The following is a 57,671-nucleotide window of genomic DNA, read 5'->3' on the forward strand; positions in this document are numbered from 1 at the left end:
GTGACACGGCCACCTCGCCACCCGACAACCTCCCCCACCGACCAGTGGGCGCCGTACAGGTCACCGGCCAAGTCAAAGTCCCGCCAGGGGAGTTGCTCACCCACCGTCGTCACCAGCCGGGTGTCAGCGACGTAGAACGGCGTCGACGCAGCCCTGCACCCACTTCGGGGACTCGGCGTCCTGACCGTCACTCGCCCCGTGCTCGACGCACTCCTGCTCGGCAAGTTCGGCGTACGAGGAGACGTCACCGCCCGGATACGGGCCGTCGAACACGTGGGTGGTGAGGATCGCCTCCCGTTCCCCGTACGCGTGGCCCCGCCCGTACACGTACTGCTCGTACACCACGAACACGGCGGCGACCAGGCACAGGGTCGCGCCCACCCCGGCGCACCACCACACCGTGGAGGACACCCTCCGCAGGCGCACCCCCACTCCCCCGGCGATCCCGCCCAACATCCCCATCACTGCCGTCCCGCCCCCGGTCCTCGATGCCTCCCTCACGGATACACCACCCCGGCCTCGGAACGCGGAGGGCCCCCACCCCATAGCGGGGTGGGGGCCCGGTCTCGCTCGACGAAGCGGGGACGAACGACGACTACTGCCGTTCCTCTTCGTTCACTTCGCCGTCAGGCTCCGGCGGGGCCTCCCCTTCCGCGATCTCTCCGTAGTACTGAGGGATGCGGTCGCCTCGGGACTTGGCGATGCGGAGGAGGTCACGGAGGGCGTCCCGCAGCGGTTCGACGAGGAACAGCAACTCCTCCTCGTCCGGCTCGGGTTCGGCCAGGATCTCGTTGGCGTACTCCAGACACTCACGCCCGTTGTCGATCTGCTCGGCCTCCACGTAGTCCGCCTTGCGAGAGACGTATCCCCGAGTACGGCCCTCCTTGAGATAACAGGGGCGGCCGGCGGTGTCGGTCCACGGAAGCAGCCGAAGGTTGGCGCTGACAGGCGGGCTCTGCTGGGCATCCACGCCGCTCACACCCTTCCCGCGACGGCCGGCCGTCGAGCGGCCCGGGCCTCCATACGGTCCCGGCAACCGACGTGTCCCCTACCGGGCCCCTGAGCCAGCCGCATCGCGACGATGAGCACCGGCTCCTCAGCCCAGTGCCCACAGGAGTCGCAGGGGGCGGGAGGGATAGCGGACTGTCGTGTGTGTTCCCTGTCGGGCAAACTTGGCACTGCATCTCTCCTTGAGAGGTGGAGCCGCCCTCGCTGGGTCTTCCTGCCAGGGATCGCGCCCAGATCGGGGGCGGCGTTCAAGTACGGCCGGCGAACGGCCGCGTGGTCGATGAGTCGTCACACCAAAAGCCTGGTGGACGAGGCACGAGGTCGAGGCGGCACGCCACGCCGCTTCTCTGAGCTGGCGAAGGCGGGTCCCTACCGGCTCTCTCGGGAAGAGCCCGACAACGCGACAGCACGCCGCCCGAACGCGCCGAGGTTCCGTCTCCATCCCAGACCCGCGAACCCACGATCGACACGGGACCTCCGTGAACACCCCCGCCGCAGCACCCTTTCCGGGCACCTTCGCCTGGGTCGAACGAGGCGATCTCGAACGAGGACATACGCCACCCCTTGACTTCGCACAATCACCGCGCGTGAACATCTCTAGAGAACAACACATCTCTAGAGTCGTCAAGAACCGCGACGAGAGCCTGTTCACACGGCCTGAACTCCGTCCGGGACATGCAGTGCTTGTTCCTCTAGGGTTGTCTAGAGATCAGAGAGGAGGGTGAGTTCTGATGGCCGACGAGGGCGGGAAGCGCCAGCCGAAGTACCAGTCGATCGCGGACGACCTGCGCGGGGCGATCGAGGCCGGCGACTACGGCCCCGGCGACCGGCTGCCGGGCGAGAACGACCTCATGTCCCGGTACGGGGTCGCCCGTATGACAGCGCGTCAGGCGATCGGTGTGCTGCAGAACGAGGGGTTGACCGAGGCGAGGAAGGGCGCCGGCGTCTACGTCCGGGACTTCCGCCCCCTGCGACGGCAGGGCATCAGTCGGCTCTCCGCCCAGCAGTGGGGCAGCGGCCGGTCGATCTGGTCCGCCGACCTCGGGGAGCGGAACCTTGAGGTGGATCACGTCGAGGTCCGCGAGAACGAGGTGCCCGAGCGGATCAGTCCCGTCCTGGACGTCGAACCGGGGAGCGCGGTGTGCGTGCGTAGTCGTCGCTTCGTGCTCGACGGCAAGCCGGTCCTGCTGTCCACCAGCTACCTTCCCGCGACGCTCGTCGCCGGCTCGCCGATCCTGGAGGAGGACACCGGCCCCGGCGGTACGTACGCGCGGCTCGACGACCTCGGCCACAAGCCCGTGCGGTTCCGCGAGGAGGTCCGCTCGCGGATGCCGACCCAGGCGGAGGTCGACGCGCTGCGGCTCTCCCCCGGTACGCCGGTCGTGCTGATCTGCCGCACGGCCTTCGAGGAGGGCGGCAAGCCGGTGGAGGTCAACGAGATGGTCCTCGACTCGGCGTCGTACATCCTGGAGTACGCCTTCGACGCCTGAGGTGGGGGGCCCGCCCCCCGGAGGCGGCACGGGCCCGCGCCGTACCGACCGCGCACCGGTAGCCCCGGACGGGCCCCCTGGCGCGGGCCGGCCGCTCGGCGATGTCGCTGGACTGGTGGGGGGCGGGGGGCGTGGCTAGCCTTTGGCGGTACCACCCGTCCCTGATCTCCCCGGCACACCTCCCGTCACGCAGTCGGCCAAGGGGGCCCCGAAGTGAACACCAGCCTGAGCCAAGCCGCCGGTCCGACCGAGCCGCCCCTGAAGGAGGTGACCATCGGCGCGGACCTGCTGGCCACGGTGGAGCGGTACGGAGAGCGGGAGGCGCTGGTGGAGTGCGCCACCGGCCGGCGCTGGACCTACCGGGAGTTCCTGGACGCGGTGGACACCGTCGCCCTGGGCCTGCGCGACCTGGGGGTGCGAGCCGGGGACCGGGTGGGGATCTGGGCGCCGAACTGCGCCGAGTGGACCCTCACGCAGTACGCCTCCGCCCGGCTGGGCGCGATCCTGGTGACCCTCAACCCCTCCTACCGCACCCACGAGGTGGCCTACGCGCTGCGCCAGTCCGGTGTGCGCACCGTGGTGGCCACCCCCTCGTTCAAGACCTCCGACTACGCGGGGATGCTGGACCAGGTGCGGGGGGAGTGTCCCGAGCTGACCGACGTGGTGCTGATCGGTGAGGCGTCCTGGGAACGGCTGCTGGAGGCCGGACGGGCCAGTGACAGGTCCGAACTGGAGCGCATCGAGGCGGGGTTGCGGCCGACCGACCCCATCAACATCCAGTACACCTCCGGGACCACCGGCTTCCCCAAGGGCGCGACCCTCTCCCACCGCAACATCCTCAACAACGGTTACTTCGTGGGGGAGTTGCTGCACTACACCGAGGCCGACCGGATCTGCATCCCGGTGCCCTTCTACCACTGCTTCGGGATGGTCATGGGCAACCTCGCGGCCACCACCCACGGGGCGGCCATGGTGATCCCGGCGCCCGCCTTCGACCCCGAGGCCACCCTCGCCGCCGTGGCCGAGGAGGCGTGCACCTCGCTGTACGGGGTGCCAACCATGTTCATCGCGCTGCTCAACAGTCCCCGGTTCGACGAGAGCGGGTTCGCCACCGTACGCACCGGCATCATGGCCGGCTCGCCGTGTCCGGTGGAGGTGATGCGGCAGGTCATCGACCGGATGGGGATCACGGAGGTCTCCATCTGCTACGGGATGACGGAGACCTCGCCGGTGTCCATGCAGACCCGGACCGACGACAGCCTGGACCGTCGGGTGAGCACCGTGGGGCGGCCCGGCCCCCACATCGAGGTCAAGATCGTGGACCCGCACAGCGGCGAGGTGGTTCCGCACGGGGTGACCGGGGAGTTCTGCACCCGGGGCTACTCGGTGATGCTGGGGTACTGGGAGGAGCCGGAGAAGACCGCCGAGGCCCTGGACGACGAGGGCTGGATGCACACCGGGGACCTGGCGGTGATGGACGCCGAGGGGTACGCCAACATCACCGGCCGGATCAAGGACATGGTGATCCGGGGCGGGGAGAACCTCTACCCCCGGGAGATCGAGGAGTACCTGCTCACCCACCCCGACATCCTGGACGTCCAGGTGATCGGCGTGCCCGACGCCAGGTACGGGGAGGAGCTGATGGCCTGGGTACGGATGCGGCCGGGCAGCGAGCCCCTGGACACGGACCGGGTGCGGGACTTCTGCGAGGGCAGCCTCTCCCGGCACAAGATCCCCCGCTACGTCCACGTGGTGGAGGAGTTCCCGATGACCGTCACCGGCAAGGTGCGCAAGGTGCAGATGCGGCAGGAGGCGGTGGAACTGCTCGGTCTCCAGGACGAGGCGGCGGTACGCCACGCCTGAGCACCGGTACGCCCCCGCCCGAGGCCGCTCCCCCGCGTACGGCCGCCCCCGGTGATCGGTGCGGTCACCCGGGGTGGCCGGTGGTCACCCCCGTACGCTCGCCTCGGTGGCGGGGGCCTCCGTGTCGCGGGTGCCCCCGGAGTCCAGGAAGTGGCTCAGCGGAAGGGTGGCCGCCCCGACGGTCACCGCGTCGGTGCCCAGCCGCCCCAGTTCCACCGTGGCCCGGGCGGCGGGGTACCGCAGGGCGTAGCGCTCGGTCATCTCCCGTACGCGGGGCAGGAGTTGGGGTCCCATCAGCAGGCCGGCCCAGCCGGCCAGCACGATCCGCTCGGGGTTGAACAGGTTGACCAGGTCGGCGATGCCGGCCCCCAGGTACTCGGCCGTCTCCTCCAGCACCGCGCCGGCCACGGTGTCGCCGCTGTCCAGCAGGGCGGCGAGCGCCTCCTCCTCGTCCGCCCCGCCGGGGTCGCCGCCGGCCTCCCGCCACCGGTCGAGGACCGCCTCCGCCCCCACGTAGGCCTCCAGGCATCCGCGCGACCCGCACCGGCACTGCCTCCCCCGCAGGTGCAAAGTGGTGTGCCCCCACTCGCCGGCACCCCGGGCGGCACCTCCGTAGGCGCTGCCGTCGGTGATGACGCAACTGCCCACCCCGGAGCCGATCAGCGCGATCACCGCGTTCTGGGCGCCCTGTCCGGCGCCGAACCACATCTCGGCCTGCCCCAGGGTCTTCGCTCCGTTGCTGACGAACAGTGGCACGTCCGTGCCCGGTGGGGCGACTCCCCGGAGCAGTGCCTCCAACGGCACCGCCTCCCAGCCGATGGTCTGGCCGTGCACCACCGCGCCACCCTGTGCCGGGTCGTACTCGACGATGCCCGGTACGCCGATACCCACCCCGAGGAGGCCGGTGGCCTCCGGGCTCGCCCCCCGGACGGCGTCCAGGCCCTCGGCGATCAGCCGTACCACCTGGTCCACGTCGTGTCCGCCGTCCTTCAACGGGTATTCGGCGCGGGCGAGTTCGGTGAGGGCTATGTCAAAGAGTTCAACGCGCACCCGGGTCTCCCCCACGTCCACCCCGATCAGTGACCCGGCGCCCGGTGCGACCCTCAGCAGGGTGCGCGGACGGCCACCGTCGGAACCGACCAGCCCGGCTTCCTCCAGCAGCCCCTCGGTCAGCAGCTGACCGGTCACGTTGCTGATCGAGGCCGAACTGAGACCGGTGGCCGGCCCCAGCTCCAGGCGGCTGAGGGGACCGTCGAAATACAGCCGGCGCAGCACCGACGACCGGTTGACCCGGCGCAGGTCGCGCACGGTCCGCCCACGTCCACCAGCCATGCCCACTCCCTTGCCCGAGGCCCGCGTTCGGCCCGTCACCGGGGGAACCGACCGCTGCGCGATGTCTTGACAGTGCTCCGCGCGCCCACTTTACTCACGCTCCAAGTTAAGTCTTGTGTTCAAGCTCTGAACATCCTTCGTGTGAGGAACCCGGGCCGCTGAAGGGGGACTCACACCCGCCTCCCGGAGGGGCCACCACGACCATGCGCAGATTCCGCGTCACCGCAGCCGTCGCACTGACCACCGCCCTGACCGCCACCCTCGCCGCCGGCTGCGGTGGGGGGACGACGGGCGACGAGGCCAACAACGACAACCCCAAGGAACTCACCTACTGGGCGACCAACCAGGGGACCAGTCTCCAGCACGACAAGAAGGTCCTCACCCCGGAACTGAAGAAGTTCGAGAAGCAGACCGGGATCAAGGTCAAGCTGGAAGTCATCCCCTGGTCAAGCCTGTTGGACCGGATTCTCGCCGCCGCCTCCTCCGGTCAGGGACCGGACGTGCTCAACATCGGCAACACCTGGTCCTCCTCCCTCCAGAAGAGCGGGGCGCTCCTCCCCTTCGACAAGAAGACCTTCGACAAGGTCGGCGGCCGGGACCGCTTCACGCCCTCCGCCATCGCCGCCACCGGTGCCAAGGACAAGGACCCGGCCGCCGTACCGCTGTACTCGCTGACCTACGCGCTCTACTACAACAAGAAGATGTTCAAGGACGCCGGCATCGACAAGCCGCCGACAACCTGGGACCAGCTGGTCAGCGACGGCAAGAAGCTCACCAAGGACGGCAAGTACGGCCTCGCCCTGGAGGGCGGGGACCCGGTGGAGAACTCCCACCACGCCTTCGTCTTCGCCAAGCAGCACGGCAGCGACTTCTTCGACGCCGAGGGCAACCCCACCTTCGACACCCCCGGCAACGTCAAGGGCATCAAGCAGTACGTCGACTTCGTCGCCAAGGACAGGATCTCCTCCGAGGGCAACGCCGAGTACGCCCAGCGCCAGTCGGTGAAGGACTTCGCCACCGGCAAGGCCGGGATGCTGCTGTGGCAGGCCGCCCGTACCTCGCTGCTGTCCCACGGGATGAAGTCCGACGAGTACGGCATCGCCCCGGTGCCCTTCCAGACCGCCGAGCCCGCCAAGGGCCGCGACGTCAACTCCATGGTCGCCGGCATCAACATCTCCGTCTTCAACAACACCGACAACCTCGACGGGTCGTTGAAGTTCGTGAAGTTCATGACCTCCGACAAGGAACAGGAGGCCCTCAACAAGACCTACGGCTCCCTGTCCCCCCTGACCACCGCCAAGCAGAACGCCTCCGGCAACCCGGACGAACCGGTGCTGCGCCAGGTGCTCACCGACAACGCGGCGCCGCTGCCCCAGGTTCCCAACGAGTCCAAGTTCGAGACCCTGGTGGGCACCGCGATGAAGGAACTGTTCGCCGACGCCGCCGCCGGCAAGAAGGTCACCACCCAGGCCGTGCGGGACCGACTGGCCAAGGCCCAGCAGCAGATGCGGAAGTGACGCCGGGATGAGGACGACGACCCGCGCGTCGGAACAGCCGGGTGAGGCCGCGTCACCGGGGAGGGCGCAGGCCTCCCCGCGTGACGCGGCACCGGACGACCCCCCGCCCCCCGGGCGCGGCACCCCGCGCTCCCGCCCCCGCTGGGAGCGGATCCGACGTGGCGGACTGCCCTACCTGCTGCTGCTCCCGGCCCTGTTGCTGGAGTTGCTGATCCACATCGTGCCGATGTTCATCGGCATCGTGATGGCCTTCAAGGACCTCACCCAGGAGTACATCCGGCGCTGGGGCGAGGCCCCCTGGGCCGGGTTGGACAACTTCCAGGTGGCCGTCGACTTCGACGCCCCGGTCGGCCAGGAACTCCTGCGCTCCTTCGGCGTCACCTGCGCCTTCACGGTGCTCGCGGTGGGCCTGTCCTGGCTGCTGGGGGTGACCGCCGCCATCCTGATGCAGGACACCTTCCGTGGCCGGGGGCTGCTGCGGGCGCTGTTCCTCACCCCGTACGCGCTGCCGGTCTACGCGGCGGTGATCACCTGGTCCTTCCTGCTGCAACGGGACAACGGGCTGGTCAACCACGTGATCCACGACCAGTTGGGGCTGACCGACTCCCCGCCGTTCTGGCTGGTGGGGGACAACAGCTTCTACTCGCTGGTCGTCGTCTCGGTCTGGCGCACCTGGCCGTTCGCCTTCCTCATGCTCACCGCCGCGCTCCAGAACATCCCCAAGGAGATCTACGAGGCGGCCCAGGTCGACGGAGCGGGCATCTGGCAGCAGATCCGCAAGATCACCCTCCCCTCCCTGCGCCCGGTCAACCAGGTGCTGGTGCTGGTGCTGTTCCTGTGGACCTTCAACGACTTCAACGTGCCCTACGTGCTGTTCGGCAAGTCGGCGCCGGAGGCGGCCAACCTCATCTCCATCCACATCTACGAGTCCTCGTTCGTCACCTGGAACTTCGGCTCCGGTTCGGCCATGTCCGTCCTGCTGCTGCTGTTCCTGCTGCTGGTGACGGCCGTCTACCTGTTGCTCACCAACCGGGGAAGGAAGGACGCCGATGCCTAGCGCGACCAGACCCCTGCGCTCCCCCACGGCGCGGCCCCCGTCCTTCGTCTGGACGCGCCGGATCGTGCTCACCCTGCTGACCCTGTTCGCGGTGACCCCGCTGTACGTCATGGTCAGCAGCTCGCTGAAGCCCCTGGAGGGGGTCACCGGCTCGTTCCGCTGGATCCCCTCCGAGCTGACCGTCCAGCCGTACCTGGACATCTGGGAGACCGTGCCCCTGGGCCGGTACTTCACCAACTCCCTGATCGTCGCCGGGGCGGCCACCGTCTGCTCGGTGATCATCGCGGTGTTCGCCGCCTACGCGGTCAGCCGCTACCGCTTCCGGGGCCGGCGGACCTTCACCATCACCGTGCTGTCCACCCAGATGTTCCCCGGCATCCTGTTCCTGCTGCCGCTGTTCCTGATCTTCGTGAACCTCGGCAACCTCACCGGGATCGCCCTGTACGGCTCCCGGGGCGGGCTGATCCTCACCTACATGACGTTCACCCTGCCGCTGTCCATCTGGATGCTGGTCGGCTACTTCGACTCGCTCCCCCGCGACCTGGACGAGGCCGCGCAGGTGGACGGCTGCGGACCGCTGGGCGCCCTGTTCCGGGTGGTCGTCCCGGCGGCCACCCCCGGCATCGTCGCGGTCACCATCTACTCCTTCATGACCGCCTGGGGAGAGGTGCTGTTCGCCTCGGTCATGACCAACGACGCCACCCGCACCCTGTCCATCGGGCTGCAGGGCTACGCCAACCAGACCGAGGTCTACTGGAACCAGGTCATGGCCGCGTCGCTGGTCGTCAGCCTGCCGATCGTCGCGGGCTTCCTGCTGCTCCAGCGCTATCTGGTCGCCGGCCTGACCGCCGGAGCCGTCAAGTGACCCCTGTGGAAAGGAACTTCGTGCCCACCACGCCTTCCGACCCCCGCTTCCTGGACACCCTGCCCGACGACTTCCTGTGGGGAACCGCCACCGCCTCGTACCAGATCGAGGGCGCCGTGCACGAGGACGGCCGCTCCCCGTCCATCTGGGACACCTTCTCCCACACCCCCGGCAAGGTGGCCAACGGCGACACCGGCGACGTGGCCTGCGACCACTACCACCGCTGGCCCGAGGACCTGCGGCTGATGCGCGAACTCGGCGTGGACGCCTACCGGTTCTCGCTGGCCTGGCCCCGCGTGGTCCCCGGCGGCGACGGACCGGTCAACAAGGCCGGGCTGGACTTCTACGACCGCCTCACCGACGCCCTGCTGGAAGCGGGCGTCACCCCCTTCCCGACCCTGTACCACTGGGACCTGCCCCAGGTCCTCCAGGACCGTGGCGGGTGGCCCGCCCGGGAGACCGCCGAGCACTTCGCCGCCTACGCCAGCGCGGTGGCCGAACGCCTCGGCGACCGCGTCCAGCACTGGGCCACCCTCAACGAGCCGCTGTGCTCCGCCTGGATCGGCCACTACGAGGGCAAGATGGCCCCCGGGATCACCGACATCCAGCAGGCCGTCAACGCCTCGTACCACCTCCACCTCGGACACGGACTGGCCGTGGCGGCCATCCGCGCCGCCGTACCCCGCGCCCAGGTCGGCATCGTCAACAACCTCGCCCACTGCGAGGCGGCCACCGACCGCCCCGAGGACCTGGCCGCCGCCCGCCGTATGGACGGCCACATCAACCGCTGGTGGATGGACCCCCTGCACGGCCGGGGCTACCCCCAGGACATGCTCGACCTGTACGGGGCCCAACTCCCCGAGAAGCCGGGTGACCTGGACACCATCGCCGCCCCTCTGGACTGGCTGGGCCTCAACTACTACTTCCGCAACGTGGTCGTCGACGACCCCGACGGCCCGTTCCCCCGCGCACGCGGCGCGGAACCGGCCGACGCCCGACGCACCGCCATGGGCTGGGAGGTCCACGCCCCCGGCCTGACCCGGACGCTGCGGCGGATGAGCGAGGACTACGGGGCCCGCCGCATCCACGTCACCGAGAACGGCTCCGCCTACCCCGACGTGATCGGCCCCGACGGCCAGATCGACGACCCCGAGCGGGTGCGCTACCTGGAGGAGCACCTCGCCGCCTGCGCCGACGCCGTCGCCCAGGGAGTCCCGCTGGCCGGCTACTTCGCCTGGTCCCTGCTGGACAACTTCGAGTGGGCCTACGGCTACGACAAGCGCTTCGGCCTGGTACACGTCGACTACGAGACCCAGAAGCGCACCGTCAAGGGCAGCGGCCGACGGTACGCCGACATCATCCGCCGCCACCGCGACCGGGCGCCCCGCGCCGCCTGACCCACCCCCAGGAACGTCGAGGGGCGCGCCGCCGCGCGGAGCTTGCCGGCCCCGCCGGCGGCGCGCCCCCGACCCCGGCCCCTTCTCGGAAACACTCTCGGAAAAGCGCCGCCTCACCAGCCTCCGGGCGTCACAGGTCTGCCCGTCCCCCGGGCACACGGCGGCCCCGGATCGTGTCCCACCGGACCGCGCACCCGCGAAGTCCCGCGCCCCCGCGCCCCGTTCCCGCCCGGCCCACCGAGCGCACCGTGGGGCGCGGCACGCGACGGGCGCACCGCGACGAAGGAGCCGCCCATGTCCTCCGAGCCCCGCCGCCCCGCACGAGAGAGAGGCCCCTCCCTTGGCCGCCGACGCCTCCTCACCCTGGCCGCCGCGATGACCGCGGCCGGCGTTCCCCCGCTGTTCCAGCCGGCCCACGCCCGACCCCGCGCCGGTACCGCCACCGTCCACTGGACCTCCGAGTCCACCGCCCCGGGTTACGCCCCCGGCGACGGCCGATGGTACGAGGACCCGGCCACCGGCCTGGAACAGGTCGCCCACCGGCTCAGCCCCCAGGAACCCGTACCGGTCACCGACCCCGGCGAGGCCCACGGGCAGCTGATCACCGTGGAACCGTCCGCGCGCCGCCAGACCGTCCTCGGCATCGGCTCCTCCACCGAGGAGTCCACGGTGCACAACCTGTCGCGGATGAGCCCCTCGGCCCGTTCGGCGGTGCTGCGCGCCCTGTACCACCCCACCGAGGGCGCCGGCTTCAACCTCACCCGTATCTGCTTCGGCACCTCGGACTTCACCGCCGAGGAGTTCTACACCTACGCCGACGAGCCCGACCCCGAGCTGTCCCGGTTCTCCATCCAGCGCGACATCGACCTCGACATCGTCGCCACCCTCCGCGAGGCCCTCAGCCTCAACCCCGCACTGAAGGTCACGGCGACGCCCTGGAGCGCCCCGCCCTGGATGAAGGACAGCGGCACCCTGGTGGGCGGCGCCCTGCTGGACGAGCACGTCCCCACCTTCGCCCGCTACCACCGGCTCGCGGTGCAGGCGTACCAGGAACAGGGCATCCCCCTCCATGCGGTGACCCCGCAGAACGAACCCGGCTTCGTCCCCGAGGACTACCCCGGGATGAAGGTCACCCCCGACCAGGAACGCCGGCTGATCGAGGCGATGCGCCGGGAGTTCGACGCGCACGGGCTGGACACCCGGATCTGGTGCTTCGACTGGAACTTCGCCCCCGCCGCCGAGCACCTCGCCACCACCCTGGGGGTTCCCGGCGCGTACACCGACGCCTACCGCGCCAGCCAGGCCATCGCCCTGCACGACTACGAGGGCGAGCCCGCCGACATGTCCGCCCTCCGACGGACCTACCCCGACCTGGACGTGCTGCTGAACGAACGGATGGTGTGGGGCACCGAGGGGGCGGACCGGATCGCCCAGTACTTCCGGCACGACGCCACCGCCTACCAGGCGTGGGTCACCATGCTCGACCGGAACATCGCCCCCGAACAGTGGACCGGGGTGCCCGACCCCACCCCGCTGGTGCAGGACCCCGACCACCCCGACACCTACTGGGCACTGCCGGAGTACCACCTGATCGCCCAGTACTCCCGCTTCGTCGGGCGGGGCAGCGTACGAGTGGAGAGCGACGCGGGAGACGCCAACACCCTCACCAACGTCGCCTTCGCCGGGCCGGACCAGACCCTCACCGTGGTGGTGATCAACCAGACCGGGCGGGACAGGGAGTTCACCCTCCGCACCCCGCGACAGCAGCTCAGCCACACCCTGCCGGCCAAGACCGTGGGCACCTACGTCTGGCGGTCCTAGGCCGCGTCGTTCGGATCACCACGGGGCGCGCGTGCGCCGCGCCGTGGAGGTAGGTTGCTGAGAGTCGCTGTCGCCGAGGCGCCGCGTCGGCCTCCTCCGCCTCGCGTTGTCCCACGGCCCACCCCGGGCACGCCCGGCCCACCGGTACCGCGTACGCGGGCCCGCCCCGTCGGGAGCACCCCACGACCGGGGCGGGTGTACGGCACGGCCGGCGGGCGTGACCTCGGCCCGGACCACCCGATGTGGTGACCGGCGCCTTCGCACGGCGAGGCGTACGAGGGCGGCGGCCGGGGGGGGGCGGCCCCCCCCCCCCGGGGGGGGGGGGGGCGGGGGCGGGCCCGCGGGGCTGCGCGCCGGGATACCGGGGTTGTTCTGGGTGTTGATGCCCAACTTGGCGGCGTAGGTGGAGGCCACCAGCTTGCCCAGCGCCGGGTAGGCGCCCAGCGGCTCGCTGACCGCGCAACCGGCCTCCGTACCGGCGGACTCCAACAGTCCCTCCGGCACCTCCGGGCCGATCAGACAGGGGGCCACCGCCAACTGCTGGGAACCCGAGGCGCGCAGTTGCTCGGCGATACGCGAGACGGCGCCCTCCTCGTCCAGGGCGGCGGCCAGCACCGGCACCGCCAGCCGGGCCGCCAGCAGCATCCCGGTGATCCCGGCGGCCTGCACCGCCTCCTCGCCACCCATGGTGGCCAGGATGATGCCGTCAGCGGCCGTCGCCACGGTGAACAGCCGGGCCCGGTCCGCCCGAGCCAGACCCGCCTCCGACAGCTTCACGTGCACCGCCTCGGCCAGCAGCGGGTGCGGCCCGAGCACGTCGGTCAGCTCCGCGCCCGAGGCGCTGTTGAGCACCGACTGCCGGATCGACCGCATCTGCGCGGCGTCCGGCCCGGCCAGCAGCGGCACCACCACGGCGGCCGGCCCCTGCGGCTCCGGCACGGGCTCGCGTTGCTCCTCCAGCTCCTCGGGAAGCAGCCCGGGGAAGCTGGACAGCCCGGAACGGGGCGCCGTCTGCTCCTCGGCGCAGCGCGCCAGGGTGCTCTCCAACTGCGGGAACTCCTGGCCGTCGCCCTCCACGAAAGCGACCCGGGCGTCCAGTCCGGGCAGCTCGGAACGGGCGATGCTGGCCACTTCCTCCGTCAGCGACAGCGAGGCCGGGGAGGGCTTGCCGGGAACCGCGAGCACCAGGGCGGGCGCGTCGTCCGGAGCGACAACCGGCTCCGGCCGACGGTGCCGGCCGGGCTTGCGCGGGCGCGGCATACGAACGGGGAGGCTTGACTCAGGTGACTCGGGACCAGTGGGGGTGCTCATGCGGTCGCATGGTAATGCCTTTGGGGCATCCCTCGCGCGGTCGGGGGCGCCTAAGCTCACCACTCCAGGTCCGGCCCTCCTCGTACCGTTGCCGACCCAGGGCGCACGGCCTCTCCACACGCCCGCTCGCCCGCCCCCGAGCGGGTCTGCACGCGGGTCCCCGGGCCCCCCCGAACGGCCGGCCCACCAGCACCGCACCCCGGTTCCGCGCGGCTCCCCGAGCGCCTCCGAGACGGGCCGCACAGGGCCCGGTGACGCCCGTCAACGCCGGCGCCCTCACCCGTGGCCCCGGGGCCGTTCAGCGGGCGCTCAGTACGACGACAGCAGCCCCGGCTCCTCCGGCAGCCGCAGCCCCTCACCAGCCAGCGCACGGGCCACACACACCGAGCCCCACAGGGGGTCGCCGGCCGGCTCCACCCGCTTCGCGCGGGGCAGCCGCTCGGACAGTTCCCGCTCCAGCGGTACCAGCAGCGGGGTGCCCATGCCGAACAGTCCCCCGGTCAGCGCGACCGCGCTCTCCGTGTCGGCGGGGCACACCGCCTGCGTGGAGCGGGCGATCTCCCGGGCCGCCTCGTCCAGGATCCGTCGGGCGACCGCGTCCCCGGCCACGGCGGCCGAGGCCACCTCCCGGGTGAAGGAGGCCAGCACCGCCGGCCGGTCCGTACGCGGATACAGCTGACCCGGCAGCGACCCGGCCGGACCGAACCGGCGCTCCGCCTCCGCCAGCAACGCCTCGGAACCGCCCTCCCGACCGTCGTGGGCCCGCATCGCGGCCTCCAGACCGGCCCGGCCGATCCAGGCACCGCCCCCGCAGTCGCCCAGCAGGTGGCCCCATCCGTCGGCACGCCACCAGCGGGTGAGGTCGGTGCCCAGGGCGATCATCCCGGTACCGGCCGCCACCACCGCGCCCGGCACCTGCCCCAGCGCCCCCACGTACGCGGTGACCGCGTCGGCGGCCAGGGCCAGTCGCTCCACGCCCAACGACGCGCGCAGGGCACCCGGCAACCGGGCCCGCAACTGGTCGCCCAGGGTCGCCATGCCGGCCGCGCCCACACAGGCCGCCACCACCGGGTCCCCGACCGGCGCTCCGGCCTCGGCCCGCAACCGCTCCACCAGGGGCACCAGCAGCCCGGTCAGGTGGTCGGCGTCGATGCCCTCGGCCGAGGTGCGGACCGGTTCGGGCGCCGACAGCGGGCCCACCACCGGGCCCTCGACCGGCGCCAGGGCGGCCCGCAGGCCCGAGCCCCCGGAGTCGACCCCGAGCACCCAGGGGGAGGTCACGGCAGTCGCCAGTCGACGGGCTGGGCGCCCTGCTGGGCGAGCAGTTCGTTGACCTTGCTGAAGGGGCGGGAGCCGAAGAACCCACGGTCCGCCGACATGGGAGAGGGGTGGGAGGACTCCACGGCGGGCAGCCCGCCCAGCAGGGGGCGCAGGTTGCGCGCGTCCCGGCCCCACAGCACGGACACCAGCGGCTGGTCGCGGGCCACCAGGGCCCGGATGGCCTGTTCGGTGACCTCCTCCCAGCCCTTGCCCCGGTGGGCCCCGGGCTTGCGGGGTGCCGTGGTCAGCGCTCGGTTGAGCAACAGGACCCCCTGCCGGGTCCAGGGCGTGAGGTCACCGTTGGAGGGCGGGGGCAGGCCCAGGTCCTGGCCCAGCTCGCGGAAGATGTTCACCAGGCTTCCGGGGAGCGGCCTCACCTCGGGGGCCACCGAGAAGCTCAGCCCCACGGCGTGCCCGGGGGTCGGGTAGGGGTCCTGTCCGACGACCAACACCCGTACCTCGTCGAAGGGTTGTTGGAAGGCCCGCAACACGTGGGGGCCCGCCGGCAGGTAGGTACGGCCGGCGGCGATCTCGGAGCGTAGGAAGTCACCCATCGCCGCGACGCGATCCGCCACCGGTTCCAGGGCCTTGGCCCAGCCGGACTCGACTACTTCATGCAAGGGTCGTGCAGCCACGGTCGGCCACTCTACTGGCTGTCCCATCAGGGTCGATCCGCCTTCGTACGGGGGCAGTTGGCTAACCGGCCACCCCGGGGAACCGTCAACGCGGTTCAGTCGAGCACCGCGGCCCGTACACACAGCACGTCCGGCAGGTGGGCGGTCAACTGCCGCCAGCTGTCGCCCTCGTCGTCGCTGGCGTACACCTCGCCGTTGCGGTTGCCGAAGTACAGGCCCACCGGGTCGGCGTCGTCGGTGCTCAGGGCGTCCCGCAGCACCGGACCGTAGTGCGCCCCGGCCGGCAGTCCGCGCCCCAGCTCCTGCCAGGTCGCCCCGGCGTCCTCGGTGCGGTGCACCCGGCAGCGGTGGCCGCTGGGCACCCGGTCGGAGTCGGCGTTGAGGGGGAAGAGGTAGGCCACTCCTCCCCGGCGGGGGTGGGCGGCCACCGGGAAGCCGAAGTCCGAGGGCAGCGCGTCGCCGACGGAGGTCCAGCGGTCGCCCCCGTCGTCGCTGCGGTAGACACCCCAGTGGTTCTGGAGGTAGAGGCGGTCGGGGTCCTCCGCGTCCCGGGCGATCTTGTGGACGCACTGACCGAACGGTGGATACGGATCGGGCAGAAAGTTGGCCTGAACACCATGGTTGCTGGGGTTCCAGGTGTCGCCGCCGTCGGTCGTCCGGTAGGCCCCACCGGCGGAGACGGCCACCGTCAACGCGCCCGCGTCACGGGGGTCGCACAGGATGGTGTGCAGCCCCAGCCCTCCCCCGCCCGGCTCCCACCGTTCCCTGGTGGGGTGGCGCCACAGGCCGCGCACCAGCGCGAAGCTGAGTCCCCCGTCCCCGGACCGGAACAGGGCGGCCGGTTCGGTGCCCGCGTAGACCACGCCGGGCTGGTCGGCCCCGGCCGGCTGCAACTGCCACACCCGCTCCAGGGACGTACCGGTGTCCTCGGGGAACCTCACCGCCGGCTGTCCCGGCTCCACCCAGCTGGCGCCCAGGTCGTCGGAGTGGAAGACGGAGGGGCCCCAGTGCGCGCTGTCCCCTCCGACCAGCAGTCGGGTGCCGGACCTGCGGTCGATGGCCACCGCGTAGATGGCCTGCGCGTTGAAGTGCGGGCCCTCGAACTCCCAGTGGCGGTGCCGTCGGGCGACCTGCTGGCGGGCCAGGAACAGGCCCTTACGGGTGCCGACGGCGAGCAGCACCTCGCCCATACCCACCACCTCCGAGCGCGACAGGGCGGAGAACGCCCTGTCGCCAGTCTGCACCCGGGCACCGACAGCCGCCCCCGCTGAGCGGTGCCGCCGGTGGGGCGGGTTGGCGGCAGGCCGCTCCCGTTGCCGACGACAAGCGAACCCGTCGTCCGCCGGCCGGCCCACGGGCAGGGGTCGCCCCCGCGCCGGCTCGACCCACCGGGAGCTCGCGGGGAGCGCCTGGAAAGGGTCCGGGAACCGGCGGATCTCCGCCCCTCCACGCTCACCCGTACCCCGGCCCCGACCGCAGAGCCCGCCCCCACCACCGCCATCCACCGGAGAGCAGGCCCGCACGGCCCCACCGGGACAGCCTCCGCCGAAGTCCCCTTATCCGGGTTATCCGGGCTTGTAGTAGATGGTGTACTTCCGGCTGCCCTCGGCCCCGGAGGCGAACCCCAGGCAGAGCCGTGGAGTGTCGGTGTGCCAGATGGCCAGCCCCTCGGGCTCCCGGTAGTCCAGGGAGTAGGCGGCCTGAGTCCACTCCCGCTGGCTCAGCTTCCCCGTGGGCAGGTGTACGCAGGTCAGATAGCAGTTGCCGCGCTTCGACGGGGGGTTGGCCCCGGACTCCCCGGTGTAGGCGGTGCCGGTCATGCCGTAGGCGTAGTCCCCCAACACCGCGCAGCCCTGGAAGACCTCGTCCTCGGACACGCCCGCGACCGCCACGTCGTGCAGTGCCTTGTAATCGCCCGCCTTCACGTCCACCAGACGCATCAGCCGATACCGTCGGTCGCCCCCGGACACCCGGTAATGGACGAGCAGGGTGCCGGCGACCGGGTCCACCGTCGGACGGTTGCTCGTCGAGCCGGACACCGGGTGGTGGACGGTGACCGAGTCCGCGTCGCAGTCGAGCACCGTGCCCTTGGCGTACCGCACCCGTGCGACGCCCCGCCCGTAGCCGGAGTCCGGGTTGGCGTCGGCCTCGACCCACAGGTAGGTGTCCTCGCCCTCCCGCTCCACGCCCAACGAGGCGCCGTGGCCGAATCCGCGCAGGAACATGTGGTCCCGCACCTCACCGGTACTCGGGTCGAGTCGGGTGACACACATGTCACCGCGCTTCGCACGCTCGGTTCCGGTCAGCGGCCCCGACTCGTCGTCCAGTTGTACGCCGCCCTGCATCAACTGGGCCGCGTACAGCTCCTTACCGTCCTTGTCGAAGGAGAACGACTGCATCACCGTCGCGTGGTACAGCGTCTTCCCCCTGATGTGCTGCTCGGCGGAGTGCGTCAGGTCGATGGCCCCCTCGGGCACCGCCAGAGCCGCCGGGCCGTCAGGTCCGGCCAGGGCGATGCGCGCCCCCACACCACCCGCGGCCAGCCCCAGCACCCCGCCCAGGGCGAAACTCCTCCTGCTGATCACGTCCCACTCCCCCTTCGTACCGGTCCATCGCCAGGCTGGTGCGCACGCCTCCGGCCCGTCACACGTCGTACAGCCTTCTCCGGGCGTGCTGCTGCTGCCCCCTCGTCCTCGTCAGAAACCTGACACCACGGTCGTTCACCCTCCGCTCGGCGAGACCGGGTTCCTCATGGAACACGTCCAAGCGGCGGGCGGTGTTCCCGTGGAACGGGGCGAGGAGGGGGTACGACGGCCGGCGACCGGCACCTCCGCATCCGCTCCCCCGGACGACCCCGCCCCGGGGGCGGCCCATTGGCCCCGGCGACCGCCCGGGCCCACCCGATGCGAAGCGGGCCAACCGCCCCTGTTCCAGGGCCTGTTCAGGGCCCCTCCAGGCGCTTCAGAGGGCCTTGCGCATCCGGGCGATCTCCACGGTCTGGGAGGAGCGCACCCCGTCGGCCATCTCCTCCACCCGTACGTCGTTGCCCTGGGCGCGCACGGTGCGGACCATGCTCAGCGCGCCCTTGTGGTGCGTGATCATCAGCTTCAGGAAGAGCCGGTCGAACTTCTCGCCCCGGGCCTTCCGCAGCTGGGCGAGCTGCGCCTTGGTGGCCATTCCGGCCATGCGAGGGGAACCGGAGTGGTGCTGGTGCCCGGAACTCTCCTCGCGGCCTACGCCCTTCAACCAGCCGCGCATGGCCTTGATCTCCGGCCCCTGGGCGGCGGCGATGCGCTCGGCGATGGCCTTGACCCGGGAGTCGGTGGCGTACTTCTCCGCCAGGTCCGTCATGGTGATCGCCTGACCGTGGTGGACGATCATGCCGTTCACATAGGCGACGTCGGCGGAGTTGGGCTCCCGCTCGGCCTCGCCGGCCCGCTTGGCGTCCTCGGGGGAGACGGTCCGCGCGGACTCCCCCGGCCGCTTGGGCGCGATCACCGGCGTGGAGTCCCCCGCCCCCTTGTCGTCCCCGTCCGACGACTGGTCGCAGCCCGCGAGCAGGGGGACGGCCAGGGCGAGGGCGGCGAGCACGGTCGAGGCGGTCCAGTGGGGCCGACGCTTCGTCACGAGGTACTCCGGGGGGTCGCGATGGCGAACCGTTAGATCGTGCCACGTAAGTGCGCGGGAAGAGGAGGGCGTCTCCTGTGACGTTCTCGTTGCCACCATTGATATGTACATGAGTAGCGAGATACTGCGAGGGCTGTCCGTTCGGCATTCCCAAGAGCCGTCGGAGTACCAAGGAGGACACGTTGTTGCACACCCCCACGGTGCGGCGAGGCAGACTCGGCGCGGCACTCGCCGCCCTCGGACTGGTCGCCTCCCTCTTCGCGGCCGGCCCGGCCTGGGCCACCCCCGACCCCGGCGACCAGCCCCGTACCCCGAAGGAAGCCTCACAGCAGGACCGAGAACGCACCCGGAAAGCCATCGAGAAGGGCGACATCCCGGGCGTGGACGAGGTCGTCACCAGCGACAACGTTTCCCATGTGGCCAACCTCCCCAAGGGCGCCCTCCAGGGCAACAACACCGACCTGGCCTTCCAGGGCCGGTACGCCTTCGCCGGCAACTACGACGGCTTCACCGTCTACGACATCAAGAACCCCGAGAAACCCCGCGTCGTCAGCCAGGTGCTGTGCCCCGGTTCCCAGAACGACATCTCGGTGGCCGGTGACCGCCTCTACCTGTCCACTGACTCCTCCCGCAGCGACGACTCCTGCGAGAGCACGACCCAGCCCGCCACGGAGAAGGACTCCTGGGAGGGCATGAAGGTCTTCGACATCAGCGACAAGCGGCACCCCAAGTACGTGGCGGCGGTCGAGACCGCCTGCGGTTCGCACACCCACACCCTGGTCCCCGGCCGTGGCGCGGACTACCTGTACGTCTCCTCCTACGGCCCGGACGCCACCTACCCGGACTGCCAGCCACCGCACGACGGCATCTCCATCGTCAAGGTCCCGCACCGGGCCCCGCAGAAGGCCGCACTGGTGGACTTCCCGGTGCTCTTCCCCGACGGCGGCAACCCCGGCGACGACAGCGAGGGCGGCATCTCCAAGACGACCGGCTGCCACGACATCACCGCGTTCCCCAAGCTGCGCCTGGCCGCCGGCGCCTGCATGGGCGACGGCATCCTGCTGGACATCAGCAAGCCGGCCAAGCCCCGGGTGATCGAGCGGGTACGGGACGACAAGAACTTCGCGTTCTGGCACTCGGCGACCTTCAGCGAGAACGGCGACAAGGTCGTCTTCACCGACGAGTTGGGCGGCGGCGAGGCCCCCACCTGCAACAAGGAGACCGGCCCGAAGCGTGGCGCGGACGGTGTCTACGACCTGACCGGCAAGGGTGACAAGCGCCAACTCACCTTCCGCGGCTACTACAAGATCCCACGCCACCAGGCCGACACCGAGAACTGCGTGGCCCACAACGGCTCGCTGATCCCGGCCAAGGGCCGCGACATCATGGTCCAGGCCTGGTACCAGGGCGGGGTGTCCTTCGTGGACTTCACCAACCCGGAGAAGCCCAAGGAGATCGGCCACTTCGAGCGGGGCCCGCTCTCGGACGAGGCCGCGATCTTCGGCGGCGCCTGGAGCGCCTACTACTACAACGGATACGTGTACAGCAATGACCAGAAGGGGTTCGACGTACTCAGGATCGACGACCCCCGGACGGACAGCGCCAAGAAGGTCCGTATGAAGGAACTCAACGCCCAGACCCAGCCCGACTACCGGTGAACAGGTGGGGGCACCGACACCCTGGTGCCCCCACCACCTCTCCCCCCGCCCCCGGCTTCCTGGAGCATTGACGCCGCCAGCCAGGCCGGGGGCGTCACACGTTCCGTACGGCCATGGGGGGGCTCCCCCCCACCTCGGCACGACGGCCAACGGCACCCTCGCTCAGGGGAGTTGGCCACGCGGGCTGAATGCGGGGCACCGCTCGTTCCGAGGTGTGTCGACCTGAGGCATTGACAACGCTGGGCGCCCGGCCGCCTCAGCCCCCTGCCCATCCCCCCGATGGGTGGGCACCAGGTTCCGGTGGCGCTTGGGCGCGGACAAGGAGGAAGCCGCCGTTTGAGCCCGCCCCTTAACCTCGAAACAGAAGGGCGCGCCCGACACGAGGGAGAAGAATGCCCGTTTCTTGGAAAGTTGCTTGGCCGGCCAACTCGCCGACATAAGCTCGCAGGTCAGGAAGACTGCTCCCCGCGCACGCGGGGATGGTCCCCAGCGGACGGACGACCGCATCCTGGGGTTGGTCTGCTCCCCGCGCACGCGGGGATGGTCCCGGGCCTGGCCTGAAACGGGCTTGGATGCGGCCCTGCTCCCCGCGCACGCGGGGATGGTCCCGCACCCCATGGACCGGACGCCCGCCCAAGCAGCTGCTCCCCGCGCACGCGGGGATGGTCCCCGCCACCTGGTGGTGCCCAACGTCCAGACCCCCTGCTCCCCGCGCACGCGGGGATGGTCCCAGCCCGTCCTGCTGGATGTCGAACGCCCCGGGCTGCTCCCCGCGCACGCGGGGATGGTCCCGTCGGCCCGACGCACATACCCCGGGTCCGCTCCTGCTCCCCGCGCACGCGGGGATGGCTCCCACTCCTGCAACGCCGCGATGCTCTCAGGGTCCTGCTCCCCGCGCACGCGGGGTGATCCCGCCACCCGGCCGTACCGAACACGGCCGGGTGGCCGCTCCTTGCGGCCTTGGGGGCGAGACGGGTCCCACCCCGTTCCACCCGCCGCCGCTTCCTCCGCTGCCGGCTGTGGGTGGCTCCCCCGCCTCGGTGTGACGGCCAACGACGGGCCCGCTCCGGGTAGTTGGCCACGCGGACTGTGGGGCTCGCCACCTCAGGAGACCGGGCGGCCCGCCGGTCGCGGAGGCGGCGAGACGCCCTAGACCAGCTCGGTGTCGGGGAGGGGGGCGCAGGGTTGAGGGCGGGTTCCGTCGATGGCGACGCGCTGGCCGTAGCGGGAGTGGGGGTAGTAGTCCCACACCGCGTGGTGCTGTACGCAGCGGTTGTCCCAGAACACCAGGGTGTGTGGTTCCCAGCGGACGCGGCAGTGCAGCAGGGGGGTGCCGGCGATGTGCTGGTACAGCATGTCCAGCACCGACCTGCTCTCGGCCGCCGACAGCTGGGTGATGTGCGCGGTGTAGGGGGCGTTGACGAACAGCAGCCTGCGGCCGGTCTCGGGGTGAAGGACCACCACCGGGTGCTCGGTACGGGGGGCCTCGTACCCCTCGGGCGGCGCCATGCCCTGGGAGAGCCAGGGTTGGGCGCCGTCGTGTACGGCGGTCAGGCCCTCCAGGAACTCCTTCATCCGGGGGGACAGCATGTCGTAGGCCAGGTGCATGTTGGCGAAGAGGGTGTCGCCGCCGCTGCCGACCTCGGGGGTGCGGATGAGGTAGAGCATCGACCCCAGGGAGGGTTCGGACTCGGCGGTACCGTCGGCGTGCCAGCCGTTGCCGGCCACCGCGCGGGAGCTGGCGTCGGCGCTGATCTCCAGGATGTGCGGGTCGGCGCCCTCGGCGGGGAGCACCACCCGGTGGAGGGGGCCGAACTCGGCGGCGAACCTCTTGTGGGCGGTGGGGGTGAGGTGCTGGTCGCGGAAGACCAGTACGTGGTGCTCCAGGAACGCCCGTCGTACCTCCCGGCGTTGTTCGCAGGTCAGCTCGCGGGACAGGTCCAGGCCGGTCACCTCGGCCCCGAGTACGGGGGTGAGGGGGGTGAGGGTGAGGGTCTCGTAGTCCTTGGTGGGACGGGTGGTGACCCGCTCCAGCGCGTCCAGGGCGAAGGGTTCCATGGTCGGTGGTCCTCCTGTCGGTGTGGGGGTCCCGGGGCGGCTCACGGACCCCGGTCTCGATCAGTGCGTTGAGGAGCGGCCGGCCGGGATGGACGGCGGGGTCCACCGCGCCAGGGCGCGGTCCGGGACGGCCGCCGGTGGCCCGGGAGGTCGGGCCCCGCCGACCTGGCGGCGGGCCGGCGCGGTGGCGCGCCGTGGGCTGACCCCGGCGCGGGGCCCTCTCGGGCGGGGGTGTGGGCGCCGTCGGTGTGTACGGGGCCCACGTCCGGGGGCCGTCGGCGCTCGGGTGGCGCGTGGTCGGGGTGACCGGGGCGGCCGGGTGCCGTCGTCCGGGGAGCCGGGGGTGCCGGTCGGTTCGGGGAGGCACCGCTCGCGGGGCGGGTCAGTCATCGTTCACCGCCCGGGCGAGGTGCCGCACATGGGGTGGGGTCAGCAGTCCGAAGTGGTGGGCCGGTACCTGGTGGACGGCCGGGGGCGGGGCCAGAAGGTCGGCCCACTGTCGGGCGGTGCGCTCGGGGTCGCCGTACGCGGGCAGGTCGGTGACCGGATGGGCGGCCAGCCACACGGTGCCCGGGGTGGCGGTGAGCCGGGGCGGGTGGTGGCCGGCCATGGCGGCGAGGTTGGCGCGGCAGCGGGCGGCCAGCCGGTCGGCGTAGCTCTGGCCGGAGGGGCCCAACTGCCGGGTGCGGGTGGAGTGTTCGCGTAGTTCGTGGCGGAAGACGGTGTCGATGGTGTCCTCGTCGTAGCCGCCGAGGGTGGGTCCGGCCCCGGGTGGGGGTGGGTCGAGCAGGTACAGGTGGTTGACCGGGTGGCCGGTCGCCTCGGCCTCGGCGGCCATGGACACCGCCACCCAGGCGCCGAACGACCAGCCCAGGAGCCGTAGGGGGAGGTCGGAGAACCGGCCGCGCAGTGCGGAGTGGTAGGCGGCGGCGCGTTCGGTCAGGGACCAGTCGGGGACGCCGTCATGGCGCAGCGCGGGGTCGGGGATGAGGCAGACCGTCAGCCGGGGGTCGAGGGCGGAGACCAGGGGCCGGTACGCCTGGATGTCGCCGCCCACGGGGTGGATCAGGCACAGCACCCGCCGTCCCTCGCCCTGTTGCCAGACCTCGACGGTCACCGGGTCGTGGTGGCTGCCCGGGGTGGGCCGCTCCAGGTGGCCGAGGATCTCGTTCAGGCTGACGCGGTGGCCCAGTTGGGACAGTTCGAGGTCGGTTCCGTACAGCCGGCGTACCTCGGTCAGCACGTCCAGCAGGGTGAGGGAGTCGGCGCCCAGGTCGTACAGGGAGCTGTCCGGGTCCAGTCGCTCCACCCCGAGCAGCCGTCGGGTCGCGGCCGACAGTTCCTCGGCCGGCCGGCCCGGGGGCGGTGGAAGGTCGGGTGTCGGTGTCGGGGAGGGGGCGGGGGGTTCGTAGAAGTAGGGGGCCTCCTCCGGGGCGGTGGTGGACACGCACAGGTGCGGCAGTCCGAGGGTGAGCGCGGCGTTCAGTACGCCCCGGGCCTCGGCGGTGGTGAGTCCGACCTCCAGGTGGGCCTGGTGCCGGGGGTCCCCGGCGAGGGCGTCGCGGGCCATGCCGGCCTCGCGCCACACGTCCCAGCCGATGCCCGTCCGTACGGTGCCGCCCGGCGGGGTCCCGGTGGCCGGTTCGTACTGGGCGAAGCCGTCCAGGGCGCCGTTGCCGGCCGCGTAGTCGAACTGGCCGACCCCGCCGAACTGGGCGGACAGCGAGGAGCAGTAGACGGCGCGGTCCGGCCGGTGGGCGGCCACCAGCCGTTCGACCAGCAGGGCGGCCCGCAGTTTGGCCCGGGTGACGGTGTCGGAGGTTAGGGGGTCCCGCCGTACCAGCAGTCCCCCGGCGGCGGTGCCCACCGCGTGGGTGACGGTGCGCAGCCGCTCCAGGTGCGGGGCGAGGCGGGCGGTGAGCTGGTCCAGCGGCTCGTCGGCCAGGTCGGCGGCGACCAGGGTGATCCGGTCGGCGAACCGCCGCAGGTCCTGTGGGAGTTGGGGGTGTCGGGCGACCAGTACCGCCCGGCCGGAGGTGTGGTCCAGCAGCCAGCCGGCGACGGCCGAGCCCACCCCGCCGGTGCCTCCGAGCACCAGGTGGGTGCCGCCGTCCGTTTCCGGGAGGGGGTCCGGGTCCTCCTCGGGTGCGGGGACCGTGGTGGGGGTCGGGCGCCACCAGTGGCCCTGGCGGAGTGCCAGCCGGGGTTCGCCGGGGTCGCGGGCGAGCAGCGCGGGCAACAGGTCGGCCCAGTCGGCGGGTTCGTCCCCGGGCAGGTCCACCCATCTGGTTTCCAGGTCGAGTTCCTGTCGGGGGGTGTGCGCCGCGCCGGCCAGCAGGCCCAGTTCGGGGCGGTCCACCCCGGAGTCGACGGGCTGGGCCCGGTGGGAGAGCCACCACAGTCGGGGGCGGGGCCCGGGGTGTTCGGCCAGCGCCCGGCACAGGGCGGCGGGGGTGTCCAGGCAGGCCCAGCGGGCCTGGTCCATCCGCTGTTCGTCCACCGGTCCGGTGACGCCCAGGGGCAGGGCGTGCAGCCAGTCCACTCCGGCCGGGGCGGGGCCGAGTTCGGCCAGGAACCGGGACAGGGCGCGGGGGTCGGTGGGGTCCAGCCGGTGGTGGTCGGGGCCCAGCCGGGCGTACTCCGTGGCGGCGGTGAGGTGGACGACCCGGGTGTGGGGGTGTTGTTCCAGCGCCTTCCACCGGGTCGGGGCCGAGGGGTCGTCGGTGAGCACCACCAGTACCCGGCCCTCGGGGGCGGCGCCGGCCGTGGCCCGCCTCAGCCGGGTCCAGCGGGTCTGGTGCAGCCACCGTTCCCTGGGTTGCCGGGCCGGGGCGCTGTGTGGTGGCGGGGTGGTGCGGGCCCGGGGCGGGTCGTGGTCGGTGAGGTCGAAGGAGGGGGGCGGGAAGTCCCAGGGGGCCTGCGCCGAGCCGTCGGGCCAGTCCACCGGCGCCCCGGCGAGCCAGGCCTCGACCACCGCGTGCGGTGTGGCCCGGGTGGCGTCCACCCGGGGCGGGGAGGGGTCCGCGTCGGTGAGGTGGGTGGCCCCGGAGGGGTCGGCGGCGAGGGCGCGCAGCCAGTCGACGGCGGTGCTGGCGTGGTGGTGTACGGCCGCCGCGCGGTGGGTCGAGGGGGTACGGCCGGACCGCAGGTGGCGCAGCACCCGGGGGTAGCTGCCGGGGTGGGTGTCGAGGTAGTCGGCGATCCGTCGGGCGTCGGCGCGCAGGGTGCTCAGGCTGTGGGCGGACAGCACCAGGCAGGGCGGGTCCGGTGGGGTGGGGGGTGGGTCGGGTTCGGTGTCGCGGGTCAGCAGCAGGTGGGCGTTGGTGCCGCCGATGCCGAAGCTGCTGACGGCCGCCACCCGGGGTTGGTCGGTGGGCCAGGGTTCGGGGCGGGTGGGGACGCGGAAGGGGGTGAGGTCGTCGGCGCACTCGGGGTTGGGGCGGTGGAAGTCGGGGGTGGGCGGGATCAGTTCGTGGTGTACGGCGAGGGTGGCGCGTACCAGTCCGACCACTCCGGCCGCCGCGCCCAGGTGTCCCAGCTGGCTCTTGACGGAGGACAGGGCGCAGCCGCCGGGTTCGGTGAGCTGGTAGGCCTGCCGCAGGGCGCCCACCTCCACCGGGTCGCCGAGTCGGGTGCCGGTGCCGTGGGCCTCGACGTAGCCGATGTCCTCGGCCCGGTGGCCGGAGCGGCGCAGTGCCTCGCGGACGACCTCGCGTTGTCCGGCGAGGGAGGGGGCGCTGTAACCGAGTTTCTGGGCGCCGTCGTTGTTGACGGCGGAGCCGGTGAGGACCGCGTACACGGTGTCGCCGTCCTGTCGGGCCCGGGACAGGGGTTTGAGGACCACCACGCCGACCCCGCTGGCGCCGACGGTGCCGGCGGCGTCGTCGCTGAACGGTCGGCAGTGGCCGTCCGGGGAGAGGATGTGCTGGGGGCGGTAGTGGTAGCCGTCGGTGAGGTCGGGGTCGATCAGCACGCCGCCGGCGAGCATCACCTCGGCGTCGCCCTGCCGGAGCAGGCCGGCGGCCAGGTGGGTGCCGACCAGGGAGCTGGAGCAGGCGGTCTGGGCGGTGAGTGCCGGTCCGGTCAGGCCCAGGTGGTAGGCGACCTTGGTGGCGAGGAAGTCCTTGTCGTGGTGGGGGGCGAGTTGGAAGCGGTCCGGGAGTTGTGTGGGGTCGGCTTCCCGTAGCAGTGCCTGGAAGTGGGTGTTCTCCCCGCATCCGGCGACCAGTCCGACCCGTTGGGTGGTCGGGTCGCCGATGCCGGCGTGGGCGAGGGCCTGTACGCAGCACATCAGCAGGTGGCGTTGCTGGGGGTCCATCAGCCGGGCGGTGTGGGGGCTGATGCCGAAGCGTTGGGGGTCGAAGGCGAGGGGGCGGTCGAGTTGGCTGCGGGCGCCGACCAGTCCGTCGGCGGCCGGGAAGTGTTCGATGCCGCTGCCGGCGGTGGTGACCAGGTGCCAGAAGGCGGCCAGGTCCTCGGCGCCGGGGAGTCGTACGGCCATGCCCACCACGGCGACCGGTTCGGTGGTGCCGCCGGGGTGCCGGTCGGCGGGGGTGGCCGTCCGGGGCTGGGGGCGTTCCAGGAAGCGGCTCAGCCCGCGTACGGTGACGTGCTCGAACAGGTCGGCGACGGTGAAGGTCAGGTCGGGCTCGGTCTGGCAGCGCAGGTGGAAGCGCATCAGGTCCCAGCTGGTGGCGCCGGCGTCGAAGAACCGTTGCTCGGGGCTGAGGGGGCGGCCGGTGGCCTCGGTGAACAGGGCGCACAGTCGGCGCTCGACGGGCGGGGCGTCCCCCGGGGGCGCCGGCGCGGGGGCGGCGAGTGCCCGGCCCGGGAGGGTGAGGGCGGCTCGGCGGTCCAGCTTGCCGCTGGGGGTGTGGGGCAGGGCGTCCACCCTGCGGTAGTGGGCCACCCGGACGTGGGCGGGCAGCAGTCGGGACAGGTGGCTGTTGAGTTCCTCGGGGTGGGGGTCGTCCTGGGTGCGGCAGCGCAGTACGGCGGTCAGCGCGCCGTCCCGGAGGTCCACCGCCGCGCCGTGGACGTCCGGGTGCTGGAGGAGGGCGGCTTCCACCTGGCCCAACTCCAGCCGGTGGCCGCTCAGTTTGACCTGGTCGTCCCGGCGCCCGTCGTGGTGGAACAGTCCGTGGTCGTCGAGGTGGGCGAGGTCGCCGCTGCGGTGGAAGACGCCTTCGCCGGGGAGTTCGGTGAAGCGTGCGCGGTTGAGGTCGGGGGCGTGGAGGTAGCAGGGGGCGGCCATGGGGCCGCCGATGAGCAGGTGGCCGACGGCGCCGGGGGGCAGGGGCCGGTCCTCGTCGTCGACCACCCGGAGGACGGCGCCGCTCACCGGGCGGCCGACGGCGGGCCGGTCGGGCCAGCGGCCGGGGTCGCCGCTGAGGCACAGTCCGCTGACCACGTGGGTCTCGGTGGGGCCGTAGTGGTTGAACAGTCGGGCGTCGGGGAGTCCGGCGAACCAGCGGCGCAGGGCGTCGGTGCACACCAGTTGTTCTCCGGCGGTGACTACCTCCCGCAGTCGGGACGGGAAGCGTTGGAGCCGTACCCCGTGCTCGGCCAGCAGGCTCAGGGCGACGTAGGGCAGGAAGATCCGTTCGACTCCGGCGTCCTCCAGGTGCTCCAGCAGTGCGGGCAGGTCGTGGCGCCACCCGGGGTCGAGGAGGTGGAGTGCGCCGCCCGCGCAGAGGGTGGTGAGGATCTCCTGGAAGGACACGTCGAAGGAGAGGGCGGAGTACTGCTGGGTGACCCGGGCGCCCTGGAGCCCGCCGTGTTCGTGTTGCCAGTGCAGCAGGTTGACCAGGGTGGACTCGGGGACGTCGACGCCCTTGGGCTCCCCCGTGGAGCCGGAGGTGAACAGGGTGTACAGGGGCCGGGTACGGGTCAGGGGCTCCCCTGGCGGGGTGTGGTGCGCCGTCGGGGTGTCCGACTCCACGGGTATCAGGGGGAGTTCGGGCCACCCGGGCAGCTCCGGGTCCGGGCCTGGGGGGACCAGCACACAGAGCGGGTCGGCCCGGTCGAGTATCCGTCGGGTCAGCGCGGCCGGGTGACCGGGGTCCAGGGGCACCACGGTGAGGTTCTGGCGGGCCGCCGCCAGCAGGGCCACCACCTGTTCCACCGACGGCGGCAGGTACAGCGCCACCCGGGCCGGCGCCTCGGGGTCCGGGGGCAGCGGCAGTGCGGCGAGCCGGGCGGCCAACCCGCGTACGCGGGCGTCCAGTTGGGCGTAGCTGACGGCGCGCCCGCCCCCGGTCACGGCCGGCGCCCCGGGGGTGCGGCGGACCTGTCGGGCGAAGCCCTCGGACAGGGTGGTGAAGGAGGGGTTGCCCGTGGGACCCCGGCCGTGGTCGGGCAGTGCCCGGCGGTAGGGGGCGACCAGTTCGGTCAGGGTGGCCGGGGTGTCCGGGGTTTCGTCGGTCAGCAGGTCCACCGCGCGTCGGAACAGTTCGGCCACGGCGGTGACCCGTTCCGCGTCGAACCCGCCCTCGCGGTACTCCCACAGGCAGTGCAGCCCGTCCCCCTGTTCCAGCACCGACAGGGTCAGCGCGCACTTGGCCTCGGCCGGCTCCGGCCACAGGGGACGCGCGGTGCGCCCGGGGAGGGTGAGCGCCTCGAAGTCGGTGTTCTCCAGCACGAACAGGTAGTCGAAGGGGGCGCCGGAGCCGAGGTCCAGGTGGCCGGCGTCGAGCAGGTCGGCCAGGGCCACGTCCTGGTGGGCCAGCACCCGGGCGGTCTCCCGGGCGTGGCGGGGCAGTTGGTGCCGTAGCTCCTCGTCGGGGGCGAGCCGCAGGGGCAGCAGCAGGGTGTTGGCGAACATGCCCACGGTCGGGGCGAACTCCCCGGCCGGGCGGCCGGCCACCGGGGTGGCGACCGTGGGGCGGCTGTCACCGGTCACCCCGTACAGGGCCCAGGCGTAGGCGGCCAGCAGCAACGGGAAGCGGGTGAGCCCCCGTTCGGCGGCGAGCCGGTCCAGGCGGGCGGTGCGGCGCCGGTCCAGGTGGGTGGGGAGCAGCCTGGCGCGGCCGTCTCCGGCGCCGGCCGGGGTGCGGCGGGAGGGTGTCGGTGGGTGGTCGGCGTAGTGCTCGCCCAGGGCCTGGAGGTGGGCGCGGTAGTCCGGGGTGTGGCGGTGTTCGTCCTGCCAGAGCGCGGCGTCCACGGGGGTGGGGGCGGGTGTCTCGGGTGCGGGTGAGCCGGCCAGGTCGGCGGAGAGTTCCCGGAACAGCAGGTTGAGGGACCAGCCGTCGACGGCGATGTGGTGCAGGTGCAGGGCCAGGACGGGGCCGTCGGCGGTGTGCAGCAGACCGGCGCGCAGCATCCGGGGGCGGGACAGGTCGAAGGGCGGGCCGGGGAACGGGGCGAGGGCCTCCCGCCAGCTCTGGTGCCGGTGGGAGCGGGTCGGCTGCCAGGGGTCGTAGGGGGCGTCGATCCGTTGGCGCAGCCCCTGGGGGGTGGCGTGGAAGGAGGTGCGGAGCGCGGGGTGCCGGGCGACCAGCCGGCGCAGTGCCGCCCGCAGGGCCTCGGTGTCCGGGGGGCCGTCCAGCAGGAAGGCCAGCGGTACGTCGTAGGCGCGGCTGTCGGGGTCACGTTGGTGCAGCAGCCACAGACGGTGCTGTTCCGAGGTGGCCGGCCCCTCGTTCCGGCCGCTGGGTACGGGGGGTGGCGGTGTCCGGGTGGGGTCGGGGCCGTGGGCCAGGGCCCGGGCGAGGCCGGCGAGGTCGGTGTCGAACACCACGGACTGCGGCAGGTCGGTGCCCCAGCGGCGACGGGCCTCGTGGCGCAGGCGCAGGGCGGTCAGGGAGTCGCCGCCGCTGGCGGCCCAGCGGTCGTCCAGGCTCAGGTCCGGGTCGCCGAGCAACTGGCCGGCGAGTTCCAGCACTTCGCGTTGGAGGTCGGTGAGGGGGCCGTCAGTCTTCGGGGGGTGGCGCCAGGGGGGTGTGTCGGCGTCCAGCAGGGCCCGTTCGTCCACCTTGCCCTGGGCGGTGAGGGGGAGTTCGGGGACCCGGTGGGTGCGGTGGGGGCGCATGGCGGGCGGGAGGGTGGCCGTGAGGTGGCGGTGGTACGCGTCGAGGGCCAGCTCGGAGTCCAGGACCAGGTAGGCCAGCAGCCGGTGGGCGCCGTCGGGGTCGCGGAGGGCGCAGACGCGGGCCTGGCGGATCGCGGGGTGGGCGGTCAACCCCCGTTCCACCTCGGCGGGTTCGACGCGGAAGCCGCGTACCTTCACCTGCCGGTCGGCCCGTCCGACGTACCGGATCAGTCCGGTCCCGTCGCGGCGGGCCAGGTCGCCGGTGCGGTACCAGCGCTGCCGTCCGCCGTCGTACCAGGGCAGACGGGCGAAGCGGTGCGCGGTCTCCTCGGGCAGGTGGTGGTAGCCGGCGGCGAGCCCCTCGCCGGCGAGGTGGATCTCGCCCAGTTCGCCGTCCTCGGCGGGGCGCCGGCCCTCGGCCACCAGTACCGCGTGGGTGGCCGGCAGGGGCCTGCCGACGGGCACCACCTCGCCGTGGAAGGCGCGGGGTACCGGGTGCCACAGGGCGAAGGTGGTGCACTCGGTGGGTCCGTAGACGTTGGCCAGTTCGGTGCCGCTGTCCGGGTTGTCGCGGTACCAGCGGCTGACGCGTTCGGCGTCGAGCTGTTCGCCGCCCACCAGGACCCGCCCGACGGTGGCGAAGCAGTCGGGTACGGCGTCCACCACGGCGTTGAACAGGGCGGTGGTGACGAACAGCGCGTCCACCCGGGCCTCGCGCAGGACGCGGGCCAACTCCCGGGGCTGCCGGGCCTGTTCGTCGTCGATCACCACACAGCTGCCCCCGGTCAGCAGGGGCACCCACACCTCGAAGCTGAGGGCGTCGAAGGCGGGGTTGGACAGGCAGGCGTAGCGGGCTCCCGGGCCGGCGCCCACTCCCCCGGGCAGGGCGAGCCGCAGGACGCCGGCGTCCAGGACCTCGACTCCCTTGGGGCGACCGGTGGTTCCCGAGGTGTAGTACAGGAACGACACGGGCGCGTCCCGGTCCTCGGGCACCGGGGGGTGGGGGCCGTCGGGGGTGTCCAGGAGGTGCCGGACCAAGACGGTGGCCGGTTCCCCGGTGGCGCCGGGCGGGGGCGGTTCGGGCCGTACCAGCAGCCGGGCGCCGGAGTCCTCCAGCATCTGCCGTCGGCGCTCGGCGGGGCTGGCCCCGTCCAGCGGTACCACGGTGGCGCCGGCCCGGCGGATGCCCAGCATCACCACGACCAGTTCCCAGGAGCGGGGCAGGCACACCGCCACGGCCTGCCCGGGGCGCACCCCGTGGGCGTCCAGCCCCCGGGCGACCACCCGGCTGAGGCGGTCCAGGTCGGCGTACCGCAGGGGCGTGCCGGTGCCCTGGCCGTCCACCACGGCGGGGGCGCCGGGGGTGCGGGAGGCCTGGGCGAGTACGGCGGCGACCAGCGGGGACGCCGGCCCGGTCCGTTCCGGGGGGCCGCCCATCAGGTCTCCTCCGGCAGGGCGAGCGCGGCCAGTTCCCCCTGGATCACCTTGGCGACCCGACGGGACTCGGCGGTCTCCAGCATCTCCCAGTGGTCGCAGTCCAGGGTCTCGACGTGGAAGGCGCCCCGGGCCCGGTGCCGCCAGAAGTCCCGTACCCGGGCGAGCTGTTCGGGGGCGACCCCTCCGGTGGCCTGTAACAGCACCAGCCGGGCCGGGGAGGGGGCCGGGAGGTGGGCCCGGGCGGTCGCCCGGTTGTGGTTGTAGACGTGGAAGTACTGGGCGATCTGCTCGTCGTCGATGCCCGGGTACATGCCGTTGAACCGCACCAGCTTGTCCCGGAACTCGGCCATCCCCACCGGGCCGAGGGCGGCGCGCTCGGCGGGGTCGTCGGTGGCCTGGGTGTCCAGCAGCACCACGGTCACGTCCGCACGGCCGCCCTCGGCCAGCAGCCGCCCCATCTCGTGGGCCACCAGTCCCCCGTACGACAGTCCGCTGAGGACCAAGGGGCCGGCCAGGGGCTCCAGTTGCCGCAGGTAGCTGGCGGCCATCGCCTCGACGGAGGGCAGCACCCGCTCGCCGGGGTGGAGGCCGGGTGACTGGACCCCGTGGACGCCGACCTCGGGTGGCAGGGCCTTGGCAAGGGACAGGTAGCAGAAGGCGGTGCCTCCGGCGGGGTGGACGCACACCAGGTCGCCGGCGCCGCCGTTCGGCCGGAACTCGATGACGTTGCCCCCGGGTGGGGCCGAGTCGCCGCGTCTGACCAGGGCGGCCAGGTCCTCGATGGTGGGGTGGAGCAGCATCTGCCGTACCGGCACGGTCACCCCCAGCTCCTCCCGGATGGCGTGGGTGACCTTGATCGCGGACAGGCTGGTGCCGCCGACGTCGAAGAAGTCGTCGCGGACCCCGATCTCCTGGTGCAGCAGTACCTCGCGCCACAGGCGGTAGAGGACCAGCTCGACGTGGTCCCGGGGGCTGGCGACGTTGACCTGGTCGCTGGCCGGTGCGGCGGCCCGCTCCAGCAGGGCCGTCCGGTCCACCTTGCCGTTGCGGCCCAGGGGAAGGGCGGGCAGGTCCACGAAGCGGGCGGGGATCATGTGCTGCGGCAGCCGGTCGGCGAGGGCGGCGCGCCACTGGCGGGTGGTGCGCTCGGGCGCCTGGCCCCGTCCGACGGCGGCGACCAGCCGGGGTTGGCCGCTCGGGTCCCGTTCGGTGAGCACCACCGCCTCGCGGACCTCGGGCAGGGTGAGGAGGGCGGCCTCCACCTCGCCGGGTTCGACGCGGAAGCCCCTGAGCTTGACCTGGTCGTCGGCCCGGCCCAGGTAGACGGCCTCCCCCTGGGGTGAGCGGCGTGCCAGGTCGCCGGTGCGGTACATCCGTCGGCCCGGTACGAAGGGGTCGGCCACGAACCGTTCGGCGGTCAGGTCGGGGCGGCCGAGGTAGCCGGCGGCCAGGCCGGCCCCGCCCACGTACAGCTCCCCGGTCACCCCGGGGGGTACCGGGCGCAGTCGGGCGTCCAGCAGGTAGGCGCGGGTGCCCGGCAGGGGGCGGCCGACGGGGCAGGGCCGCTCCAGCGGGGCGAACTCGTGGCGGGCGGTGGTGTAGAGGGTGGCCTCGGTGGGGCCGTAGCCGAAGCAGATCCGCAGTCCGGGCAGCCGCTGGCGCATCCGGTGCAGCGCGGCCTCGGGGAGGGACTCCACTCCGGTGAGCAACTGGCGCAGGCGCAGCCCCCGCAGCCGGGTGTCGGGGTCCTCGTCGATCCACCGCACGTAGGCCGGTGGCAGGAAGCACTGCACCACCCGGTGTTCCCGCAGCCAGGTGGTCAGCGCTTCGGGGTCGCCGCGCAACTCCTCGGGTACCAGGTGGAGTTCGGCTCCGGTGGTCAGGGGCAGCAGCAGTTCGTGGACCGAGGCGTCGAAGCCGACGCCGGACCAGGCGGCGGTGGCCTCGCCGGGGGTGGCGCCCATGTGGTCCAGCCAGCCGTCGAACAGGTTGAGCACGCTGCCCTGGGTCACCGCCACCCCCTTGGGGCGGCCGGTCGACCCGGAGGTGTGGAGTACGTAGGCGGTGGCACGGCGGTCCTCCACCGGTTCCGGCGACCGTCCGCCCTCCCCCTCGGCCTCCACCGAGGTCAACCCGGCCACCGAGGTCAACCCGGCCCATTCCGGCGGGTGTGGGGCCTGGTCGCTGAGCACCAGCGCGGGCGCCGCGTCCTCCACCAGGGCGGCCAGCCGCAGTGGGGGCTGGGTCGGGTCCAGGGGCAGGTAGGCGGCGCCGGATCTCAGCACGCCGAGTATCCCGACGACCAGTTCCGCCGTACGGCCGGTGTGCAGGCCCACCAGCTGTCCGGGACGCACTCCCCGGGCGGTGAGCCCGGCGGCCAGCCGGTCCGCGCGCTGGCGCAGGGTCGCGTAGTCCCAGCGTCCGTCCGCGCAGACCAGGGCGGTACGGTCCCCGTGCTGGTCCGCCCGGGCCGCGAACCGCGACCACAGTCCCCCGGGGTGGGCGGGCGGGGGCGGCTCGTCGGTGGCGTCCCAGTCGGCGAGCAGCAGCCGGCGTTCCCGTGGGGTCATCAGCTCCAGCGCGTCGACCCCGGCGTCCGGTCGCTCCACCAGTTCGGTCAGCAGCAGCCGCAGGTGGTGCACGTACCGCTCGGCGGTCTGCCGGTCGAACAGGGCGGTGGCGTAGTCGAGTTGGCCCCGGACCCGTCCCTCGGACTCGCTCAGGGACAGCGCCAGGTCGAACTTGGCGGCGGCGTACGGGATGGGGAGGGGCTCGACCTCCACGTCCGGCAGCCGCAGCAGTCCCCGTCGGTCCGGTGCCCAGGCGCACATGGTCTGGAACAGCGGGGTGTGGGCGGCGCTGCGGGGCGGGTTGACCAGTTCGACGATCCGCTCGAAGGGCAGTTCCCGGTGGTCCAGTGCCGTCCGCAGCGCCTCCCGTACCCGGTCCAGTGCCTGGACCGCACTGGGGGAGCCGGACAGGTCCACCCGCAGGGGGAGGGAGTTGACGAAGAAGCCCAGCAGGTTCGACAGCCCTCCGCGCCGGTTGGCGGTGGGGGCGCCGACCACCAGGTCGGTGCGCCCGCTCAACCGGGACAGCAGCACCGTCCACCCGGTCAGCAGGGCCACGTACAGAGTGCCGCCCCGGCTCCGGGCCAGGGAGCGCAGTCGCGAGGTCAGCTCCGGGTCGAGGGTGAACTCCAGCCGCCCGCCCTCGTGGTCCTGCTCGGCGGGCCGGGTGCGGTCGGTGGGTACGTCCGACAGCCAGGGGACCTCGCGCAGGTTCCGCCGCCAGTGGTCGGCCTCGGCGTCCAGTTGCCCGTCCCGGACCTGGTCCCGCTGGGCTCGGGCGTGGTCGGCGTACTCCAGGGGCAACGGCGGCAGCCGAGGCGTCTCCCCCGCCGCGAGCGCCGTGTACCAGGTGCCCAGCTCCCGTAGCAGCACCTCCATCGACCGGCCGTCGAAGACCGCGTGGTGGACGGTCAGCAGCAGGACGTGGTGGCCGGGTCGGAGGGTGACCAGGTTGCCGCGTACCAGCGGGCCCCGGCCGAGGTCGAACGGTACGCGGGCGTCCGCCCGGCGCAGCACCCCGAGCCGGGCCTCGGCGTCACGCAGCCCCACCAGGTCGTGGACCGACAGGGCGAAGCCCCCGCCGGGGGGATCGATCAGCTGACGGACCTCGCCGTCCACCTCCACCAGCCGGGTACGCAGGGCCGCGTGCCGGTCCACCAGCGCGTCCAGCGCCCGCCCCAGGAGGTCGGGGTCGACCGGGCCGCGCAGGGTGAAGGCCATCAGCTCGTTGTACGCGGCGCTGGCGCCCGGTAGTTGGGACAGGAACCACAGGCGCTGTTGGGCGAAGGACGCGGGGGCGGACGTCGGGCCGTCGGTGTCCACGGTCGGGTCGGGTGACAAGGCTGGTCATTCCTCTCGCTGGGGCCGGGACGAGAGTCAGCGGTGGCGGTCCTGGGGTCGCCGCTCCGGGGAGCTTCGTGGGGTTCCGCGTGAGGTCCGTGGCGGGCGGCTGTCGCGGGACGCGCACCCGTGGGGGCGCCCCTCAGGGCGCGGCCTGCGAACCCCGAGGTGGGAGGGGGCGGGCCAGAACGACAACGTTGGCATCAACGGTCGGACGGGGACCTGTGCGACCTCGCTCCATGCCGCGCACCAGCTTTCTCACTCTCGGCACCGCACCCACGCGGACGTCATCCGCCTCCGGTCGCCTGCCGGTCCACGGAGGCGGGCTCGATGATTGTGGAGCGGCGGAAGGGCTGTCAATGGCCCGGTTTACGCCTCTGACGGCCCGTTTTCCGCCCGAACCCGAGGGGTGGCCCGCCCCCGACTCCCGGCGTTTTACCGGCCGTTGACCCTCACCGGGCGCACCCCGGGAAACGGCGCCCCGCCCCCTTCCTCCCGTCCGGGCGCGCCCCTCCCCCCACCACGGCTCGGCACAACGCGTCACGATCCCTCACACCCACTCCCGACAGGGGGAGTTCGGCACCGTCGGAGGGAGGAGGGCACCCCTCCCCCACGGGAGGGAACCGTCGCGCCGAGGGGCACCCCGCCGCCCCGGGGACGCCCGCTCATGCCTACCGGGGCGTAGAAAGCCGGGCGCCAAACGGGCATCAGGATCGGCCCCAACTGGCCGGTACTGGCCCAGACTTTTCTCCGAACACCACCATGCGCCGTCCATCGGTCACTTACGGTCGCCACATCGACCGGCGCGGGCCGAGGAGGGCGGCCACCCCACACGCCACCCACCCGGGGACGCCCGCGACCGGGCAAGCGGAACGCCGCCACCCGAACCGTCCGCCCGGCAACAGTGGTCGCACGGCAACGGTCAACCCGTCCGACCTCCCCACGGCCGGCCGGGCACCGCACCCGGCGGCCGGCCCCCCCTCGAAGGGCTCCCATCCGAGGGCCACGTACGCCGGAGCGGCGGGGGGAGGTCACCGGGACCCCGGCGAAGTTGCGGGCGGGTGGGCCCGCTCCCAAGGTGGAAGAGGGCCCACGGGCGACGGCGACCCACCACCCCACCGACCCGTACACGGGCCGACCCACCCGACGTATCCGACGACGGACACCGGTACGCCAGCCGCCGGCGGCGTCACCGGGGATCGGTGACAGCTGTGACCACATCACCCTTCGGGTCGGCCGACCCGTTCTCGGACCTGTTCAACCGCTTCTTCGGCACCAGCCCCGCCGCCTCCCCGCCAGCGGTGCAACGGGTGCCCATCGGACGGCTGCTCAGCGACGCCGCCCAGGAACTCCTCCAGGCCGCCGGGGAACGCGCCGCCCGGGACGGCGCCGACCTGGACAGCGTCCACCTGCTGTGGGCGGCCACCCGCAGCGCGCCCGGACGCTCCCTGCTGGAGCACGCCGGGATCGACCCCGACCAGGCGACGGCCGAGGTCGAGCGGCTCCTGCCGCACGGGGACGAGGGACCCGAACCCGCGCTGACACCCGCCGCGAAGCGCGCGTTGCTACGCGCCCACGCCCGCTCCCAGGACGCCGGCGACTCCTACATCGGCCCCCAGCACATCCTGGCCGCGCTGCTGGAGGACCCCGCCTCCGGCAGCGCGGAGGTGTTCGGCCCCGACGGGGTGGAGCGGAGCCCGGTACGCGACCACCGGAGCGGCCCCAGCGACACCCCCACCCTGGACGAGTACGGGCGTGACCTCACCGAGGAGGCCCGCTCCGGCCGGCTCGACCCCGTGGTGGGCCGGGCCGAGGAGATCGAGCAGACCGTGGAGGTGCTGTCCCGGCGCTCCAAGAACAACCCCGTACTGCTCGGCGAACCCGGGGTGGGCAAGACCGCCATCGTGGAGGGCCTGGCCCAGCGGGTGGTCGCCGAGGAGGTGCCGCGCTCGCTGCGGGGGCGCCGGGTGGTGGCCCTGGACCTGTCGGGTCTGGTGGCCGGATCCAAGTACCGGGGCGAGTTCGAGGAACGGCTGAAGAAGGTCGTGGACGAGGTCACCTCGGCCGGCAAGAACGTCATCCTGTTCGTGGACGAACTCCACACCGTGGTGGGCGCGGGCGCCGGCGGCGAGGGCGCCATGGACGCCGGCAACATCCTCAAACCGGCCCTCGCCCGGGGTGACCTGAGCATGGTGGGCGCCACCACCCTCGACGAGTACCGCAAGAACGTCGAGAAGGACGCCGCCCTGGAACGCCGTTTCCAGCCGGTGATGGTGCCCGAGCCGACCGTGGCCGAGACCGTCGAGATCCTCCAGGGGCTGCGCGACTCCTACGAGGCCCACCACGGAGTGCGGTTCACCGACGCCGCCCTGGACGCGGCGGCCCGGCTCTCCGACCGCTACGTCACCGACCGCTTCCTCCCGGACAAGGCCGTGGACCTGATGGACCAGGCCGGCGCCCGGGTCGCGCTGCGGGAACCGGACGGCAGCGCGACCCGCGCGGACGCGCTGCGCGAGGAACTCACCCGGCTGAACCGCGAGAAGGACGAGGCGGTGAACACCGAGGACTACGAACGCGCCGCCGAACTCAGGAACCACATCGCCCGCGCCGAACGCCAGTTGGACTCCACCGGCGAGGAGCGGGAACGGGAGCCGGCGGCCGAGGTGACCGAGGAGGACGTCGCCGACGTCCTCTCCCGTCGGACCGGCATCCCCGTCTCCCAGCTCACCTCCACCGAACGGGAGCGGCTGGTACGGCTGGAGGAGACCCTGCACCAGCGGGTGATCGGCCAGGACGAGGCGGTGACCGCCGTGGCCCAGGCCGTACGGCGCGGCAGGTCCGGCATGGGCGACCCGGACCGGCCCACCGGCAGCTTCCTGTTCCTGGGCCCCACCGGGGTGGGCAAGACCGAACTGGCCAAGGCCCTCGCCGAGATCCTCTTCGGCGAGGAGGACCGGCTCATCCGACTGGACATGAGCGAGTTCCAGGAACGGCACACGGTCTCCCGGCTGGTCGGCTCACCCCCCGGTTACGTCGGCTACGAGGAGGCCGGGCAGCTCACCGAGGCGGTACGCCGCAAGCCGTACAGCGTGGTGCTGTTCGACGAGGTGGAGAAGGCCCACCCGGACGTGTTCAACCTGCTGCTCCAGGTCCTCGACGACGGACGACTCACCGACGCCCAGGGCCGCACCGTCGACTTCCGCAACACCGTGGTCATCATGACCAGCAACATCGCCTCCCAGACCATCCTGGACCACCACGGGGAGGTGGACGAGATCCGCGAGGAGCTGATGGCGCGGCTGCGCGCGCACTTCCGCCCCGAGTTCCTCAACCGCGTGGACGAGATCGTGGTCTTCCACGCCCTCGAACGCGCGGACCTGGTACGGATCGTGGACCTGTTGCTGGATCACAGCCGCCGCAGGCTGCACGCCCAGCGGGTGGACCTGGAGGTGACCGAGACCGCAGAGGAGTGGCTCGCCGGGCAGGGCTACCAGCCCGAGTACGGTGCCCGCCCCCTGCGCCGCACCATCCAGGGCGAGTTGGACAACCGCCTGTCCAACATGCTGCTGGAGGGTCAGATCGGTCCGGGCGACACGGTCCTGTGCGACGTCCACGACGGCGCCCTGGACTGCACGGTGACCACCCCCGACCGGGAGAAGGTGGACGCCGCGTAGGCGCCGTGGGGTTCCGCGACGCTCGGTGAGCCCGTTCTGGTGCCGTGTCCGAGGAGACGGCGCGAGGTGGAGGAGCCGGACACCCCGCACCGGTGGTGCCCGTGGCCGCTACGGCGACTGCGGGGCGGGGGTCGTGTCCCTCAACATCCCGGGACGCCCTTGGCACCTGGAGGCACCAGTGGGCCCCGGGAAGGGCTACGGGGATGTCCCGAGGGAACCCCGTACCCCGCCACGGGGCTCGACCGCGTGCGGCCTCCGTCGACACCTCGCCCTACGGCCGAGCCGAGGCCACCCGCCCCCGAAGGAGCGCGGACTGCGGGTCCGGGACCACACCGGGGCTGGCCCTGCCGCGAGTTGACGGGACGTCATGCCCCTGGTTTCCGCGTCGACCCGGCACCGGGGCCGACTCCGGTGGGCCCCGCCGCACGGGCACGGCACCGAGCGCCTCAGCGCACCGCCGCCCGGGTGCGGCACGGCACCGTACCGGCCGAGGGGTACGGCCCGAGCCCGTCAGCGGCCCGCAGACCCCCGACCCCGGTCATCCCACTCGGGCAGTGGAAAGGGCCGCCCTGTGCCACGAGTTGACGGGACGTCATCCGCGCGGTCTCCCGGCTGGTCGGCAGCGGGTCGGTGGCCGTGACAACGCGCGGCCTGAACCAGGGCCGCTACGAGGCGACCCCCACGGCCCGGGGAGCGGTGCCCCACGCGCCAGGCGGGCCCGGAGCCGCGCCGTGACAGAATCACGCCCGGGGTTCCGCCCCCTCGCACAGGACTCCCGGTTCGCGTGGACCGCGCGGAACCGGACCACCGCCGAACCCCGGAAGGCGCCCCGCGTGTCCACCCAAGTCATCGTGCTCAACGGCGGATCCAGCTCCGGGAAGTCCGGCATCAGCCGCTGCCTCCAGGCGATCCTTCCCCAGCCCTGGATCAACCTGGGAGTGGACGACCTCGTCCAACGGCTTCCCCCCGCCCTGCTCAGCTCGGACACGGGCCTCACCCTCGGCTCTCGGGGACAGGTGGCGCCCGGACCGGACTTCCAGCGGTTGGAGGCGGCCTGGACGGCCGGTATCGCCGCCATGGCACGGGCCGGCGCCCGGGTCGTCATCGACGACGTGTTCCTGGAGGGAACCGTCTCCCAGGAGCGGCTGCGCGCACGCCTGGGAGACCTGGACGTGCTGTGGGTCGGGGTGCGCTGCGCGCCGGAGACCGCCGCCGCCAGGGAGCTCGCCCGGGGCGACCGTACCCCCGGGATGGCGGCCTCCCAGGCCGAGTCGGTGCACCGGGGCGTGGCCTACGACGTCGAGGTCGACACCACCCGGGCCGAGTCGCTGGACTGCGCCCGCGCCATCGCGTCCCGGGTGCGCTGACCGCCACGACCTCGGCGGTGGTCAACCGCCGGCGGGCTCGGAGGACTTGGACGGCTTCAGCACCAGCTGGGTCTGGGTGGTCTGGGCGACCAGCCGGTCCCGGTCGTCCCGCAGGTCGGTCTGCACCACCAGCAGGGTGCCGCCGACGTGCAGGGGGCGGGCCGTGGCGTGGGCGCTGCCGTCCCGTACCGCGCACAGGAAGTTGGTCTTGGACTCCACCGTCGAAGTGCCGGCCCCCCGGGGCAGGTTGAGGTAGGCGCACACGGCCCCGACCGAGTCGGCCAGCGCCATCAGCGCCCCTCCGTGCAGCATCCCGCCTGCCGTACAGGCCCGCTCGGACCAGGGCAGGCGACCCTCGGTCCACTCGGGGGTGGCGGTCACCAACTCCACGCCCAGCCAGGTCGCGAAGGGCATGGCGGCCAGGAGTCGGGCGGTGTCCCCCTCGGGCGACGGTGAGGAGGCGGACGACGGGGAGGACGAGGGCATGGGTGCGCTGCCTTTCGGGTGGCTGGCTCCGCCGTCATCCGGCGTGCGGGGTTTCGCCCCGTAGTGTGCCAGCGCGGTACGACAGCGCCCGGAACCACGGCCGGAACACGCCAACCCCGCGACCAGCAGGGTCTGTTGGGGCACTGCGGACCCCGCTCCACACCCTCGTGGACCACCCGGGTTCCGCCGCCGTACAGGGTCGGCCGGCGCCGACGCGGGCCAGGGGCCGGCCACCGTAGGCCCTCGTGCACCCGCACCAGGTTCACGCCCTCCCGGTACGGCCACGGTGGACCGGGTTCCCTCAACCGGCGTGGTCCCGACCTCGCGGCCCTCCATGGGTGGGGGCCAGGCGCGGCCGTGGTGGCCGATCGAGGGCGGGACCGCCCGGGGCTCGCCCAGGCTGGGCGTGCGGCGTGGCGGGGCATCGCCCTTACCCCGTACGCGTCCCCACCGGCCGGGCGGGGACACCCGGCCAGGTGCCCGGTCACGGGGCGGAGGCCACCGCCGGTGTGCCGGTCGACCAGTCGAGACCGGCAACCGGCACACCCGGGCCCTGGGGGCGCGTCGTTCGGATCAGGGAGCGGCTCGCGTACCGCGCGTCGGACCGCCCCGCGCCTCGCCCACGGCGGATGAGGTGGGGCACCAGGACACGTTCCCGGGTGCCCCACGACCACGTCCGCCGAGGTCTCCCGGTGTTCCTAGGCGCGGCGTATCTGCATCAGGGCCACCCTGGCGTTGTGTCCGTCCACGTCCATGGGGACCACCTTGGTGCGCTTCAGGCGGAGTTCGGTGCCGTTGCCACCGGGAACCCAGCCGATCTGGTCGATGCCTCCCTTGAAGGCCCGCTTCTCGTGCTGGGGCATCAGCAGGGGCATTCCGTTGCGGTTGACGTCGCCGGTCCAGATGACCGGGAAGCCCTGGGAGCGCCAGTGCCGCAGCACCTCCTCGCGGTGCGTACGGAAGTGCCGGGCCCACATCCGGTCCCGCCAGGCCTCGTGCGCGTCCTCCTTCCCGTTCCAGGCGCCGGCGACGTAGTGGGTGTTGGCGAACACGAACCGCATCTTGGGGTCGTCCACGTGCTGGAGTACCGCCTGGGTGATGACGCGGTGCGGGGACACCCCCTTCTTCCCTCCGTGGACCTTGGTGACCCTCTTGTCGATGATCTTGTACTCGTTGGGCACGGAGATCGGTACCCGTTGCGCCGGGTTCTTGTGCTCGTAGATGTTCTCGAAACCGGAGCCGAAGTGCTTGTTGATCCAACGCGCCTCGCGACCGTCGTCGTCTCCCTCCCCGATCTCCTGCCACCCCACCAACGGCTTGGCGTAACCGTCACCGGACTTCACCGCGCGCCGCACCGCGAGGATGGCCGGCTCCCGCTTCTTGAGCCGCTTGCGGCCGATGTTCGCCGTCACCACGATCAGGGGCTGCCACCCACCGGCCGCGCCGGCGCCGCCAGCGACGGCCGCCACTCCGGCGGCACCGAGCACGGCACCGCCTCCGAGGGCGAGCGCGCGCCTCCTGCTGATGTCCATGGATCATCCTTCCTCGTGAGCTGTCACGGCTGACTCGCCGTGATGGCCGCCCCTCGGGGCGAGCCCTGGTCCAGTACGTCGTGGGTCTGGGTCGTTGTGGGGCCGTACCCGGAGAGCCGGGTCAGGCCCCCTGCCGGTTCCGCGTGCGGGTGCCGTTTGGCGTCGATGGCCCGGCGGCCGTGCGGCGGGCAGACCCACCCGCCGGCGTCACGGAACGGCCCCCGGGCGGACTTCGCGACGGCGCGGCCGACGCACTTCTGCTCCGCCCCCTTGCGTGTGGCCGTGGAGAACCTCAGGTAGCGGTCGCCGAAGCACGCGACCCCGGGCGCCCAGACGGCACCGCCCGGCTTCGTCCAGCGGCCCGGCCCACCGGGCAACGCGTCGCCCGAGGCCCAGTCCGCCATACCGACCGAGTCACCCGAACCATGGGCGAGCACCGGCACGTTGAGCCTTCCCTCGCCGCCGCACCGCTTGCCCCGGCCGGCGGGCACCGTGGCTCCGTGGGTCAGGTGGCCGCCGTCCTCGGCAGGGACGGTGTCCGGGTCGGCCAGCGGGAAGGACGACCCGTCCGCCCGGGTGCCGGCGCTGTCGCGCGCTCCCCCGGCCGGCGGCTCCTTCGGCGACGGGAGCGCGGTGGACACCGCGAGGATCACCGTGCTCCGACGGCCACGGAGCAGGGTCCGGTTCTGGCCTGACGAGCGGGTGTGCGATGGGTCCCTCATGTCTTCCCCCGAAGTCGCGTCCACCTCGTGGATCACTCGTCCGCCATGGAAGGGGGATGACAAGGACCTGTCAACGATCCGTGGCCCCCTCAGCCAACCCGTCGCTCCAGGACCGGGCGGCACGATCTCCTCCCGTCACCACACCTCACCGGGCCTCCTTCGGCGGGCCCACTCCCCCGGCGAGGTCCACCACGGGTCGCCGACCGTACGAAAAGTCCCAAGGACGGAACGCCGACCTCCGGCCGCCCGGCGCCCGAACGTCGGCCGACCTCGCGGGAGCGGGACCGGGTACGCCGCGAGGCGTACCGGCACGCCTCAGCCCCGAGCGGAAGAGGCGGACGGCCCGGGTCACGGTCCCGACAACCGCGCGCCCGGCGCACATCCCCCACCGGTGGGAGGGAACACCGCGCCCTCCCGTACGAGGGGGAGCGCTACGGGGCGACCTCGGTCCGGGTTCTGAGTACCCCGGCGGCCACGGCGGCGAAGGCACAGCACGCCGCGGGCAACAGGAAGGTGAGGTTCAGCGGCATCAGCCGGGTGAGCCAGCCGATGACGGCCGGGCCGGCGAGCATACCGAGGTAGCCGAGGCTGGCCACCCGGGAGACGTTGGCCCCGGCGGCGCTGGGGTCGGCGTGCCCGGCGGCGCTGAAGAGCTGGGGTACGCAACCGGACAGGCCGGCGCCGAAGACGGCCCACCCGACCAGGGCCGCGCCCACCCACGGGGAGAGCGCGGCGAGGGTGACCCCGGCGGCGGCCACGGCCGCTCCGTACCGGAGGACGGAGGCGGGACCGAACCGGGCCGAGAACCGGTCCGCCAGCAGGCGACCGATGGTCATCGTCGCGGCGAAGGAGCCGTAGGCGAAGGCGGCGGTACTGGCGGAGGTGTCCAGCACGGTGCGCAGGTGCAGCACGCTCCAGTCGTTGGCGACGCCCTCGCTCATCATCACCATCAGCGCGAGCACGGCCAACAGCCAGATACGGGCCGGGGCCTGGCGTGCCCCCGCCTCCTCGCCGACCCCTTGCCCGGGCTCCACCGAGCGGTGGCTGTCGGCGGGCAACAGCAGGGGCGCCGCGACCAGGGCGACGAGGGCGCCCAGTACGGCGGACGCCCCCAGGGCCTCGGCCGGCCCCCAGCCGAGGGAGGCCATGGCGGCCCCGGCGCCGGCGGCGAGGACGCCGCCGACCGAGAAGGTGGCGTGGAAGGCGGACATCACCGGTCGCCCGTACCGCTTCTCGACCTCCACGGCGTGGGCGTTCATGCTGACGTCCAGACAGCCGTTGCCGAAGCCCAGCAGCACCAGGGCTCCGGCGAGGGTCCAGGCGCTGGTGGCGAGTCCGGGCAGCGCCAGGGTGAGGCTGCAGAGGACGGCGCTGGCCGGGACCACCGTGCGGGTGCCGACGCGGTCGGCGACCGGCCCGCCGAGCCGCAGGCCGAGGAAGGCTCCCCCGCCGAGCAACAGCAGGAAGCCGCCGAGTACCGCGTGACTGATGCCCGCCCGGTCCTCGATGGCGGGGATCTGCACAATCCACATGCCCAGGAGGGTGCCGTTGAGGACGAAGTAGACGAACGTGGCCAGCCGGGCACGGCTCAGGGAGCGCTCCATTCCGCGAACGTATCGAACATTTCTGATGTGTGGAACATGGCTCTTCTCACAGGATGGCCGCGCGATGGATGATGGTGTTCAATCACGCCATGGCGAACACGGACCGGCTGCGACAGATCGCCGAGGCGGTACGCGAGGCCGGAAGCCTCGGGGTGGCCGAACTCGCGGACCTCACCGGCGCCTCGGAGATGACCGTACGCCGTGACCTGGACACCCTCGCCGCCCAGGGAGTGCTGGAACGCTTCCGGGGCGGAGCGCGCACCCTGCTGCTCCGCGGGGAGGAACCGCCCTTCGCCCTCCGGGCCCGGGAGGGCGTCGAGATCAAGCGGCGCATCGCCGGGTGGGTGGCCGACCAGATCGCCGACGGCGAGACCCTGGTGCTCGACAGCGGCACGACCTGCCTGGAGGTGGCCCGGGCGCTCCGTGGCCGCCGGGTGAACGTGACTCCCCTGTCGCTGCCTGCGGTGAACGCGTTGACCGACCCTCCCGGCCCCACCACGGTCACCGTGCCCGGTGGGCGGCCACGTTCCGGCGAGGGCGCGCTGACCGGCCCCCTGACCCTCACCTCGCTCGCGGCGTTGCGGTTCGACACCGCGGTGATCGGCTGCTGCGGCTTCAACGCCGCGCAGGGGCTGACCGCTTACGACCTGGACGACGCGGCCGTCAAGAAGGCCGCCGTCGAGTCCGCCCGCCGGGTGGTCGCGGTGGCCGACGGCACCAAACTGTCCCGTACCGCCCACGCCTTCGTCGCTCCGGCCAGCGCGGTACACCTGCTGGTCACCGACGCCGAAGCCCCCGAGGAGGAGGTCGGGGCCCTGGCCGCGCAGGGCGTCGACGTCCGCACCGTGTAGCCCCTCGGCCCCGGGGTGGTCCGGCTCACCCCCGGAAGCTGGGACCACATCCGTCGCGGGGCGTTGCGACGTGGGCGTCCGCCAACCTCCGCGAGGACGGCCCGAGTTACCCGACGGGTCGGGTGAGGCGCTCCACCTCGGAGGATGACCGCCGTCCGACAGCCAGCCCACGTCCCCGCGCGCCAACTCCCCTCCCCCACGCCGGTGGTGCCGTCGGTACGCCACCGGCACCACGTTCCTCGGGTAGGTCCACCATCGAGTACGTTTACCTGGTCACCTACTTACGGATCCACCGGGGCCAAGGCCGCTGGCACCACCGGGTGGACCCGCCGGCACCGGGCTCTCGTGGGGTGCACGACCACCCACGGGACACGTGGTTCGGGGCGGACGTGTACGGGATCGGTACCGGCAGCACACCACGGGTAACGGCCACGAGGAGAAACCCGCTCCTCGGCACCCCGTAGGCGTCCGGGGCCACGGCACGGGCTGCCGCCCCGCGACACCAACCGCCCTCCACCCACTGGGAATCAGACGACCAACGGACACATCACCACCACGACGGATACCGTCAACTCTCTTACCGGCACCAGCCCAAAAGGCTCATCGTTTGTGCGATGAATCGCCGGGTATGCGACCTGCCAGCCACGCCATCGATGCGCGCACGCGCCGAAGGAGAAACGTCTATGCCGAATCGCGAACCGGGCACCAAGAATCCCGAGAAGGGCTACGTAGCTCTTCTCGGGTGGAGTCTCAACGCGGTGGAAGCAATCGACCGGTTCGACCGGAGATATATCGTCGTGGCGCCGGAGTGGGCCGAGGATTACTGCATCGAGCACGACATCCCCTACGTTCCGTGGAATTTCGAAAGGCTCAACGACCGTTCCATGGAGATCGCCGAAACCCTCCAGAAAAAGGGCGTCGACATCGCGATCCCGCTGTTCGAGGAGACGGTGGAATGGGCGGGGGCGATCAACTCCGTACTGCTGGACGACCCACGTCTGTACGGCCAGGCCATGCTGCTGCGGGACAAGGCGCTGATGAAGCGCCGCGCGCAACTCGGAGGCATCCGGGTCGGAATCTTCGAGGAGGCCCACGACCGGGAGGACGTGACCCGCTTCCTCAGGCGCGTCAACCAGACCCTGCTCAAGCTGGACGGCGACCCCAACGACCCGATCCATCTCAAGGCATTCGACAAGGCTGGCTGCCTCGGACATCGCGTCATCCGCACGCCGGACGAGGTCGACACGATTCCGGACGAGGAGTTCCCGGTCCTCATGGAATCCCACCTCGACGGTTGGGAGTTCGCGGTCGAGGCCTGGGTGCACAACGGGAAGATCAAGTTCCTCAACATCTCCGAATACGTCACACTGGGGTATTCGGTGTTCGTACCGGCGACCCCGGAACTGGAGCGGTACCGACCGCAGATCACGGCGCAGATCGAGAAGCTCATCAAGACGTTCGACATCGAGTTCGGTTTCGTGCACCCGGAGTATTTCGTCACCAGTGACGGAGAGATGTACTTCGGTGAAGTCGCCTACCGGCCGCCGGGCTTCAAGGTATTCGAACTCCTGGAGCGCGCGTACGGATTCAACGCCTACCATGGCCTGGTGTTGGCCTTCGACCCGAAGACGACAGAGGAGGAGATCGACGCCTTCTTCCCCCGCGAGGTGGAAGACGCGTCAGGAGTCGCCGGCTGCTTCGGTGTCTACCCGCGCCGCCGTGTCGTCAACGACCTGCGGATCCCGGAGGAGACCGAGGACGACGACTACTACGAGTCACACGACCTCTCGAAGCCGCTCGAGGAGACCGTCACCAAGAGGACCGCGTTCGGCACGCACTGGGGTCTGGTGTACTTCTTCGGTGATGACCCCTACCGGATGCGCGACCTGTTGAAGCAACAGGAAGAGCTCGACTTCTACGTCTGACAACCTCGCGGACGCGGAAGCCCTACTTGAGGGAAGCCCTTTGAAACCGAACGTCGACGACGTCAACAGTGAGGCTACGACACTCGGCAAGCGCGTGGCCTCACTCGACGACGCCATCCAAGCCATGGCCGAGACCCGCGACTTCGGCAAGCACACGAAGCTGCGGCGGATCCTGGAGGCGCTACGGCGGGTGCTCCTACAGCGGGGCGGCGCCGCAGCGATCCAGTCCAGGGCGCAGGCCCTCGAGGAAGCGGGGCTCTTCCAGGAGACGGACTGGGCGTCCCCGGAGATCCTCATACCCTCGCTGGTGGGCCCGAGCCTGCACAGCGGAGACGCGGACACCGTCGTGATGGAGGCGGTCAGCGAGCTGCGGATGTTGGCCGTCGCCCAGGGCGACTTCGAGCACCCGACGCTGTCCGCCGAGGACGCCCGTCTGTTCCTCTCCCAGGTGCTGGCGACGAACCTGGAGCTGCTGTTCGCTCCCATCAGCGAGGCGGAGCGGACCCGGCAGGGCCGCACCGCGCAGCTCATCCGGGACCTGTTCCGCCACCTCGCCGACGAGATCGGCTACGACAGCGTCCTGGACAACCTGGTCGACGAGATCTGGCGGATCCTGCGGCAGCGTCCGATCCAGGTCGAGTCCGTGCAGTCCCTGATCACCCGCATCGCGGTCTACCGCAACGACCCGGACGTCGCTCTCGGCGCCTCGTCGGGGCAGGGCATCGACCGGCTCATCACCAGCCTCTTCGGGACCACCGAGGCGTGCCGGGAGGACCCTGGCTTCGACGTCTTCCGCTCCCGGCTCGAAGCGATGGACGCCGGTGGTCTGCAGTACGAGGCGACCGGATTCGCGCGGGCGATGCACGACACCGGCCTGGTGTCGCCGTACCACGCGGAACTGCTCCGGTTCCTCCTCCGCGAGAGCGACCACCTTCTCGGTGAGGCCCTCGGGCTGTCCGACACCGGCCGCAACTGCCTGCTGCGCTACAGCCAGCTGGTGCACCGGCTGATCGAGGTCGCCGTGCACCCCCAGACAGCGCAGAGCGTCTACGGGCTGGCGCTGCTGCTCGACCGGGGCATCCTCTACGAACCGCCGATCGTGCCCGCGCTGTGGCGCCAGTTGCGGCTTGAGCTGTCCCCGGTCGCGCGGGAGCGGCTGACGGGGGTCTTCGGAGACGTACCCGACCCACGGGCGCGGCTGGTCGCGGGAGTGCTCTCGGTGCTGGGGCAGCCGCTCGGCGTCGGGCAGGGCGACAACCCGACCTGCCAGTCGGCCCGCGCGCTGTCGATGTGGTCCTACAACGACCCGGACTACCTGCTCCAGATGGTGGTCTGGGCGGCCCGCGACGACGAGATCCTCATGCACTTCGAGGGGCAGCCGATCTCGTCGAAGGACAGCGCGACCGGAGTCGCGACCACGCTGCCCATGGACCTGGACCCCGTGTCGCTGCTCGTGGTGCCGCATCTGGACCGGATATACGCCGAGATGGGGCGCCGCTGCGCGGCACGGCCCGGGGACCCGCACCGGTGGGTCAACCCCGAGTTCCACGGTTGGTGGGCCGGCCGTGGCTTCCACATCAACGTCGACGTGGAGACCGGGAACCTGGTCGACCTCGACGACTTCCTGCGGCAGTTCCACGCCAGCTACCACCCCTCGTACAACGGCGAGCAGCCGCTGATCCATCCGCAGCCGGCCGGCGTCGCCGTCACCGACAGCGCGGCACGGTACGTCGGTTGGCACGCCATCACGATCCTGCGGGCAGCGCCTGACCCGCAGGACGTCATGCGGGTCTACTTCTTCAACCCGAACAACGACAGCGGCCAGGACTGGGGCGACGGCGTCGTGGTCTCCACGGCGGGCAACGGCGAGCGGTTCGGCGAGGCGTCACTGCCGTTCGACCAGTTCGCCTCGCGGCTCTACATCTTCCACGCCGACCCGCTCGAACGCGGCGAGCCGGAGCGGGTACCCGAGGAGGACATCACACGGATCATCGGCTACATCCAGCGCAGTTGGGGCAACGACCGGCTGCCCGCCGGATCGCTGCAAGCCCTCGAAGGCCCACGGGCCTGAGAGCCACCGCGCGATCACGGGCCGGTCCTCTTCGGGATATCGCGGGCTGGACCAGCGGCTCCGCACCGCGATCCTCCCCGCACGCCGCTGCCTGTCGACGCCCCGGGCCGGGCGGCAACGCCGGGATCGGGGCGTCGACGGCGGCGCGTCCGCGACCAGACCGTGAACGCGGGGCCGTGGGGCCGTGGGGCCGTCGGGCCGTGCAAGGAGCCGACCATGGGTTCCCACGGCCACGGACAGCGCGGAAGCCGCCCGTAGAGCACCGGCGACCGTCGTCCGGTCTCAGGCGCCCGGAGGAGCGACGGCTGAGCATCCTGACGATTGAGCCCTATGGCTGAGATGAGATGACCCGCATCGCTTCCGTCCAAGAGCTGGAGGCGCTCTTCCAGCAGGAACTGCCGACGGACCGCTGGGCCGCCGCCGAGAGCGCCTTCGCCCTGGCCTCCCGCTACCGGGACGCCGGCGACCGGGAGAAGTCCCGCGAGTGGGTCCACCACAGTGCCTCAGGCTCCTGGAGGGCTTCCCAGCCGACGACGAAGCCCAGGCCGCCACCAGGCACAGTGCTCGACAAACCGCCCGCCCGCCTCGTCTTCGCTTGACCCCAGGCCGACGTGGCAGCCGAACCTCACACACTCGCCGCAGCCACCAACGCCAGCGGCTAGCCGAGGAACCGTCCAAGTACGCCCAACCACCGGGCCTCGCAGCTTGCAAGCCTTCATGAAGTGGCACCACCCAGTAGCGATGCCGCCCCGAGGTCACCTCCGGTGGTCGCCGTTCCGGTTGTGCCGGAGACTCAGCCCTGTGGACGTCCAAGGCGAGGACCAGGCCGGCCGGCGGTCCCGGTTCGGTTTCCCCTACCGGCCGCGCGGACCGTTCCGAATCATCGTGTCGCGGCTCGCCCTCGCTTTGGGGCTCATCCTCCTCGGCATGGTGGTCGTCTACCTCGGCCGCAGGGGCTACCGCGACTCCACCGGACACCCTCTCGGTCTGCTGACGAGCTTCTACTACTCGGCCGTCACCCTGACCACGATCGGGTACGGGGACGTCGTGCCGGCCAGCAACTCGGCGCGGATCGTAAACACCCTGGTGATCACCCCCCTGCGCCTCGGCTTCCTACTCGTCCTGGTCGGCACCACGATCAGCGCGCTGACGGAGCGGACCCGGGCCGAATGGCGCGAGCAGACCTGGAGGAGCAAGGTGCGACAGCACGTCGTGGTGGTCGGCTACGGCACGAAGGGCCGGGCCGCCGTAGCCACCCTGCGGGCACGGGGCACACAGCTTCGGAAGATCGTGGTGGTCGACGTCGCTGCGTCCGCCGTCGGTGAGGCGAACAGACACGGCCTCGTCGGTATCGTCGGCGACGGAACTCGCTCCGACGTGTTGGCACGGGCGGAGCTGGGCAAGGCGGAGCATGTGCTGATCGCCACCGCGAGCGACGACACGGCCGTCCTCGCGGCTCTGACCGCCCGCCGGATGAACGCCACCGCCGTCATCACCGCCTCCGTGGCCCGCGCTGAGAACGTCGCCCTGCTGCGTGAAGGCGGCGCGGACAACGTCATCACGTCCTCCGAGACGGCCGGACATCTACTCGGCGTCGCATCGTTGAGCCCTTCGGTCGGCACGGTGCTGGAGGAGCTGCTCTCCGCCGGACTCGGGCTGGAGGTCGCCGAACGTTTCCCGGAACCGGCCGAGGTCGGCCGTGAGCCCCGGCAGATCGCCGAGTCCGTGCTGGCCGTGGTTCGCGACGGCCAGCCCCTGCGGTACAGCGACTCCCGGATCGGCACCGTCCGCCCCGATGACCGCTTGGTCATCGCCCGTGAGACACCCGCGCCCCGCGGGCGGAGGGCCGGAGATGAGGAGAAGGACTGAGGGGCTTCCGGGGTGACACCGGGACGGAGCCATACGGAGCAGGAAACCGCCCGGTCGGCCGACACCGGGCCCCGACCAGTACCTCTCCGCCTCCAAGGGGGCAACCATCTGTCCATGAGCGAGACCACCACAGGTGAGCAGTACCGGCTGGCGGCCGGCGACTACGCGGCGACCATCACCGAGACGGGCGCGGGCCTGCGCGAGCTGAGCCACCGGGGCGAACCGCTCCTGCTCTCGTACGACCCCGACGAACCGGCCCCGGCGGCCTTCGGCCAACTGCTGGTCCCCTGGCCCAACCGGGTCGACCGTGGCCGCTACACCTTCGACGGCGCGGAGTACCAGCTCGACGTCTCCGAACCCGGCCTGGACTGCGCGATCCACGGACTCGTCCGGTGGACGACCTGGCGGCCGGTCCGGCAGGAACCGCACACCGTCACCCTTGCCTACAGTCTGCACGGGTCGACGGGTTACCCGTTCCGTCTCGACCTTGAGGTCACGTACGCCCTGGACGCCGGTACGGGCCTCACCGTCCGGCTTGTGAGCCGCAACGCCGGCACGCGTCCCGCCCCGTACGCCCACGGCACACACCCCTACCTGACGGTCGGCGAACCGCTCGACGACTGCGTGCTGACCCTGCCCGGCCACCGCTACCAGCCGGTCGACGCGCGGATGCTCCCCTCCGGCCCGACGGTCGACGTCTCGGGCACGGCGTACGACTTCACCACCCCTCGCCGCATCGGGGCGCAGGCCATCGACGTCGCCTTCACCGGTCTCGACCGCGACGCCGACGGGCGCGCCTGGGTCCGCCTGGAAGGCTCGCGGCGCGCCACCCGTTTCTGGCTGGACGAGGCCCAGCCGTGGCTGGAGGTCTACACGGCGGACCAGGTGCCGCCCACCTCGCACCGCTGGGGCATCGGCGTCGAACCGATGACGGGACCGCCGAATGCTCTGGGCAGCGGTACCGACCTGATCCGGCTGGCCCCGGGCGAGTCGTACACGGGTGGCTGGGGCGTCCTCCACGGCTGACCGGGCCGAACCTGCGCGACGGCCGCACCCGCGCCGCTCGGCTGCTCGTAGCCATGTCCCCCGCCGGGGCGGTCGCGGGAGTGTGCCGGCCCGCCGCCGCAACGGGGTGTCCGGTTCACCGAGTCCGCGAGCCACCCGATTGCTTCGCACCACCGTCCTTCGTCCCGGAAAGGTGGTGATGTGGCCAGAACGAGCTCACTCACTACGAAGGGAGTGACATGGTCCAGGGCTTTTCCAGGGAACCGGGCACTCACGGACCGCTCACCGGGATCTCGGCAGAGGGTCAACGGAAGATCAGCCGCTGGGCGGCGGCGATTGCTCTGGGCGGCTTCCTGTTCGGCTTCGACACCGGGGTTGTGTCCGGCGCCCTGCTGTACGTCAAGCAGGACTTCGGCCTGAACTCCTTCGAGCAGGGCAGCGTGGTCAGTGTGCTGCTCATCGGCGCGGTGATCGGGGCCACCTCGGCCGGCCGGCTCTCCGACGGCCTCGGCCGGAGGAAGGCTCTCGGGCTGATCGGCGTGGTGTTCATCATCGGTACGGCGATCGCGAGCACCGCGAACGGATACCCCGTCCTCATGGTGGGCCGGCTCATCCTCGGCCTCTCGGTCGGAGCGGCGTCAGCGGCGGTTCCGGTCTACCTCTCCGAAATCTCCCCGACGAAGATCCGCGGCCGGTTGCTCACGATGAACCAGCTGATGATCACCCTCGGCATCCTGGTCGCGTACCTCGTCAACCTCGCCTTCTCCAGCAGCGAGATGTGGCGTGCCATGTTCGCCGTCGGCGCGGTCCCGGCCGGCCTCATGGTGGCTGCGTCCCTGTGGTTCCTGCCCGAGTCACCGCAGTGGCTCATCGCTCACGGCCAGGCGGAGAGGGCGCGTAAGGGGATCGCCTCGGTCGCCGACGAGGCCACGGCGGATGCCCTGGTCGCCCGGGCCCAGCACCGGATCGCCGAGGATCGCGAGCAGCGGGAGCGGAACGCCGCCTCCGGCCGGACGGCCCAGAGGCTGCTCGCCCCCGACCTGCGTCCGGCCCTCGTCGTTGGCCTCACCCTCGCCGCCGTACAGCAGTTCGGCGGAATCAACACGATCATCTACTACGCGCCGACCATCATCCAGCAGACCGGTCTGAACGCGTCGAACTCCATCTTCTACTCCGTGTTCATCGGCCTGATCAACCTGGTCATGACGCTCGTCGCGATCCGCCTGGTCGACCGGGCCGGCCGCCGCGTCCTGGTGCTCGTCTCCCTGGCCCTCATGGCGGTCTCGATCTTCATGCTGGGGCTGGCGTTCGTGGTCGGCATGAACTCGGTGCTGACGCTGCTGTTCATGGTCATCTACATCGCCGCCTACGCCGGCGGTCTCGGCCCGGTGTTCTGGACACTGCTGGGCGAGATCTTCCCGCCGTCCGTCCGCGCGGAGGGCTCGAGCATCGCCACGGCGGTCAACTGGATCTCCAACTTCGTCGTCAGCCTCAGCTTCCTGCCCGTGGCCTCCGCCCTCGGCCAGGGCGAGTCCTTCTGGATCTTCTCCGCGATCTGCGTGGCCGCGTTCTTCTTCGTCGGCCGCTACCTGCCCGAGACCAAGGGCCGCGACCCCGAACAGATCGAAGCGGCGCTGAATGTCCGCTTCGGGCACGACCAGGACCCGCCGGACACCTCCTCGAAAGCGGCCATGCCCCGGAAAGGACGGTCGTGATGACCGAAACCCCGCTCAGCCCGCCCGAGATGGAACGGTCCGACGCACTGGTGCTCTTCGGCATCTCCGGCGACCTCGCCAAGAAGATGCTGCTGCCCGCCCTGTACCGGCTCACCGAGTCCGGCAAACTCACCGTGCCCGTCATCGGGGTGGCGGCCACCGACTGGGACGACGACGCCCTACGCCGGCACGCGCGGGAGGCGGTCGCCGCCGATGGCACGGACATCGACGAGGAAGTCTTCGCCCGGTTCGCGGCGAACCTGTCCATCGTCACCGGGGACTTCGCCGACGCCGCCACCTTCACCCGGCTGCGCGAGGCCGTGGCCGGGCGCGGCTTCGTGACGTACTACCTGGCGATCCCACCGTCGCTGTTCACCGAGGTCGCCGGCTCGCTGGCCGCCGAGGACCTCAACGGGAACGCCCGGCTGGTGGTGGAGAAACCGTTCGGCCACGACCTCGGCTCCGCGCGGAAGCTCCAGAACGAACTCTCCGCCCACTTCGACAACGCCCATCTGCTGCGTGTCGACCACTTCCTCGGCAACCGCGCGGTGGAGAGCCTGATGGTCTCCCGGTTCGCCAACACCCTGCTCGCGCCGATCTGGCACCGCGCCTACGTGGACAACGTGCAGATCACCCTCGCGGAGGACTTCGACGTCGCCGACCGTGGATCCTTCTACGACGCGGTGGGCTGTCTGCGCGACGTGGTCCAGAACCACCTACTCCAGGTCCTCGCCCTCCTCGTGATGGAACCGCCGAGCGCCACCAACGCCCAGGCGCAGGGGCTGGAGAAGTGGCGGGCCCTGCACGCGACCCGCACCATGGACCCCGCCGTGACTGTTCGCGGCCAGTACGACGGCTACCGGGACGTCGAGGGCGTCAAGCCCGGCTCCACCACGGAGACCTACTTCGCGACCCGCATGTTCGTCGACAACTGGCGCTGGGCCAACGTCCCCTTCTACCTCCGCAGCGGCAAGGCACTGGCCGTCTCCACCACCGAGGTCGTCGTCGAACTGCGCAAGCCTCCGCTGGAACTCTTCGGCGGCGGCGACGTCCAGACGCCGCCGAACACCATCCGCTTCCGCATCGACGGCGACACCGGTATCCGGGCAGACCTGATGCTGAACAAGCCCGAAAGCACCGACGGACCGCTGACCGTGCCCATCGGGGTCGACTTCGCGCAAGTGCTGGGGCGGCAGGAACTCCCGTACGAGAACATCCTGCACGGGGCCGTCGTCGGCGACCCCGAGTGCTTCGCCTTCTTCCCCACCGTCCTGGAGTGCTGGCGCATCGTGGGCCCCGTCCTCGATCCGGTCGAGCCACCGCTGCCATACGCGCCCGGAAGCTGGGGCCCGGAAACCAGTGACCGTCTTCCCGGGCTGCGGAACTGGCACGAGCTGGGCCCTCGCCTGTTCGACGACGCCCACCCGACCGGGGAGCGCCGACACGGCGGCGAACCGGCCGGCTGAGCACCCCGCCGCGAACCGACCCTGCCGGGGGGTGGAGGGAGGACGATGTACGAGACGTGTTCGCGCGTCAAGGACAACCTGTGGCCGGTGCTCCAGCAGTCCGCAGCAGCCGCGCTCTCCTGGTGGATCGCCGGGAACGTCTTCGACCACCACATCCCCCTCTTCGCCCCGATCGCCACCCTCGTCGCCCTCAACACACCGGTCGGCGGGCGCGGCACCAACGCGGTACGGGTCATGTCCGGGGTCATCTCGGGCGTGATCGTCGGGCAGGTGGCCCTCCGCTTCCTCGGCCCCGGCCCGGCGGTCGGCGTCGCCGTGCTGTGCGCGCTCCTCGTCGCGCTCCTCATCGACGGGGAACGCATCACGATGGCGCAGGCCGCCATCGGCGCGGTGATCTCCGTCGCAGCCGGTCAGCAGGCCGGTATCGACCGCGTACTGGACGCCCTGCTCGGCGCGGGAGTCGCGCTCGTGTTCAGCCAAGTACTCTTCCCCCCGCACCCGTTCACCCTCCTGAGACGGACCGAGGCCGCCACGCTGAAGGGACTGGGCCGTGCGCTGGAGCTGGCGACCCGGGCGCTGGACGCTTCGGCCGATGAGCGGAGGGACCAGCCGTGGAAGGAACTACGCCCCGTCTACACCCTGTTGAACGATCTCGGCCGTACCCGTGACGACGCGATCGCCGTCGCCCGCCGGACCCCGCGCTGGCGCAGCCGGCGGGAGCCCATCCGGCAGGAGATCGCCGCCACGCGCCAACTGGACCTGCTCGGCAACAGCTGCCTCACCCTCATCCGGGGCGCCACGGTCCTCGACCCCGGCTCCGGGAAGGCGCTCGCCACCACGGTGCGGGGGCTGTCCGGGGTCCTGGACGCGCTGGCGAAGGCGCGCGGAAAACATGCCGCGTTCCAGCACGCCGCCCGGCGCACCCTGGACATCGTCCGGGACATCCCGGAACGCGGCTCCACCGTGCCGGTCGCGGTAAGGGAGAGCGTACGGCTGGTCGCCGCGGACATCCTGGTCTTCACGGGCGCCGACCCGGACGAGGCCGAGC

General features: G+C 72.1%; 33 protein-coding genes, 2 pseudogenes and 1 CRISPR repeat array (1 of these 36 cut by a window edge). Of the genes and pseudogenes, 19 read left to right on the forward strand and 16 right to left on the reverse strand.

Features of this window, described 5'->3' with window-relative positions:
- Positions 1-123: 123 nt before the first annotated feature.
- Both ABZT14_RS21970 and ABZT14_RS21975 read right to left on the reverse strand, forming a co-directional pair.
- Positions 124-501 (reverse strand): hypothetical protein, encoded by a 378-nt coding sequence (locus tag ABZT14_RS21970; RefSeq protein ID WP_356305360.1) that lies wholly within the window; start codon positions 499-501, stop codon positions 124-126.
- Positions 502-595: 94 nt separating this feature from the next.
- The gene (locus ABZT14_RS21975) at positions 596-970 is read right to left on the reverse strand and encodes a hypothetical protein (protein WP_356305362.1); all 375 of its coding nucleotides are present in this window, start codon (positions 968-970) and stop codon (positions 596-598) included.
- Between the two features lie 769 nt (positions 971-1,739).
- Between ABZT14_RS21975 and ABZT14_RS21980 the strand changes: the two genes are divergently transcribed.
- On the forward strand, positions 1,740-2,498 hold the full coding sequence (locus tag ABZT14_RS21980) for a GntR family transcriptional regulator (RefSeq protein ID WP_356305364.1): 759 nt from the start codon (positions 1,740-1,742) through the stop codon (positions 2,496-2,498).
- 213 nt (positions 2,499-2,711) lie between these two features.
- Positions 2,712-4,361, forward strand: a complete 1,650-nt coding sequence (locus ABZT14_RS21985; protein ID WP_356305366.1) for an AMP-binding protein — start codon at positions 2,712-2,714, stop codon at positions 4,359-4,361.
- Between the two features lie 84 nt (positions 4,362-4,445).
- On the opposite strand, the gene ABZT14_RS21990 is transcribed toward ABZT14_RS21985, so the two are convergent.
- Positions 4,446-5,693 carry an ROK family transcriptional regulator gene (locus ABZT14_RS21990; RefSeq protein WP_356305368.1) on the reverse strand — a complete coding sequence of 416 codons (1,248 nt, stop codon included), beginning with the start codon at positions 5,691-5,693 and terminating at the stop codon, positions 4,446-4,448.
- A 203-nt stretch (positions 5,694-5,896) separates the two neighbouring features.
- Between ABZT14_RS21990 and ABZT14_RS21995 the strand changes: the two genes are divergently transcribed.
- The 5 genes from ABZT14_RS21995 (at position 5,897) to ABZT14_RS22015 (ending at position 12,350) form a co-directional block, all read left to right on the forward strand.
- The gene (locus ABZT14_RS21995; protein ID WP_356305370.1) at positions 5,897-7,210 is read left to right on the forward strand and encodes a sugar ABC transporter substrate-binding protein; all 1,314 of its coding nucleotides are present in this window, start codon (positions 5,897-5,899) and stop codon (positions 7,208-7,210) included.
- Between the two features lie 7 nt (positions 7,211-7,217).
- Positions 7,218-8,267, forward strand: coding sequence for a sugar ABC transporter permease (locus ABZT14_RS22000; protein ID WP_356305372.1), 1,050 nt, complete (start codon positions 7,218-7,220; stop codon positions 8,265-8,267).
- Positions 8,260-9,132: a carbohydrate ABC transporter permease gene (locus tag ABZT14_RS22005; RefSeq protein ID WP_356305374.1), complete on the forward strand. Its 873-nt coding sequence runs from the start codon at positions 8,260-8,262 to the stop codon at positions 9,130-9,132. Before ABZT14_RS22000 ends, ABZT14_RS22005 begins: the two co-directional genes overlap by 8 nt.
- A 20-nt stretch (positions 9,133-9,152) precedes the next feature.
- Positions 9,153-10,529: a GH1 family beta-glucosidase gene (locus tag ABZT14_RS22010; protein WP_356305376.1), complete on the forward strand. Its 1,377-nt coding sequence runs from the start codon at positions 9,153-9,155 to the stop codon at positions 10,527-10,529.
- Between the two features lie 294 nt (positions 10,530-10,823).
- Entirely contained in the window at positions 10,824-12,350 is a 1,527-nt protein-coding gene (locus tag ABZT14_RS22015; protein ID WP_356305378.1) for a glycoside hydrolase family 30 beta sandwich domain-containing protein, read from the forward strand.
- Between the two features lie 381 nt (positions 12,351-12,731).
- Here the strand turns inward: ABZT14_RS22015 and ABZT14_RS22020 are convergent.
- The 6 genes and pseudogenes from ABZT14_RS22020 to ABZT14_RS22045 form a co-directional block, all read right to left on the reverse strand.
- Positions 12,732-13,661: pseudogene (locus tag ABZT14_RS22020) on the reverse strand (hypothetical protein); the annotation flags it as partial.
- Positions 13,662-13,970: 309 nt separating this feature from the next.
- The gene (locus tag ABZT14_RS22025) at positions 13,971-14,942 is read right to left on the reverse strand and encodes a BadF/BadG/BcrA/BcrD ATPase family protein (protein ID WP_356305381.1); all 972 of its coding nucleotides are present in this window, start codon (positions 14,940-14,942) and stop codon (positions 13,971-13,973) included.
- On the reverse strand, positions 14,939-15,616 hold the full coding sequence (locus ABZT14_RS22030) for a uracil-DNA glycosylase (RefSeq protein ID WP_356305383.1): 678 nt from the start codon (positions 15,614-15,616) through the stop codon (positions 14,939-14,941). The genes ABZT14_RS22025 and ABZT14_RS22030 overlap by 4 nt, the downstream gene beginning before the upstream one ends.
- Positions 15,617-15,711: 95 nt before the next feature.
- Positions 15,712-16,806, reverse strand: coding sequence for an exo-alpha-sialidase (locus ABZT14_RS22035; RefSeq protein WP_356305477.1), 1,095 nt, complete (start codon positions 16,804-16,806; stop codon positions 15,712-15,714).
- Between the two features lie 375 nt (positions 16,807-17,181).
- The gene (locus ABZT14_RS22040) at positions 17,182-18,201 is read right to left on the reverse strand and encodes a teichoic acid biosynthesis protein C (RefSeq protein WP_356305385.1); all 1,020 of its coding nucleotides are present in this window, start codon (positions 18,199-18,201) and stop codon (positions 17,182-17,184) included.
- A 376-nt stretch (positions 18,202-18,577) separates the two neighbouring features.
- Positions 18,578-19,243, reverse strand: coding sequence for a DUF305 domain-containing protein (locus ABZT14_RS22045; protein WP_356305387.1), 666 nt, complete (start codon positions 19,241-19,243; stop codon positions 18,578-18,580).
- Positions 19,244-19,443: 200 nt separating this feature from the next.
- On the opposite strand from ABZT14_RS22045, the gene ABZT14_RS22050 reads away from it, so the two are divergent.
- A complete protein-coding gene (locus ABZT14_RS22050) occupies positions 19,444-20,901 on the forward strand; it encodes a hypothetical protein (protein WP_356305479.1) in 1,458 nt (485 codons plus the stop codon).
- Positions 20,902-21,359: 458 nt separating this feature from the next.
- A CRISPR array of direct repeats spans positions 21,360-21,815; the repeat unit is 29 nt; unit sequence CTGCTCCCCGCGCACGCGGGGATGGTCCC.
- A gap of 235 nt (positions 21,816-22,050) precedes the next feature.
- On the opposite strand, the gene ABZT14_RS22055 is transcribed toward ABZT14_RS22050, so the two are convergent.
- The 3 genes from ABZT14_RS22055 to ABZT14_RS22065 all read right to left on the reverse strand — a co-directional run bounded on the left by ABZT14_RS22055 (position 22,051) and on the right by ABZT14_RS22065 (position 36,336).
- Positions 22,051-22,959, reverse strand: a complete 909-nt coding sequence (locus tag ABZT14_RS22055) for a TauD/TfdA family dioxygenase (protein WP_356305389.1) — start codon at positions 22,957-22,959, stop codon at positions 22,051-22,053.
- A gap of 382 nt (positions 22,960-23,341) precedes the next feature.
- The gene (locus ABZT14_RS22060) at positions 23,342-32,425 is read right to left on the reverse strand and encodes an amino acid adenylation domain-containing protein (protein WP_356305391.1); all 9,084 of its coding nucleotides are present in this window, start codon (positions 32,423-32,425) and stop codon (positions 23,342-23,344) included.
- Positions 32,425-36,336 carry an amino acid adenylation domain-containing protein gene (locus ABZT14_RS22065; protein WP_356305393.1) on the reverse strand — a complete coding sequence of 1,304 codons (3,912 nt, stop codon included), beginning with the start codon at positions 36,334-36,336 and terminating at the stop codon, positions 32,425-32,427. Before ABZT14_RS22065 ends, ABZT14_RS22060 begins: the two co-directional genes overlap by 1 nt.
- 1,211 nt (positions 36,337-37,547) lie before the next feature.
- Here ABZT14_RS22065 and ABZT14_RS22070 point away from each other — a divergent pair.
- On the forward strand, positions 37,548-40,010 hold the full coding sequence (locus ABZT14_RS22070; protein WP_356305395.1) for an AAA family ATPase: 2,463 nt from the start codon (positions 37,548-37,550) through the stop codon (positions 40,008-40,010).
- A gap of 833 nt (positions 40,011-40,843) precedes the next feature.
- The gene (gene cpt, locus ABZT14_RS22075) at positions 40,844-41,377 is read left to right on the forward strand and encodes a chloramphenicol phosphotransferase CPT (RefSeq protein WP_356305397.1); all 534 of its coding nucleotides are present in this window, start codon (positions 40,844-40,846) and stop codon (positions 41,375-41,377) included.
- 21 nt (positions 41,378-41,398) lie between these two features.
- On the opposite strand, the gene ABZT14_RS22080 is transcribed toward cpt, so the two are convergent.
- The 4 genes from ABZT14_RS22080 to ABZT14_RS22095 all read right to left on the reverse strand — a co-directional run bounded on the left by ABZT14_RS22080 (position 41,399) and on the right by ABZT14_RS22095 (position 45,721).
- A complete protein-coding gene (locus ABZT14_RS22080) occupies positions 41,399-41,863 on the reverse strand; it encodes a PaaI family thioesterase (protein ID WP_356305399.1) in 465 nt (154 codons plus the stop codon).
- Between the two features lie 698 nt (positions 41,864-42,561).
- Positions 42,562-43,395 carry a hypothetical protein gene (locus ABZT14_RS22085; protein ID WP_356305401.1) on the reverse strand — a complete coding sequence of 278 codons (834 nt, stop codon included), beginning with the start codon at positions 43,393-43,395 and terminating at the stop codon, positions 42,562-42,564.
- 23 nt (positions 43,396-43,418) lie between these two features.
- A complete protein-coding gene (locus tag ABZT14_RS22090; RefSeq protein WP_356305403.1) occupies positions 43,419-44,117 on the reverse strand; it encodes a hypothetical protein in 699 nt (232 codons plus the stop codon).
- A gap of 431 nt (positions 44,118-44,548) precedes the next feature.
- Positions 44,549-45,721, reverse strand: coding sequence for an MFS transporter (locus ABZT14_RS22095; protein ID WP_356305405.1), 1,173 nt, complete (start codon positions 45,719-45,721; stop codon positions 44,549-44,551).
- 89 nt (positions 45,722-45,810) lie between these two features.
- On the opposite strand from ABZT14_RS22095, the gene ABZT14_RS22100 reads away from it, so the two are divergent.
- From ABZT14_RS22100 to ABZT14_RS22140, 9 genes and pseudogenes are all read left to right on the forward strand, one after another.
- Positions 45,811-46,572 (forward strand): DeoR/GlpR family DNA-binding transcription regulator, encoded by a 762-nt coding sequence (locus tag ABZT14_RS22100; RefSeq protein WP_356305407.1) that lies wholly within the window; start codon positions 45,811-45,813, stop codon positions 46,570-46,572.
- A gap of 683 nt (positions 46,573-47,255) precedes the next feature.
- Positions 47,256-48,497 carry a carboxylate--amine ligase gene (locus ABZT14_RS22105; protein ID WP_356305409.1) on the forward strand — a complete coding sequence of 414 codons (1,242 nt, stop codon included), beginning with the start codon at positions 47,256-47,258 and terminating at the stop codon, positions 48,495-48,497.
- 40 nt (positions 48,498-48,537) lie between these two features.
- Positions 48,538-50,568 carry a hypothetical protein gene (locus ABZT14_RS22110; protein ID WP_356305411.1) on the forward strand — a complete coding sequence of 677 codons (2,031 nt, stop codon included), beginning with the start codon at positions 48,538-48,540 and terminating at the stop codon, positions 50,566-50,568.
- A 344-nt stretch (positions 50,569-50,912) separates the two neighbouring features.
- Positions 50,913-51,121, forward strand: a pseudogene (locus ABZT14_RS22115) (hypothetical protein); the annotation flags it as partial.
- 248 nt (positions 51,122-51,369) lie between these two features.
- Positions 51,370-52,437 (forward strand): NAD-binding protein, encoded by a 1,068-nt coding sequence (locus tag ABZT14_RS22120; RefSeq protein WP_356305413.1) that lies wholly within the window; start codon positions 51,370-51,372, stop codon positions 52,435-52,437.
- Positions 52,438-52,551: 114 nt separating this feature from the next.
- Complete coding sequence (locus tag ABZT14_RS22125) at positions 52,552-53,463, forward strand: aldose 1-epimerase family protein (protein ID WP_356305415.1); 912 nt, start codon at positions 52,552-52,554, stop codon at positions 53,461-53,463.
- 218 nt (positions 53,464-53,681) lie between these two features.
- On the forward strand, positions 53,682-55,157 hold the full coding sequence (locus ABZT14_RS22130) for a sugar porter family MFS transporter (protein ID WP_356305417.1): 1,476 nt from the start codon (positions 53,682-53,684) through the stop codon (positions 55,155-55,157).
- On the forward strand, positions 55,157-56,623 hold the full coding sequence (gene zwf / locus ABZT14_RS22135) for a glucose-6-phosphate dehydrogenase (RefSeq protein ID WP_356305419.1): 1,467 nt from the start codon (positions 55,157-55,159) through the stop codon (positions 56,621-56,623). The genes ABZT14_RS22130 and zwf overlap by 1 nt, the downstream gene beginning before the upstream one ends.
- 45 nt (positions 56,624-56,668) lie before the next feature.
- Positions 56,669-57,671: the 5' portion of an FUSC family protein gene (locus tag ABZT14_RS22140; protein ID WP_356305421.1), read on the forward strand. It continues 62 nt past the right edge of the window; only the first 1,003 of its 1,065 coding nucleotides appear in the window; it begins with the start codon at positions 56,669-56,671; its stop codon lies off the right edge, out of view.

Origin of the sequence: Streptomyces sp. NPDC005438, assembly GCF_040606315.1 — a bacterium.
Lineage (GTDB): Bacteria > Actinomycetota > Actinomycetes > Streptomycetales > Streptomycetaceae > Streptomyces.

What these genes read in the sequence shown, in the direction of transcription:
- ABZT14_RS21980 (WP_356305364.1), top strand. Translation starts at nt 1,740, where the DNA reads ATGGCCGACGAGGGCGGGAAGCGCCAGCCGAAGTACCAGTCGATCGCG.
- ABZT14_RS21990 (WP_356305368.1), bottom strand. Translation starts at nt 5,693, where the DNA reads ATGGCTGGTGGACGTGGGCGGACCGTGCGCGACCTGCGCCGGGTCAAC.
- ABZT14_RS21995 (WP_356305370.1), top strand. Translation starts at nt 5,897, where the DNA reads ATGCGCAGATTCCGCGTCACCGCAGCCGTCGCACTGACCACCGCCCTG.
- ABZT14_RS22000 (WP_356305372.1), top strand. Translation starts at nt 7,218, where the DNA reads ATGAGGACGACGACCCGCGCGTCGGAACAGCCGGGTGAGGCCGCGTCA.
- ABZT14_RS22005 (WP_356305374.1), top strand. Translation starts at nt 8,260, where the DNA reads ATGCCTAGCGCGACCAGACCCCTGCGCTCCCCCACGGCGCGGCCCCCG.
- ABZT14_RS22015 (WP_356305378.1), top strand. Translation starts at nt 10,824, where the DNA reads ATGTCCTCCGAGCCCCGCCGCCCCGCACGAGAGAGAGGCCCCTCCCTT.
- ABZT14_RS22035 (WP_356305477.1), bottom strand. Translation starts at nt 16,806, where the DNA reads ATGGGCGAGGTGCTGCTCGCCGTCGGCACCCGTAAGGGCCTGTTCCTG.
- ABZT14_RS22055 (WP_356305389.1), bottom strand. Translation starts at nt 22,959, where the DNA reads ATGGAACCCTTCGCCCTGGACGCGCTGGAGCGGGTCACCACCCGTCCC.
- ABZT14_RS22060 (WP_356305391.1), bottom strand. Translation starts at nt 32,425, where the DNA reads ATGGGCGGCCCCCCGGAACGGACCGGGCCGGCGTCCCCGCTGGTCGCC.
- ABZT14_RS22080 (WP_356305399.1), bottom strand. Translation starts at nt 41,863, where the DNA reads ATGCCCTCGTCCTCCCCGTCGTCCGCCTCCTCACCGTCGCCCGAGGGG.
- ABZT14_RS22085 (WP_356305401.1), bottom strand. Translation starts at nt 43,395, where the DNA reads ATGGACATCAGCAGGAGGCGCGCGCTCGCCCTCGGAGGCGGTGCCGTG.
- ABZT14_RS22090 (WP_356305403.1), bottom strand. Translation starts at nt 44,117, where the DNA reads ATGAGGGACCCATCGCACACCCGCTCGTCAGGCCAGAACCGGACCCTG.
- ABZT14_RS22095 (WP_356305405.1), bottom strand. Translation starts at nt 45,721, where the DNA reads ATGGAGCGCTCCCTGAGCCGTGCCCGGCTGGCCACGTTCGTCTACTTC.
- ABZT14_RS22100 (WP_356305407.1), top strand. Translation starts at nt 45,811, where the DNA reads ATGGCGAACACGGACCGGCTGCGACAGATCGCCGAGGCGGTACGCGAG.
- ABZT14_RS22105 (WP_356305409.1), top strand. Translation starts at nt 47,256, where the DNA reads ATGCCGAATCGCGAACCGGGCACCAAGAATCCCGAGAAGGGCTACGTA.
- ABZT14_RS22125 (WP_356305415.1), top strand. Translation starts at nt 52,552, where the DNA reads ATGAGCGAGACCACCACAGGTGAGCAGTACCGGCTGGCGGCCGGCGAC.
- ABZT14_RS22130 (WP_356305417.1), top strand. Translation starts at nt 53,682, where the DNA reads ATGGTCCAGGGCTTTTCCAGGGAACCGGGCACTCACGGACCGCTCACC.
- zwf (WP_356305419.1), top strand. Translation starts at nt 55,157, where the DNA reads ATGACCGAAACCCCGCTCAGCCCGCCCGAGATGGAACGGTCCGACGCA.